This is a genomic window from Rhodocytophaga aerolata, from assembly GCF_030503435.1.
Lineage (GTDB): Bacteria > Bacteroidota > Bacteroidia > Cytophagales > 172606-1 > Rhodocytophaga > Rhodocytophaga aerolata.
In genome coordinates this window covers 57,672-115,342 of the sequence record NZ_JAUKPO010000017.1, presented here as the reverse complement: position 1 = coordinate 115,342, position 57,671 = coordinate 57,672, and the positions used below count along the sequence as shown (strand labels likewise).

58 protein-coding genes (2 of these 58 cut by a window edge) are annotated in these 57,671 nt (G+C 40.9%); 19 read left to right on the top strand and 39 right to left on the bottom strand.

Going from position 1 to position 57,671, the window contains the following annotated elements; all coding sequences use genetic code 11:
* The 13 genes from Q0590_RS23590 to Q0590_RS23530 all read left to right on the top strand — a co-directional run.
* On the top strand, positions 1 to 853 hold the 3' portion of the coding sequence (locus Q0590_RS23590) for a c-type cytochrome domain-containing protein (protein ID WP_302040080.1). The gene continues 596 nt to the left of window position 1, outside the view; only the last 853 of its 1,449 coding nucleotides appear in the window; its start codon lies beyond the left edge, outside the window; it ends in the stop codon at positions 851 to 853.
* A 25-nt stretch (positions 854 to 878) separates the two neighbouring features.
* Complete coding sequence (locus tag Q0590_RS23585; RefSeq protein WP_302040079.1) at positions 879 to 1,802, top strand: sugar phosphate isomerase/epimerase family protein; 924 nt, start codon at positions 879 to 881, stop codon at positions 1,800 to 1,802.
* Between the two features lie 903 nt (positions 1,803 to 2,705).
* On the top strand, positions 2,706 to 3,191 hold the full coding sequence (locus Q0590_RS23580; RefSeq protein ID WP_302040078.1) for a DUF305 domain-containing protein: 486 nt from the start codon (positions 2,706 to 2,708) through the stop codon (positions 3,189 to 3,191).
* A 300-nt stretch (positions 3,192 to 3,491) separates the two neighbouring features.
* A complete protein-coding gene (locus Q0590_RS23575) occupies positions 3,492 to 3,872 on the top strand; it encodes a hypothetical protein (protein WP_302040077.1) in 381 nt (126 codons plus the stop codon).
* Between the two features lie 256 nt (positions 3,873 to 4,128).
* Positions 4,129 to 4,746, top strand: coding sequence for a TlpA family protein disulfide reductase (locus Q0590_RS23570; RefSeq protein ID WP_302040076.1), 618 nt, complete (start codon positions 4,129 to 4,131; stop codon positions 4,744 to 4,746).
* Between the two features lie 91 nt (positions 4,747 to 4,837).
* A complete protein-coding gene (locus tag Q0590_RS23565) occupies positions 4,838 to 5,302 on the top strand; it encodes a DsrE family protein (protein WP_302040075.1) in 465 nt (154 codons plus the stop codon).
* Between the two features lie 23 nt (positions 5,303 to 5,325).
* On the top strand, positions 5,326 to 6,789 hold the full coding sequence (locus Q0590_RS23560; RefSeq protein WP_302040074.1) for a bifunctional metallophosphatase/5'-nucleotidase: 1,464 nt from the start codon (positions 5,326 to 5,328) through the stop codon (positions 6,787 to 6,789).
* A 36-nt stretch (positions 6,790 to 6,825) separates the two neighbouring features.
* Positions 6,826 to 7,287, top strand: coding sequence for a hypothetical protein (locus Q0590_RS23555; RefSeq protein WP_302040073.1), 462 nt, complete (start codon positions 6,826 to 6,828; stop codon positions 7,285 to 7,287).
* A 125-nt stretch (positions 7,288 to 7,412) separates the two neighbouring features.
* The gene (locus tag Q0590_RS23550) at positions 7,413 to 8,795 is read left to right on the top strand and encodes a TolC family protein (RefSeq protein WP_302040072.1); all 1,383 of its coding nucleotides are present in this window, start codon (positions 7,413 to 7,415) and stop codon (positions 8,793 to 8,795) included.
* Positions 8,796 to 8,809: 14 nt separating this feature from the next.
* Positions 8,810 to 11,983, top strand: a complete 3,174-nt coding sequence (locus Q0590_RS23545; RefSeq protein WP_302040071.1) for an efflux RND transporter permease subunit — start codon at positions 8,810 to 8,812, stop codon at positions 11,981 to 11,983.
* Positions 11,984 to 12,016: 33 nt separating this feature from the next.
* Positions 12,017 to 13,177 carry an efflux RND transporter periplasmic adaptor subunit gene (locus tag Q0590_RS23540; RefSeq protein WP_302040070.1) on the top strand — a complete coding sequence of 387 codons (1,161 nt, stop codon included), beginning with the start codon at positions 12,017 to 12,019 and terminating at the stop codon, positions 13,175 to 13,177.
* A gap of 80 nt (positions 13,178 to 13,257) precedes the next feature.
* Positions 13,258 to 14,094 (top strand): serine O-acetyltransferase, encoded by an 837-nt coding sequence (locus tag Q0590_RS23535; RefSeq protein ID WP_302040069.1) that lies wholly within the window; start codon positions 13,258 to 13,260, stop codon positions 14,092 to 14,094.
* Between the two features lie 150 nt (positions 14,095 to 14,244).
* Positions 14,245 to 15,333, top strand: a complete 1,089-nt coding sequence (locus tag Q0590_RS23530; protein ID WP_302040068.1) for a VIT1/CCC1 transporter family protein — start codon at positions 14,245 to 14,247, stop codon at positions 15,331 to 15,333.
* 161 nt (positions 15,334 to 15,494) lie between these two features.
* Here Q0590_RS23530 and Q0590_RS23525 read toward each other — a convergent pair whose 3' ends face one another.
* The 9 genes from Q0590_RS23525 to Q0590_RS23485 all read right to left on the bottom strand — a co-directional run bounded on the left by Q0590_RS23525 (position 15,495) and on the right by Q0590_RS23485 (position 23,401).
* The gene (locus Q0590_RS23525; protein ID WP_302040067.1) at positions 15,495 to 15,983 is read right to left on the bottom strand and encodes a DUF6691 family protein; all 489 of its coding nucleotides are present in this window, start codon (positions 15,981 to 15,983) and stop codon (positions 15,495 to 15,497) included.
* An 87-nt stretch (positions 15,984 to 16,070) separates the two neighbouring features.
* The gene (locus Q0590_RS23520; RefSeq protein WP_302040066.1) at positions 16,071 to 16,649 is read right to left on the bottom strand and encodes a YeeE/YedE family protein; all 579 of its coding nucleotides are present in this window, start codon (positions 16,647 to 16,649) and stop codon (positions 16,071 to 16,073) included.
* A 27-nt stretch (positions 16,650 to 16,676) separates the two neighbouring features.
* Positions 16,677 to 18,083 (bottom strand): hypothetical protein, encoded by a 1,407-nt coding sequence (locus tag Q0590_RS23515; RefSeq protein ID WP_302040065.1) that lies wholly within the window; start codon positions 18,081 to 18,083, stop codon positions 16,677 to 16,679.
* 4 nt (positions 18,084 to 18,087) lie between these two features.
* Positions 18,088 to 19,503, bottom strand: a complete 1,416-nt coding sequence (locus Q0590_RS23510; RefSeq protein WP_302040064.1) for an MBL fold metallo-hydrolase — start codon at positions 19,501 to 19,503, stop codon at positions 18,088 to 18,090.
* A gap of 138 nt (positions 19,504 to 19,641) precedes the next feature.
* Positions 19,642 to 19,983, bottom strand: a complete 342-nt coding sequence (locus tag Q0590_RS23505) for a rhodanese-like domain-containing protein (RefSeq protein WP_302040063.1) — start codon at positions 19,981 to 19,983, stop codon at positions 19,642 to 19,644.
* Positions 19,984 to 20,170: 187 nt separating this feature from the next.
* Complete coding sequence (locus Q0590_RS23500) at positions 20,171 to 20,650, bottom strand: hypothetical protein (RefSeq protein ID WP_302040062.1); 480 nt, start codon at positions 20,648 to 20,650, stop codon at positions 20,171 to 20,173.
* A 32-nt stretch (positions 20,651 to 20,682) separates the two neighbouring features.
* Positions 20,683 to 21,069: a DUF302 domain-containing protein gene (locus Q0590_RS23495; RefSeq protein WP_302040061.1), complete on the bottom strand. Its 387-nt coding sequence runs from the start codon at positions 21,067 to 21,069 to the stop codon at positions 20,683 to 20,685.
* A 135-nt stretch (positions 21,070 to 21,204) separates the two neighbouring features.
* Positions 21,205 to 22,551, bottom strand: a complete 1,347-nt coding sequence (locus Q0590_RS23490; RefSeq protein WP_302040060.1) for an MBL fold metallo-hydrolase — start codon at positions 22,549 to 22,551, stop codon at positions 21,205 to 21,207.
* A gap of 49 nt (positions 22,552 to 22,600) precedes the next feature.
* Positions 22,601 to 23,401, bottom strand: a complete 801-nt coding sequence (locus Q0590_RS23485) for a sulfite exporter TauE/SafE family protein (protein WP_302040059.1) — start codon at positions 23,399 to 23,401, stop codon at positions 22,601 to 22,603.
* Between the two features lie 154 nt (positions 23,402 to 23,555).
* Here Q0590_RS23485 and Q0590_RS23480 point away from each other — a divergent pair, with 154 nt between their 5' ends.
* The 4 genes from Q0590_RS23480 (at position 23,556) to Q0590_RS23465 (ending at position 26,716) form a co-directional block, all read left to right on the top strand.
* Positions 23,556 to 24,155 (top strand): class I SAM-dependent methyltransferase, encoded by a 600-nt coding sequence (locus Q0590_RS23480; RefSeq protein WP_302040058.1) that lies wholly within the window; start codon positions 23,556 to 23,558, stop codon positions 24,153 to 24,155.
* Positions 24,156 to 24,246: 91 nt separating this feature from the next.
* On the top strand, positions 24,247 to 24,906 hold the full coding sequence (locus Q0590_RS23475) for a Crp/Fnr family transcriptional regulator (protein ID WP_302040057.1): 660 nt from the start codon (positions 24,247 to 24,249) through the stop codon (positions 24,904 to 24,906).
* A gap of 30 nt (positions 24,907 to 24,936) precedes the next feature.
* A complete protein-coding gene (locus tag Q0590_RS23470; protein WP_302040056.1) occupies positions 24,937 to 25,380 on the top strand; it encodes a rhodanese-like domain-containing protein in 444 nt (147 codons plus the stop codon).
* Positions 25,381 to 25,438: 58 nt separating this feature from the next.
* Positions 25,439 to 26,716 (top strand): MFS transporter, encoded by a 1,278-nt coding sequence (locus Q0590_RS23465; RefSeq protein ID WP_302040055.1) that lies wholly within the window; start codon positions 25,439 to 25,441, stop codon positions 26,714 to 26,716.
* A gap of 573 nt (positions 26,717 to 27,289) precedes the next feature.
* On the opposite strand, the gene Q0590_RS23460 is transcribed toward Q0590_RS23465, so the two are convergent.
* From Q0590_RS23460 to Q0590_RS23420, 9 genes are all read right to left on the bottom strand, one after another.
* Positions 27,290 to 29,551, bottom strand: coding sequence for a xanthine dehydrogenase family protein molybdopterin-binding subunit (locus tag Q0590_RS23460; RefSeq protein WP_302040054.1), 2,262 nt, complete (start codon positions 29,549 to 29,551; stop codon positions 27,290 to 27,292).
* Positions 29,552 to 29,571: 20 nt separating this feature from the next.
* Entirely contained in the window at positions 29,572 to 30,042 is a 471-nt protein-coding gene (locus tag Q0590_RS23455) for a (2Fe-2S)-binding protein (protein ID WP_302040053.1), read from the bottom strand.
* A gap of 174 nt (positions 30,043 to 30,216) precedes the next feature.
* Positions 30,217 to 31,200 carry an aldo/keto reductase gene (locus tag Q0590_RS23450; RefSeq protein WP_302040052.1) on the bottom strand — a complete coding sequence of 328 codons (984 nt, stop codon included), beginning with the start codon at positions 31,198 to 31,200 and terminating at the stop codon, positions 30,217 to 30,219.
* 48 nt (positions 31,201 to 31,248) lie between these two features.
* Positions 31,249 to 31,737 carry a cupin domain-containing protein gene (locus tag Q0590_RS23445; protein ID WP_302040051.1) on the bottom strand — a complete coding sequence of 163 codons (489 nt, stop codon included), beginning with the start codon at positions 31,735 to 31,737 and terminating at the stop codon, positions 31,249 to 31,251.
* Positions 31,738 to 31,833: 96 nt separating this feature from the next.
* A complete protein-coding gene (locus Q0590_RS23440; protein WP_302040050.1) occupies positions 31,834 to 32,571 on the bottom strand; it encodes a carboxymuconolactone decarboxylase family protein in 738 nt (245 codons plus the stop codon).
* Positions 32,572 to 32,593: 22 nt separating this feature from the next.
* Complete coding sequence (locus Q0590_RS23435; protein WP_302040049.1) at positions 32,594 to 32,965, bottom strand: putative quinol monooxygenase; 372 nt, start codon at positions 32,963 to 32,965, stop codon at positions 32,594 to 32,596.
* A gap of 280 nt (positions 32,966 to 33,245) precedes the next feature.
* The gene (locus Q0590_RS23430) at positions 33,246 to 33,728 is read right to left on the bottom strand and encodes a nuclear transport factor 2 family protein (RefSeq protein WP_302040048.1); all 483 of its coding nucleotides are present in this window, start codon (positions 33,726 to 33,728) and stop codon (positions 33,246 to 33,248) included.
* 172 nt (positions 33,729 to 33,900) lie between these two features.
* Positions 33,901 to 34,518: a flavodoxin gene (locus Q0590_RS23425; protein WP_302040047.1), complete on the bottom strand. Its 618-nt coding sequence runs from the start codon at positions 34,516 to 34,518 to the stop codon at positions 33,901 to 33,903.
* 51 nt (positions 34,519 to 34,569) lie between these two features.
* A complete protein-coding gene (locus Q0590_RS23420; protein WP_302040046.1) occupies positions 34,570 to 35,067 on the bottom strand; it encodes a nuclear transport factor 2 family protein in 498 nt (165 codons plus the stop codon).
* A 234-nt stretch (positions 35,068 to 35,301) separates the two neighbouring features.
* Here Q0590_RS23420 and Q0590_RS23415 point away from each other — a divergent pair, with 234 nt between their 5' ends.
* The gene (locus Q0590_RS23415; protein ID WP_302040045.1) at positions 35,302 to 36,198 is read left to right on the top strand and encodes a helix-turn-helix domain-containing protein; all 897 of its coding nucleotides are present in this window, start codon (positions 35,302 to 35,304) and stop codon (positions 36,196 to 36,198) included.
* A gap of 409 nt (positions 36,199 to 36,607) precedes the next feature.
* On the opposite strand, the gene Q0590_RS23410 is transcribed toward Q0590_RS23415, so the two are convergent.
* Together Q0590_RS23410 and Q0590_RS23405 are read right to left on the bottom strand one after the other, a co-directional pair.
* Positions 36,608 to 37,015, bottom strand: coding sequence for a hypothetical protein (locus Q0590_RS23410; RefSeq protein WP_302040044.1), 408 nt, complete (start codon positions 37,013 to 37,015; stop codon positions 36,608 to 36,610).
* A gap of 251 nt (positions 37,016 to 37,266) precedes the next feature.
* On the bottom strand, positions 37,267 to 37,785 hold the full coding sequence (locus tag Q0590_RS23405; RefSeq protein ID WP_302040043.1) for a hypothetical protein: 519 nt from the start codon (positions 37,783 to 37,785) through the stop codon (positions 37,267 to 37,269).
* Between the two features lie 207 nt (positions 37,786 to 37,992).
* Here Q0590_RS23405 and Q0590_RS23400 point away from each other — a divergent pair.
* Positions 37,993 to 39,383, top strand: a protein-coding gene (locus Q0590_RS23400) for an IS3 family transposase (protein ID WP_378410447.1) whose coding sequence is annotated in 2 segments (ribosomal slippage) — positions 37,993 to 38,374 and positions 38,374 to 39,383 — 1,392 coding nt in all. Because the reading frame shifts where the segments join, the coding sequence is not laid out codon by codon here.
* A gap of 14 nt (positions 39,384 to 39,397) precedes the next feature.
* Here Q0590_RS23400 and Q0590_RS23395 read toward each other — a convergent pair.
* The 19 genes from Q0590_RS23395 to Q0590_RS23305 all read right to left on the bottom strand — a co-directional run.
* Positions 39,398 to 39,592, bottom strand: coding sequence for a hypothetical protein (locus Q0590_RS23395; RefSeq protein ID WP_302040042.1), 195 nt, complete (start codon positions 39,590 to 39,592; stop codon positions 39,398 to 39,400).
* Between the two features lie 42 nt (positions 39,593 to 39,634).
* On the bottom strand, positions 39,635 to 39,937 hold the full coding sequence (locus tag Q0590_RS23390) for a hypothetical protein (protein ID WP_302040041.1): 303 nt from the start codon (positions 39,935 to 39,937) through the stop codon (positions 39,635 to 39,637).
* Between the two features lie 575 nt (positions 39,938 to 40,512).
* Positions 40,513 to 40,863 carry a four-helix bundle copper-binding protein gene (locus tag Q0590_RS23385; protein WP_302040040.1) on the bottom strand — a complete coding sequence of 117 codons (351 nt, stop codon included), beginning with the start codon at positions 40,861 to 40,863 and terminating at the stop codon, positions 40,513 to 40,515.
* Positions 40,864 to 40,996: 133 nt separating this feature from the next.
* A complete protein-coding gene (locus tag Q0590_RS23380; protein ID WP_302040039.1) occupies positions 40,997 to 41,236 on the bottom strand; it encodes a heavy-metal-associated domain-containing protein in 240 nt (79 codons plus the stop codon).
* 84 nt (positions 41,237 to 41,320) lie between these two features.
* Entirely contained in the window at positions 41,321 to 41,992 is a 672-nt protein-coding gene (locus Q0590_RS23375; protein WP_302040038.1) for a DUF305 domain-containing protein, read from the bottom strand.
* A 161-nt stretch (positions 41,993 to 42,153) separates the two neighbouring features.
* Positions 42,154 to 42,450, bottom strand: a complete 297-nt coding sequence (locus tag Q0590_RS23370; protein WP_378410446.1) for a DUF6122 family protein — start codon at positions 42,448 to 42,450, stop codon at positions 42,154 to 42,156.
* A 71-nt stretch (positions 42,451 to 42,521) separates the two neighbouring features.
* Complete coding sequence (locus Q0590_RS23365) at positions 42,522 to 43,601, bottom strand: sialidase family protein (protein WP_302040036.1); 1,080 nt, start codon at positions 43,599 to 43,601, stop codon at positions 42,522 to 42,524.
* Between the two features lie 48 nt (positions 43,602 to 43,649).
* The gene (locus Q0590_RS23360) at positions 43,650 to 44,195 is read right to left on the bottom strand and encodes a helix-turn-helix domain-containing protein (RefSeq protein ID WP_302040035.1); all 546 of its coding nucleotides are present in this window, start codon (positions 44,193 to 44,195) and stop codon (positions 43,650 to 43,652) included.
* A 134-nt stretch (positions 44,196 to 44,329) separates the two neighbouring features.
* Positions 44,330 to 44,965 carry a DUF3347 domain-containing protein gene (locus tag Q0590_RS23355; protein WP_302040034.1) on the bottom strand — a complete coding sequence of 212 codons (636 nt, stop codon included), beginning with the start codon at positions 44,963 to 44,965 and terminating at the stop codon, positions 44,330 to 44,332.
* Between the two features lie 57 nt (positions 44,966 to 45,022).
* Positions 45,023 to 46,363, bottom strand: coding sequence for an efflux RND transporter periplasmic adaptor subunit (locus Q0590_RS23350; protein ID WP_302040033.1), 1,341 nt, complete (start codon positions 46,361 to 46,363; stop codon positions 45,023 to 45,025).
* On the bottom strand, positions 46,363 to 47,544 hold the full coding sequence (locus tag Q0590_RS23345) for an efflux RND transporter periplasmic adaptor subunit (RefSeq protein ID WP_302040032.1): 1,182 nt from the start codon (positions 47,542 to 47,544) through the stop codon (positions 46,363 to 46,365). The genes Q0590_RS23350 and Q0590_RS23345 overlap by 1 nt, the downstream gene beginning before the upstream one ends.
* A gap of 61 nt (positions 47,545 to 47,605) precedes the next feature.
* Positions 47,606 to 48,868: a TolC family protein gene (locus Q0590_RS23340; protein ID WP_302040031.1), complete on the bottom strand. Its 1,263-nt coding sequence runs from the start codon at positions 48,866 to 48,868 to the stop codon at positions 47,606 to 47,608.
* A gap of 4 nt (positions 48,869 to 48,872) precedes the next feature.
* A complete protein-coding gene (locus tag Q0590_RS23335) occupies positions 48,873 to 50,798 on the bottom strand; it encodes an efflux RND transporter permease subunit (RefSeq protein ID WP_302040030.1) in 1,926 nt (641 codons plus the stop codon).
* 1 nt (position 50,799) lies between these two features.
* Complete coding sequence (locus tag Q0590_RS23330; protein WP_302040029.1) at positions 50,800 to 52,077, bottom strand: efflux RND transporter permease subunit; 1,278 nt, start codon at positions 52,075 to 52,077, stop codon at positions 50,800 to 50,802.
* A 121-nt stretch (positions 52,078 to 52,198) separates the two neighbouring features.
* Positions 52,199 to 52,603, bottom strand: a complete 405-nt coding sequence (locus tag Q0590_RS23325) for an HYC_CC_PP family protein (protein WP_302040028.1) — start codon at positions 52,601 to 52,603, stop codon at positions 52,199 to 52,201.
* A 273-nt stretch (positions 52,604 to 52,876) separates the two neighbouring features.
* Positions 52,877 to 53,203 (bottom strand): FAD-binding oxidoreductase, encoded by a 327-nt coding sequence (locus Q0590_RS23320; RefSeq protein ID WP_302040027.1) that lies wholly within the window; start codon positions 53,201 to 53,203, stop codon positions 52,877 to 52,879.
* 91 nt (positions 53,204 to 53,294) lie between these two features.
* Positions 53,295 to 54,710 carry an MFS transporter gene (locus tag Q0590_RS23315; RefSeq protein ID WP_302040026.1) on the bottom strand — a complete coding sequence of 472 codons (1,416 nt, stop codon included), beginning with the start codon at positions 54,708 to 54,710 and terminating at the stop codon, positions 53,295 to 53,297.
* Positions 54,711 to 54,802: 92 nt separating this feature from the next.
* A complete protein-coding gene (locus Q0590_RS23310; RefSeq protein ID WP_302040025.1) occupies positions 54,803 to 56,152 on the bottom strand; it encodes a TolC family protein in 1,350 nt (449 codons plus the stop codon).
* A 25-nt stretch (positions 56,153 to 56,177) separates the two neighbouring features.
* Positions 56,178 to 57,671, bottom strand: the 3' portion of a protein-coding gene (locus Q0590_RS23305) for an efflux RND transporter permease subunit (RefSeq protein WP_302040024.1). It continues 1,590 nt past the right edge of the window; 1,494 of the gene's 3,084 nt are visible here — the last part of the coding sequence; its start codon lies off the right edge, out of view; it ends in the stop codon at positions 56,178 to 56,180.

The following is a 57,671-nucleotide window of genomic DNA, read 5'->3' as shown; positions in this document are numbered from 1 at the left end:
GGCTAAAAAGAAAGGAGATTTACGGTTAAATGACTTTACTGGATTGATGGCCGGTGGCAAAGGTGGTTCTGTGGTAGAGGCCGGTCAGGTGGCCCAAAGTAAGCTTTACAAACGTTTGTTGCTGCCGCCGGAAGATAAACATGCTATGCCACCCAAAGGCAAAGATCCGCTCACCGATTCTGAGATGCAATTGATTGCCTGGTGGATAAATCAAGGAGGTGCAGCGGCAGATAAGAAGGTGAAAGAACTCACGCAGACCTCCACCATTAAAGCGGCATTGGCGAACCGAACAGCAGAAAGTAAATGGATTAATCCAGTGTTTGCTAAAAAGATAAATCCTGCTTCGAAAGAAGCCCTACAAGCGGCCGACCTCGCTGGCTTTTTAGTCTTACCATTGGCCAAAGATCAGCCTTTCCTGCAGGCGCAAAAAAAGGTGAATGCCCCAGCAATGAAGGATCTATCTGCATTAGCACCTTTGGCTGAACAATTAGTAAGCCTAGATCTGAATGGCACTTCCGTTTCTGATAGCATACTGGCAAGTATAAGCAGATTTGAAAATCTGACACGCCTGCATCTGGAGAACACCCAAATCACGGATGAAGGCATTAATCGCCTGCTGGATTTGTCTTTTCTTGAATACCTCAATCTATACGGCAATCCCGTTACGGATAAAGGGATTCTACTGCTAGCAAAGTTCCCACACTTACGCAAAGTATATCTATGGCAGACAGAAGTAACCCCTGATGGTGTAGCCGCCTTGCAACAAAAGCAGCAAAAGCTTCAAATTATCACAGGAATCCCTTTACAAACAAGTACTTCTTCCCAACAACTATCCGTAGCATCAACAAAATAAGAAATCATTTTTCTGGCTAAAACCAATGAGCATCAACCGAAGAAAATTCATTCAAACCTCTACAACTGCTTTAATGCTATCATCCCTGGATGTATTTGCAGCCAAACATCCATCTGCTTATCAGATGAACGCCGCCTTTGAACTAAAAATACTAGCCACCAATTGGGGTTTTCCTGGCTCTTTGGATAGCTACTGTGCAAAAGTAAAAGCGGAAGGATATAATGGTATAGAGATATGGTGGCCCATGAAAAAAACGGAGCAGGAGGAGTTATTCTCCCTTCTGAAAAAATACAACCTGGAGGCAGGTTTCCTTTGTGGTGCTAATCAAAGCAACTGGCGGGAAAATCTTGATTATTTTAAAGCAATGATTGATGCAGCCACAGGAAATACAGGTATCAAGCCTTTGTATATTAATTGTCACTCAGGAAAGGACTACTTCAGTATAGATGAGAATAAAGCTTTTATTGACTATACTGTAGCCCTATCCAAAAAAACCGGCATCCGGATTTGTCATGAAACCCACCGGTCGCGCATGTTATTTGCTGCTCCCATTGCTAAACAATACATCGAGAAAAACCCGGAACTGAGAATTACGCTGGATGCATCCCATTGGTGTAATGTAAGTGAGAGTTTATTGAAGGATCAACAGACCACCATGGATTTGGTACTGTCGAGAGTAGATCATATACATGCCCGTATTGGTCATGCACAAGGTCCTCAGGTTAATGACCCACAGGCTCCGGAATGGGTAGAGGCAGTGGAAACCCATTTTGCCTGGTGGGACAAAGTTGTGCAGCTAAAAAAAACAAAAGGAGAAACGTTAACGATTTTAACAGAGTTCGGGCCTCCCAATTATATGCCTACTATGCCCTATACACAGCAACCTATAGTTGACCAATGGGCCATAAATGTGCATATGCTACACTTGTTGCGCAAAAGGTATACTTAAATTATTGGAAAACTAGGATCGTATGCTGAAATTTTATATACGCTCTTTATATAAAGTCGATTGATTTATAGGTAGGAAAGGGAATCGCCCCATCTGTTTTGCTTGTTTAAAATTAACTAACAAATTGATGTATGTAGAAACAATATGGCTGTTCCCAAGAACATATTGCATATTATACTAGCTGCAGAATCCCATTCAATTCCTTCAACAGGTTTGATTACTAACAAAGCCTTTAAGTACGATGTTTTATATCCCCATTGGCTATCTACTCTTACATTGCTTAGTGAATGTAGTTAGTAGTAAAAAATGCCCACTTACTAAAGTTACTAGCGAAAAGCACAAAAACACCCCTTTTCGATTTTAAAAAAATTCTCAAAAATATATCTGCATTTTGGGTACTGCAAATTTTGAATACCAAAAACCGCCAAATTTCGCAAATTTAGCGGTTTTTTCGGAGCCCCCAGTCGGAATCGAACCAACGACCTACTGATTATAAGTATAGCGCCTGTCTGCTGTCAGTCAAGCAGTTAGATGCCATAGGTCTGAAATAGGTCTGAATAAATAATTTTAAAAACACCCTTTTTACCTCGTTTCGCTAGGAAAAATTGAATGGCTTAGACAAGTTAAAGAAGCGTTTTGCACGAGCAATCCCTGTTGAAAGTTAGCTACCTCTGCTCTACTAGTTTTTGCTTTACTTGTCCACTTTTATCTGACAACATACAACACATTAACATTTAAAATTAATAAGGTAGTTGGGCATGTAATCCCGTCAACATAACTCCAGTTGCTTGCCTAACAATAAACTAACTTAAAAGAATACATCTTCGTAAAATCCTTATAAGGCATTTGTTATTACAAGTTAGAACAACTCAACAAATTATATATAACCTTTAAATCTATTAAATGGAAAACCATCAAGTAATGAATCAGAAGCATAGTAAGCCTTACACAAAATTTGTTTTGATGTTAGTTGCCTCCTTTATTGCTATGTACATCACTATGTATTTTAACACCTACGCATTGGACCATGTATATTTCAGCCTGACCCGGTTTTATATGGCCTGTTTAGGGATTGCCGCAATGGCAGTGATCATGCTTTCTTTTATGCAACCTATGTACAAAAACAGGAAGAAAAACATAGCCGTCCTAGTAACCAGTTTGCTAGTGTTTGTTACTGCTTTGACATTGGCGAGAACGCAAACTCCCATAAGTGATGTGCTATATATGAAAGCAATGATTCCGCACCATTCAATTGCTATTCTCACAAGTAAAAGAGCGAATATAAAAGATCCTCAGGTAAGGAAGTTAGCTGATGAAATCATAAAAGCGCAAGAAGAAGAAATTGTAAAAATGAAAGCCTATATTAAAAAATTGGAGTCAGCAAAGTAATCTTTTTTAGCAAATAGTTTATCAATAGGCAAATGGAAGTAATAAAAGTGAATTTACAATATTTGTAGCTTTATCTCTCTTTGATCAACTTGAATAAATTAGCATCTACCCCTATTAACACAACTAAGTGTAAGTCCCAAAAATATTTCAGTGATTACAGAAATAGGAATCAAATTTAATTACCATAATTCTGTTACCCCATGGCAAAGTGCCTCTCTCATTGTTATAGACAGTCGTTTTTGTAAAGCAACTATTTTCTTTATCTTTGCGTTGCTTTAATTGACCAAAGACCATAGTATCTTGTATTATCTTAGAACGTATATAGCCAGCTTACTTTTGATTATTTATCTGTTTGCGCAGGCTATACAGGCTATGGCCATTCCCTCCTCTGTTGCTACAGGTAATATTAAAATACGTAAGGAGTGTAAGTTCAAGAAAGCAAAGAAACAGAAGCTAACTAGTCATTCGTGGGTTGTATACCAAAACCAATCCGATGAAGCGTCTGTACCTGCAGAAGCACTTGTTATCCAATGTGGTGCAGATATAACTAATCTACCTTATAGCTACGCTTATTCTTTAGAAAGTACCTTTTCTCAGCAAATAGTTTATTTGCCTGGTGTTACCACACACTATACTTCTCCGAATCTACTCACAGACGTTGGCCCTCCCAAGATGGCTTAAGACTGGCTGGTAGAAAATACTACACTTTTCTTTTTTAAGATTACATAAATTACTTCTTTCTTAAAAGAGGGTAACTGTACTGTATTCCTTGCAAGTCTTATTTTATTGTGCCTCTGTCTTGGGGTACAACTATTCAAAATCTATTGTAATCTTCTTTTTGGTTTTATAAAAGCTACAATGATTTCTAATCATTAATAGGCTTAATATATCCTATAAAGAAGATCTGCTACCATTTCATTCAATAAATTTTACAATCATGACTCAATCAACAAGAAATAAAAAGGATATTATTCAATGGGTAGTTACTATTGGTATTATCGTAATCTTATTTACTACCGGATTACATACAGAAGTAATTGGTGGTTTGCAACGCCTAGTCTTAGCAACAGGTATTAGCAAACCTGACATACCCGAATCTGCTCCTATTCAGCAAGTGTCTTCTACGAACACCGTAGAAACCAGCAACTACGCGTATAATATGCCTCTACAGGATTTAAATGGTAAGCAAATCAACTTACAAGAACTGAAAGGCAAAGTAGTATTTATGAATTTGTGGGCCAGCTGGTGTCCGCCTTGTATCGCTGAAATGCCTAGTATCCATAACTTATATAAGAAAATGGATACTACGAAAGTAGCTTTTGTAATGCTTTCCTTAGATGAAGATCCGCAAAAGGCTAAAAAATTTATTGATAGAAAAGGGTATTCTTTTCCTGTATACCTGCCTGCCGGAAGTATGCCTGCTGACTTTCACTCAAATGCTATTCCTACTACTTTTATTCTGGGTAAAGATGGAAAAATACTGGCAAGACACGAAGGAATGGCAGACTATGATAATGAAGAGTTTAGTAACTATCTACTCTCACTTACCAAGTAAAAGTAGATGACTCATATATGTACGTTCAACCTTTAGTTAAAATGAAGCTTACGGGCAATTATATGAGCAACATATCAAACAAAAGATAACTATGAATTTGAATAAAAATATAAGTATCAATTTATGGGTTGCCATCCTTGTATTGGTCAGTATGACTTTACTAGCACTGGTACCTAAAAACAATTCTGTACCTACAAGTGAGAAGCAACAAAGACATAGAATCGTCTTCCAGTTATCTTCAGCCGATACGCTTACTCAAAGAGGGCTGTTAAAGAATTTGCAGAACTTATTAACCGAGTGGCCGGATGCGCAGATTGAAGTTGTAAATCACAGCCAGGGCCTTGACTTTGTATTAGCCAAAGAGAGCTTATTCTCCAAAGAAATCAGCGGGTTTATCAAAAAAGGAGTTGTATTTGCAGCCTGTGAGAATACACTCAAATCACGTAAACTCGACAAGTTTGCGCTACTTCCAGGGATCACAACTGTTCCATCAGGAGTGGCTGAGATTGTTAAAAAGCAAGAAGAAGGCTGGAGTTATCTGAAAGCTGGAAACTAATACAGGTATTTAAACTCACAAAGATGGAAGACACAGATAATGATAACAGGAATAAACTTGTCATTTTACAGTTAAATGATGTGCATGCTTATTTAGAGCTGCATCAGGAATGGTTCTGGGAGAATGGCCGTACTGTTTACCGGCCTGCTGGCGGCTATGCCCGAATAGCTTCACTTATTAATCAAAAACGGAAACAATATCCTAACCAGGTTTTAGCCTTTGATGGCGGAGATACCTTTCATGGTACCTATCCAGCTGTGCAATCACAGGGGGAAGTCATGATAGAGGTATTGAATCAGGTAGGATTTGATGCCATGACTGCCCATTGGGATTTTGCCTATGGACCGAAGAGACTTCAACAGTTAGTGAGCAGGCTCAACTTCCCTATGCTTGCCATTAATGTATTTGATAAAAAGTCGGATACGCTTTTTTTGCCTCCCTACCTGGTAAAAGAAGTAAACGGCATACGGGTAGGAATCATTGGTATTGCTTACAATATTGTTGATAAAACAATGCCTGCTTCATTTAGTGAAGGGATATATTTTACACTCGGACGGGAAGAACTACCTCCTATCATTGAGACTTTGCGTGAAGAAGAAAAAGTAGAGTTGATTATCTTGCTATCCCATTTGGGTCTACCTCAAACTATGAAGCTGCTATCAGAGGTTGAAGGGGTAGATATCTGCCTGAATGCCCATACCCATGACCGGATTACGAAGCCTATCATACAAGGTAACACCATTGTGATTGAATCGGGCTGCCATGGTGCTTTTATAGGCGAATTAGCACTGGAGATTAAAGCAGGGAAGATCATTCACTATACGCATCAGTTAATAGAGGTATCCCAGACAATAATGCCTGACCAGGATATGCAAGTGTTAATTGACCAAAGCATGGCTCCTTATAAAGACCATTTATCAAAGGTAGTAGGAACAACCGCCACACCATTAGATAGAAGTACTTGCCTTGAATCCACGATGGATAATTTTTTATTGAAAGCTATTCTGGAAAGCTCAGGGGCAGAGATTGCTTTTTCAAATGGATGGCGGTATGGTGCTCCGATTCGGGCAGGTATTATTACAAGAAATGATTTGTATGATATTACCCCAATGAACCCTGTGATCTCACTGGTAGAGTTATCAGGTGAAGAAATGTTAGCTATGCTGGAAAATAATTTAGAAAACACCTTTTCTGCCGATGCTTATAAACAAGCCGGTGGTTTTGTAAAGCGGGCAATGGGAATAAAAGTATTTTTCAAGATGGAAAACCCCAAAGGTTGCCGCATTCAGGCTTTGTTTATCAATGATAGAGCTATAGAACCGGATAGGTATTATAAAGTGGCCTTTATCACCGTACAGGGAGTGCCCAAAGAATTAGGCCGTAACCGGAGGGATACTACCATTGGGGCAGTAGAAGCCATGGAGCAATTTCTGTCTAAACATGCGCCAGTGCAAATAACGCTTGAAACCACCTTTATAAGCGTGTAGATTTAATAAAATAGATGAACACAAAATACATGGCTTATGAATAAATTTCATGTAACAAAACCGAAAACAGCCAAAGATGAGATGGTTTTAGTAAGCGCTTTTCGGTCAATGTTTTTAGCAGTTTTAATGCTGTGTTTACTTCTTTCCTGCCCACTTAAGCAAGAACTTAAAAGGGCATTCTCAAAGAGTGCACCAGTAGAAAACGGCACGGCTTCTCAAAAGAAGGCTAAAAGTCTAGTATACGATTTTGATCAGAAAGCTACAACCGTAGCTTGTAGTATGGCTGTCTATTCTATACTAGCAGATACAGAGTTAAATCCGCTCTTAAAGAATTTTGCTGTAAAAAATCCATTTTTCCTTCTGGCTGCAAGCCTTGCAAGCGTATACCTCTTACTAATAACTGAGAGAGGTAGAAAAGTTATTCCCCCTGCCTTTTCAGGTAATTTCCTAGCAGGTAATACTGCTCTGTTTCTGCGCCTGCGCAAACTTCTAATTTGATTCCTTTCCTCAATTTATCTCTTCCCTTGCAATAGCTTGGAAAAGAGATCTCTTTTTCGCTTCTCTTTTATCTACAGAGAAGTCAGTAAATCTTTTTCTCACATTTCAATTTTTACTCATATTCTATGATAAGGCTAAAACTTTATCTGGTAGGAATCCTTCTGCTATTTGTTAAGTTGCACGCTTATTCCCAAGCGCCTTCTGAGCTATCCCTTTCGAGGGCATGGGAACTAACCTTAGCTAACTATCCCCTTTTTGCAGAAGATCAGGCACAAATCAAGGCTGCCAGTTACCAGAAACAACTCATTCAACATCAGTTTTTACCTCAACTGCAGTTGCAACTGCAGAATACCTATGGCAGCTATGCTGGCAGTATTGGCTCTTTTTTTCCGCTGCCAGGTATATTCAATGTCAGCGCAAGTCCGGCAGAGCTAACCGGTAGTCCTCATGCGATGACTAACCTGTATGGCTCCCTTTTAATGGATTGGGAAATCTATGCGTTTGGCAGGCGAGGAAAGCAGTTAGAAGCAGCCAGCATACAAGAGCAAGCTTACAAAAGCCGGTATCATGCGTCTCAGATTAAGGTGAGATCAGAAATCAGCTCACGCTACCTGGATATACTCTATAATCAGGTCAATGTAGAATGGGCACATAGAAATGCTGACCGCATGCAGGAAATTCTTGCTTTAGCGAAAAGCTTAGCAGAAGCTGGGTTGAAACCCGGTGCAGATACTTTATTTGCTTTATCTGCTTACCAGCAGGCTGTAGGGGAAGGAGAAAACTGGCAAGGAAAAGCCTTCGAAAGCAGAACAGCATTAAGCGAGTTCATGGCCTTTCCCACGGATACTCTTAGCTTCTCTACTACCTCTTACCTGACTCCTACAGAAGCAAACTTATTTACAGCGCCTGATTCAGTGAGCAACCATCCCTATTTAATTACCCTGCAACACGAGGTAAGCAGAGCCCATGTGCAAAGGCAACTTACCAGACGGAATCTGTTTCCTTCCTTATCTCTTTTAGGAGGTATCTCCACCAGGGGAAGCGGCTATTCGGCAGGTGGCATTGGGGAGCAGTGGTCAGCCGGATTTGGTAACCGGGCAGATAATTATCTTGTGGGTATTGGGCTCACCTGGAATCTGACAAGTGTGTATAACAACAGGCTGGAAAATAAACTAGCGGAGCAAAATACACATATTTCTCAGTCACGCTATAAAACGCAGGCATTAAAGCTCCATACCACCTTGCGTGCGATTGAAAAAAGGCTTTCAGAACAGCAAAAACAACTGATTAGCACAAAATCTGCGGTTCACAGCGCCAGGCAAGCTTACGCGCTGTATATGACCCGCTATGAAAGCGGCTTAATTTCTATGACGGAGCTATTGCAATTACAACTGCTGTTACAGCAAGCCGAGAGATCAGAGATTGAAGCCTTCCATCAGTTCTGGAACCAAGTTATTCTTAAGGCAGAATTTACAGGCGATTTTTCTTACCTGTCCACTCACTTTTAAACTAGTTTCACAACATGAATATCATACGATTTGCGCTGCGCAGACCTATTACCATCATGGTGATGGTTCTTGCCATTGGCTACTTCTCTGTGACAGCCATCCGGAAAGTCAACGTGGATATATTTCCAAACATGGAACTGCCCACCATATACATTGCCATGCCTTACGGCGGATTAACGCCTGCTTACATGGATGGCTTTATGGCCAATGAGTTTCAGAAAGTGCTCATTTTTGTAAGTGGGGTGAAGGATATTGATTTTAAGAGTGTGCAGGGATTTACCCTCATGAAACTCTCCTTTTATCCCGGTACCGATATGGCCCAGGCATCTGGCGAAGTGGCTACCCAGGTATCAAGAGCGCTGGGCTTTTTACCACCAGGCGCTGTACCTCCACAAGTAGTGCGCTTTGATGGCAGCTCACAGCCCATTGGCCAGCTGGTGTTTGAGAGTCCGCAGCGGTCTATCACCGAATTACAAACCCTTGCTTTAACCCGTATCCGGCCCATGTTTGTCAATATTCCGGGGGTAACTGCCCCAGCTCCTTTTGGTGGAAACGTGCGTACGATGGTTGTTAAAGTGAATCCGGAACTAATGCAATCCTATGGGCTTTCAGCCGAAGAAATTACCATGGCCATTGCTCAAAACAACTTGCCTTCCCCGGCGGGAAATATCCGCATAGAGGATCAGAATCTGATGAGCCCTGTAAATTCCATTGCCCGCAGCCCGGAAGAATTTCTCGACATACCCGTCCGTGTGGGCAGTGGCCCCACCGTGTTTGTAAAGGATATTGCCAGCGTAGAAGATGCGGCAGATATCACCACAGGTTATGCGGTGATCAATGGCAAACGCTCCGTTTATTTACCAGTAATTAAAAAAGCGGATGCCTCCACCTTAGAAGTAGTAGACAATCTGAAAAGCTCCATTCCCATGCTGAAAGCAGCTTTGCCAGAAGATGTGGATGTGAAATATGTGTTTGACCAGTCCGGGTATATCGAGCGGGCCCTAAGTAATCTGATCCACGAAGGAATCCTGGGAGCCGTGCTGACCGGCTTAATGGTGCTACTGTTCTTAGGAGATAAACGGGGAGCCTTGATTGTCGTACTGACCATTCCAATAGCCATTTTATCAGCCGTTATCATGCTCTACCTGTTTGGGCAGACTATTAATATTATGACCTTAAGTGGCCTTGCACTCGCCATAGGCATACTGGTGGATGAAGCAACGGTGACGATAGAGAATATCCATCAGCACTTTGAACTGCAAAAGCCGAAACAAAGAGCCATTCTGGATGCTTTACTAGAAATCTCTATTCCGAAACTGCTGATTCTGTTTTGCATTCTGGCTGTTCTGGTGCCATCTTTTATGATGAGTGGCATTCCCAAAGATATGTTTTTGCCTTTGTCACTCGCTGTGGCTTTTGCCATGATTGCCTCATTCATCGCTTCCCAAACATTTGTTCCGATTCTAGCTAACTGGCTGATGAAAAATGATGCTTTTGCTCACCATTCCAAGGATGCTAAAAAGAAGCCGAACTGGTTTGGTAAATTTAAAAGCCACTATCTGACCCTGACAAGAAAAGCCCAGAGGCTTGTGCCAAAAGTAATAGCCGTCTATGCCCTGATCGTAATGGTTATGATTGGTGTAGGAGGTTATCTGATTGGAACAGATATATTACCTGCTAGCGATAGCGGCGATATTGCTGTAAGAATTACGGCTCCTGCAGGATCACGCCTGGAAAAAACAGAAAAGTACGTAAAACAGGTAACAGCTATTTTTCAGCAGCAATTTCCCAAAGATGCCTTGAAAATCACTTCTTCTTATGTGGGATTACAACCCTCTGCTACAGCCATTAATCCCATATTCATGTTTACAAGCGGCTCACATGAAGCCGTTCTGCAACTTTCCATTGATGCAAATCTGGTGGATGGTTCTATGGAAGATTTGAAAGAACGGGTGAGAAAGGAGGTAAAAGAGCAATTACCTGAACTTGCCTTAACTTTTGAGCCCATGGAGCTGGTGCAGAAGATTATGAGCCAGGGAGCTACTACCCCTATCCAGATTAGCGTGGCTGCCGGGCAACTTAAGCAAGCAGGCGCATATGCAGGCAAAATTGCCAAAGAACTAAAGGGAATTGAGTTTCTACGGGATGTTCGCATTGCAGAGCCACTTGAATATCCAAGTCTTGAAATAGAAGTAGACCGGCAGCGGGCAGGACAACTAGGCATTACCATGCAAGATGTGACCAAAGCTCTCACACTGGCTACTTCTTCTACCCGTTTCACAAGTAAAAATCTATGGCTTGATCCAAAATCAGGGCTTGTTTTTCAAACCCAGGTTCAAATACCTGAAGCCGAAATGCAGTCCGTAGAAAAGCTCCGCACGCTTCCTTTGAAGGCTGGTCAGCCAAGGCCTGTTTTAGAAGATGTGGCAAGCTTAAAACTTACTAAGCTACCAGCGCAGGTAAACCGGAAAGGCCCAAACCGCTACGTCACTATTCTGGCCAATACCTATCAGAAAGATCTGGGATCAGCTTCGAAAGCAGTAGATCTAGCGATCAAAAATGCCGGAGAGCCACCCCGAGGTGTGCTAGTCAAAAGGGAAGGCACCTTGGAGCTACTCTCAGAAACACTGAGTGGTTTACAAACCGGATTGCTGGTAGCCGTTGTCGTTATTTTCCTGATGCTGGCAGCCTATTATCAGTCTTTTTCAGTATCTGCCCTGATTTTATCGGTTGTACCGGCAGTTATTGGAGGCAGTTTGATGTTTTTATTACTCTTTGATAGCACGCTTAATCTGCAATCCTATATGGGCATCATTATGTCTGTAGGCGTATCTGTATCTAATGCCGTACTGATGGTAAACCAGGCGGAATTTAACCGGCTTGAGAAAGGAATGTCGGCTAACTTAGCTTCGCTGCTTGCTGCTTCTTCGCGTCTACGCCCGATTATCATGACTACCCTTGCCATGATTGCAGGCATGATTCCCATGGCTTCCGGCATGGGGGACGGGGGTGAACAAGTGGCTCCTTTAGGCCAGGCAGTTATCGGAGGATTGCTTTTTTCCACCATCACCGCTTTACTGGTCTTGCCTCACCTATTTACCCTTATCCGCAAGAAAGCATCTAGAAAAAGTAACTCCTTAGATCCGGATGACCCGGAAAGTGAGTTTGCATCACTTCAAGTAGCCTGAAATAATCTATTCATTTATACTCTTATCAATTCTATGAACATCACTAAGCATTTTTCAATATATTCGTTCATCCTTTTTTTCTTTGGAATCTTCCTTTTTGAAGGTTGTTCTCAGAAAAAAGATGAGCCTGTAAAAACGTCAAAACAAGCATCGGCTACTGCGCCAGATGTACTCGTGAAAGAAGCTCAAGCGGACAACCCGGAATATACCTTGACACTGCCCGGAGAATTACTACCCTATGAGCAGGTAGCCATTTTTCCAAAGGTAAAAGGCTTTGTAAAAGCCCTATATGTAGACCGTGGAAGTCAGGTAAAAAAAGGACAGCTGCTTGCCCTGTTAGAAGCTCCGGAAATTACCCAGCAATATTTATCGGCTCAAGCAGCTGGCAGAAAATTGCATGAAAACTATTTATACAGCAAGCAAAGCTTTGAACGCTTGCAAAAGGCTTCAGCAAAAAGTGGTGCTGTGGCCGCTATTGAATTAGACAAAGCCCGCACGCAACTAGCAAGTGATAGTGCTGCGTATGTAGAAGGCAAAGCGAACACACAAGCTGTCGCAGAACTGAAGGAATACCTGAGCATCCGGGCACCTTTTACTGGAACTATCATCGAACGCAATGTATCAGCGGGTGCTTTAGTAGGGGAAAATACAGGCAAAGGCATGGCTTTGTTTACCATTGCACAAGGGGATCGTTTGCGCTTAACTGTGGCTGTTCCAGAAAAACATGCCCAGTCCATACAACCCCATATGCAGGCAAGATTTACTGTCAGCAGCAGGCCTGGAAAAGTATTTACTTCCTTAATATCTAGAAATGGGGTTGTGCTAAACTCCGAGCAGCGTTCAGTTACGGTAGAATTTGATGTAGATAATCAAACGAAAGCCTTAAATGGGGGAGAATATGCACAGGTACAATTAATGCTGCGTCGCAGGGATTCTACCCTTTGGGTTCCTGTAAAAAGTGTGGTGCATAGTCAGTCTGGCGTATTTCTGTTGAAAGTACAGGATGGGCGGGTTAAACGGGTGCCGGTCAGTGAAGGTATCCGCAGGGATTCTTTGCAAGAAGTCTTCGGAGATATTGCCCCAGGTGAGTTAATAGTAGTAAAAGGTAGCGAAGAACTAGCGGATGATACGCAGGTAAAAACTCTTACCTCAAATCAACAAAATCAAAAGGTAGCCTATCAAGATAAAGAGTAAATTCTAGAGTGTAGTTTCATTCGATTGGTTGAATAGCTATTTTTATTCAACCAATCCTACTTCCAAAGCGTTTATAAATTATGGATAGAGCCTATTTGCAAAATTTATACGAGGCACATGTCAAGTGCCCGGATTGCCCTCCCCCTGCCGTAGTAGCGGCTTTTTTTGATGAACTTTTAGGAACCATGTTTCCTGATTTTTCCAAGAAATATTTTGCTTCCGTAGATGAACTGGATCTCCATATAAATAAGTTAAAATTACAACTATCGCATATTCTATTTAAAAACCCAAGCAGGGAACAAGTGGATTGGGAAGGGCAAGTAGAAGTTTTCTTTGAGGCGCTTCCCGGAATACAAGCAAAATTAGATGGGGATGTAGAGGCGATGTATCAAGGAGATCCGGCAGCAAAAAGTCCCAATGAAGTTCGCCGCACCTATCCTGGGTTCTATGCTATTGCTGCCTACAGGATAGCCCATCAATTGCATATAATGAGTGTGCAGGTGATTCCAAGAATTATTACCGAACATGCTCATAGTAAAACAGGAATTGATATACACCCCGGCGCTCAAATTGGGGAGTCCTTTTGTATTGATCATGGCACCGGCATAGTCATCGGAGAAACTGCTATTATCGGCAATCATGTGAAGATTTACCAAGGTGTAACGCTAGGCGCTTTAAGTGTAAATAAGGAAGATGCTGCAAAAAAACGACATCCCACTATTGAGGATCATGTAACGATCTATGCAGGCGCTACCATCTTAGGAGGAAACACCGTAATTGGGCATGATAGCATTATTGGCGGAAATGTATGGATTACCAGAAGCATACCCCCTTCCACGAAAGTTTATTATAAGGCTAAAATGCATAATGAAGAAACAGGCGATACGGATTTGATTGTATTTAAGACTAGTATTTAATAGAAGTTGTTGAATAAAAGGAAGCATTTACTTAAATAGCTTCCTTTTTAAAATCAATATTTACACTGGCTTTTCTTGCTAACAGGCTCACACAAGTCTCGATTCATTAAACAGAAACCATTCTCTATATTTCTAAGGTAAACAATCCATATGAACAATATACAAACTGAGATTGATGCATGGTTTTTATATCAACAGCTTGCCAATCAGGAAACGGATGAGACTATTTCCAGTGTATACAGGCAAATGAGTGCGATCGAAAAGGGCCATGCTGAAGCCTTTGCCAAAAAGAAGAATATACCTTTAGCTACTTTACTTCAGCCTTCCTGGAGAGCAAAAACGTTAAATATCATAGGTAAACTATTCGGCTACAATTATGTATTGGGCGCATTGATGGATACTGAAAAGAGTATTTCAAATGCCATGATTAACCAAAAACAAAAAAATAAACAACCATTGACCGGTATGGAAACAAACCATGTATCCATACTTAGAACCATTCTTGAAAAAGAAAAAAAAGTTACTGGAGCACAAATTTCAAAATTTGAAAGCCGTCATCGGTCTGTTGGAGGAAATGCCATCCGGGCAGCTGTATTAGGAGGAAATGATGGCTTAATTTCCAATTTTAGTTTAGTGATGGGCATTGCCGGAGCTACGGCTTCCCAGGAAGGAGTTTTGTTAGCCGGAATTGCCGGCTTATTAGCAGGCTCCCTCTCTATGGCATTAGGAGAATGGATTTCGGTAAAGAGTTCGCAGGAATTATACGAAAACCAAATGCAGATAGAAATGGAGGAGCTGGAAGCTGATCCGGAAGGTGAACAGAAGGAACTAGCTTTAGTATATATGGCCAAAGGTATCCCGGAAGCACAATCCTATCAAATGGCGGCAGAGATGATGGAAGATAAAAGCCTGGCTCATGAGCTATTAGTAAAAGAAGAATTAGGAATAGATGCAGAGGAACTAAAAGGTTCTGCCATGGAAGCAGCTATATACTCCTTCATTCTCTTTGCGATAGGTGCGGTGATACCGGTTTTACCTTTCATGTTTACAAGTGGCATGAAAGGCATCATTTTGAGTGTTTCCCTTAGCGCAATAGGCCTTTTTATGATTGGTGCTGCCATCACCTTATTTACAGGTAAAAATGTCTGGTATTCAGGATTTAGACAAGTTTTATTTGGGTTAGCCGCTGCTGCCTTAACGTTTGGGATTGGGAAATTGATAGGGGTTTCTCTAGCCTAGTATATGGTTAGGAATAGCAATTTTATAATTAGTAAAGGCAGTAGTATCTTTAATACACATAAACTTTAATAAAATCAGTAAAATTAAAAAGGAGGCACTCAGTTGCGTATCCTCCTTTTTAATCACCTAAACAAACAATTTATTACTTACCAAATGAATTTTTAGTTAGGGAGTTTATGGCTAAACTTTCCATACAGCCAGGTACCTGCTATGGCACTTAGTAGAGTGACCAGAACCACACTAAAGCCACTGCCAATCTGGGCAAAGATAGGACCCGGACAAGCGCCTGTGATTGCCCAGCCTAAGCCAAAAATAAAGCCACCGATGATCTGCCCTTTTCTAAACTCTTTATCGTGAAGTACTACTTTTTCGCCTTGTATGGTTTTAATGTTGAACCGTTTGATGAGTTGTACCGATAGAATCCCTACCAGGATAGCTGAACCAATCACCCCATACATGAAAAAGGATTGTAAGCGGAACATTTCTTGTATTCTAAACCAGGAGATAATTTCTGCTTTGGTGAACACAATCCCAAACACGATTCCTACAATCAGATACTTGATCAATCCTTGAGGGCTATCTCCATATTTTTGTTCATTGGGAGCATCGCAAACAACTGGCTGTGCGGTTTTTACTCGTTCTTTTATCATTATTTGCTCTCTATTCATTGTCATTCTTTATTTTATTTAACTCTATAGCTATTCTAAACTATGCTTGTCTTACAAATGGTAATTATCTTATTGCACCCATGCCATAATGTAAGGCATCAGCAGGTGAGTCATAGTAAATCCGCCTGCCATAAAGGAAATGGTTGCAATCAGGGATGGCCACTGCAGGTTGCTTAATCCCATAATGGCATGCCCACTGGTACATCCACCGGCATAGCGGGTACCAAAGCCTATCAGCAATCCGCCGAGCACAAAGAATACCAGGCCTTTGCCTGTAAACAGGTTATCCCATGTGAATATTTCTTGGGGTAGTAGTTGTGTAAAATTTGTGATACCTAAGGCTCTCAAGTCTTCCTGTGTAGAAGCAGCTACAGTAATAGCTTCCGGGTTGGCAAAGAAGGTGGTAGCAATAAATCCTCCGATCAAAATACCTACTACAAACACCAGGTTCCAGGTTTCCTTGCGCCAGTTATAGGTAAAAAACGGGATCTTGGCTGGCACGCAGGCTGCACAAATGTGCCTAAGGGAAGAAGATATCCCAAAGGATTTATTGCCTAGTAAAAGCAAAAGCGGTACAGTAAGTCCGATCAGGGGTCCGGCTACGTACCATGGCCAGGGCTGTTTTATGGTTTCTATGAGTTGTTCCATGCTTGTTATTAAATTTAATTCGTATTGTTAAAATTTATAATCTACTACTACATTCAGGTTCCACATGTTTACTTTGTTTATTGCTACCTGATCGGGTAATGTGGCTTTGTGATCTGGTAGTTTATGCACCGCTAGTAGTTTAATATCTAATCCTTCCAAACTGCCTGCAGGCTTATAATCGAGCATTCCACTCAAATGATAGTAAGAAGGAATGCCATATTTATTTAGCTCAAAATTATCGGCTGCCGGGGACACCACCTTACTTACGCCTACTTGCGTGTTTAGCTTGGTGCCTGGGATTTGATACTCATATTTGAGTGCGTAGGCTTGCACTCCTCCTTGACCCTCGAAACGCTCCCTGGGCAGGCTCACATAAAATATTTCCCGGCCCCATTCTCTTGGGAACAGAAATCTTCCCCCTTTGTTGATGCCTAAATAATTGAAAGTAAGGGTATGCGATTTTACTTGCCCACCTATGCTCATTCCCATTCCAAAAGTGCTTTCATTTGGCAGTATATAACTCTTCCCCGGATCTGTGTTTCCTCCCCTACTGATAGCCCTTTCATAAAATCCTTGTACACCAGCTATCAGATTGATTGTATTTTTTTTGGCATGATAGTCTGCCTGGAACATAGAAATGTTAAAAACATCTTCTGTAAAGTAATTCCAGGCTTGTGCTTTTACTACATCATTTTTGTAGCTCAAACCTGCTAGTCCGATTCCTTTGCTGCGGATATGATCTTTATAACCAGAAGGTGAACCATCGGTGTGCTTTCCGGAAGAATATACGCCAAAAGATTCCTCTATAGAATACCAGTCAATTGTGCCTCGTGGAGTAACACCGGTGATCCATGCTCCGGTAGCTTCCCACTTTCCTACCCTATAATGCCCGGTTAGTCCGCTAAACAGGTTTGGCCGCATGCGGTTATCTTGCTTGTTGAGGAAGGGTGAATGTAGTTTCTGTCTTCCCAGGGTAAATTGCCAGCGGTTCTTTTTATATTCTATAAACAGTTCCTCTAGCCTATCTAAATCTATCCCATTCTCCGGATGATGCGTATCATATAAAGCAATCTCATAGCGGTTCATGGCTCCTGTAGCCGGATCGATTTTTTCCAGATTATGCGCATAGATTCTCAGGATAAAAAACCCACTCATCCCTACCCTGAAGTTTTTGTAGGCAGGAGAATAATACCCAATGCCTGCTCCAGTAGCTAGTGTGCTGTAATCTGTCAGTGATCCCTGGTTAAGTGTGCTCATAAAGTATGATCGCAGGTGCAACTCAAATTCTCCCCTTTTTAAAAACTTACGTAATCCTTTTTGCTTCTCTTCTTCACGATCTTGCTGCTGCTCCAACTGCTGCTGTGCCCATGCTGGCAGTGTGAGTGCCAGCATGAGTACAAGAATAGTCAGCAGGGTTCTCCTTTGCCCTTGCATAGAATTACTTTTTAAGGGTAGAAGGACACACGTAGTTGGTTTTAGCCACATCTGTATTAGCAATGGCGCTAAAACCTCCGGCAATGTCTATCAGATTATTCCAGCCACGGGCTTTTAGAATAGAAGCGGCAATCATCGACCGGTAGCCACCGGCACAGTGCAGATAAAACGGCTTATCTTTTGAAAGCTCTGCCAGGTGTTCATTTAGGTAATCTAATGGCACATTTATCGCACCTTCTACATGCTCTGACTGATATTCACCCGGTTTCCTCACATCTACGATCAAGGCTGTTTTTTCATCTTTCATTCTTTCTGCAAATTCTCCTGCCGGAATAGATGCTATAGTATCTATTTGTTTGCCTGCCTCAATCCAGGCAGTAAATCCTCCTTTCAAGTAGCCGATGGTATGGTCGTAGCCTACTCTTGAAAGACGAGTAACGGCTTCTTCTTCCCGGCCTTCGTCGGTAATGAGCAGAATCTGCTGTTCCATCGGTATCAAAGCTCCTACCCATGGCGCAAAACTTCCATCCAAACCGATGTTAATAGCATTAGGTACAAAACCTTTGGCAAACTCCCCGGCTTTTCTTGTATCCAGAATCAAGGCGCCTGTTTCATTGGCTGCTGCTTCAAAAGCTTCCGGATCTAAAGCCTGTACGCCTCTGCTGAGCACATCCGTAAAGCTTTCGTACCCTTCTTTATTCATTTTTACATTCATGCCAAAATAGGCAGGCGGAGGAAGCAGGCCATCGGTCACTTCTTTGATAAACTCTTCTCTGCTCATATTTTCCCGCAGGGCATAGTTGGTCTTTTTCTGATTAGCTAAGGTATCAGTGGTTTCTTTACTCATGTTTTTTCCACAAGCCGAACCTGCGCCATGGCCAGGATAAATGATCACCTCATCTGACAAGGTCATAATTTTGGTTCTCAGGCTATCATACAAGGTAGAAGCTAGTTCTTCTTGTGTGATACTCAAGGCTTTTTGAGCCAGGTCTGGCCGGCCTACATCGCCAATAAACAGCGTGTCTCCAGTGAATAAGGCTATTTCTTTGCCCTCTTCATCTTTGAGCAGATAAGAGGTAGATTCCAGGGTATGACCTGGTGTATGTAATAGCTTTATTTGTATTTTTCCTAAGCGGAACTCCTCGCCATCTTTGCCTATGTAAGCCGCAAAGTTTGGCCTTGCATTAGGTCCATAGACAATAGGAGCACCAGTAGCTTTGGCCAGGTCCAGGTGGCCGGAAACAAAGTCAGCATGGAAGTGGGTCTCAAAAATGTATTTAATTACTGCCTCATCTTTCCCTGCTTTCTCCAGGTAAGGGGCTGTTTCCCGCAAAGGATCAATGATGGCTACTTCTCCTGCTGATTCAATATAATAAGCGCCTTGCGCTAAACATCCGGTATATATTTGTTCTATTTTCATAGTTATATTACGTTTTTGAATGGTGTTTTTTCTGGTTATATCTTTATCTGATACAAAGGTAGCGATCTTACTAGGCCTCTACAGTAACATTTATCACATAACCGGGTATCACTTTTTTAAGGATTAGCCTTCAGGACATTACCTTGTTTGCTCATAGGGCCAGGCAGAAATACCTCCTTTGAGATTATATACTTTCTCAAAACCCATACTTGTCATTGTACTGGCGGCTTGTGCACTGCGGCTGCCACTTCTGCAATACAGCAGGTAGGTTTTAGATTTATCCAAGCCTTGTAACTGCTTTTCAAAACTGCTACTCATGAGATCTATATTTCTGGCTCCATTGATTTTACCTCCAGCTACTTCTCCTGCTGTACGCACATCCAGCACGAGGGCATTTTTATCTTCCTGCAACTGCTTAAATTCGGCGGCTGAAACATTTGTATAACTTGTAGTTGGGTTATTTTTAAATAAATTAAACATAGCCTATGATCGTTTATATGTGAATGATTCTAGTTAATTTCTATGCAAAGATAACCTGCCATAGAGCCAAAGTCTGTGACAATTGTTACGTAGCAAAAAAGCGCATACCTCCAAAACAGTATTGAATTGAGCATAAAAAAGGCTACTCTTAGGTAGCCTCCTATCAAACTAATGTTTTATGTATAATTTATTTCTTAGCGGCTTCTAAAGCCTGATCAATTTTACCCTCTTCAGCCCTGTTACCAGGTGTTTCAAGACCGGAGAAATCACCTCTCAGTGCTTTTAAAGCATACTTTTCTGTATCTATTTCTTTTCGGGTACGGTAACCTAGCTTTCTAAAAACAGGTAATGGCGGGCACCATCCTTGTATGGCATGCCATAGTAAAAAGGAAGTGACGACCCCTGGCACCATGAACCACTTCTTATCTACCGTGGCTCCAAGGATTACCCCTGTCAGACTCAACGTGGAGGCATTGGCGATCAGGGTGCGGTCTATATCCCATTCCTTGTCTAATTCTTCTATCCGTTCTGAGACTTTTTCATTACTTAATTTATTGCGGTAGTCTTGCAGGTTTTGCCGGGTTTTCTGGTCTATTTCCCGGTTTAGTTCTTCAGAGGAGCTTCTTCTGGATGGATCTGTTTGATTTTCCTGGGGTGCTGTATTCATAGCGGTTTGTTTTTAGTTACTGATTATTCCTTTCATAGACGGTTGATGACCGCCTGCAGACTATTGCTTACCTGCGTGGCAATGGCTTCTAATTCTTTATTATGTACGGCTGACATAGATTCCATGGGATTGATGGCTGAGATTTCCACCTCTCCCGGCTTATGTTCCTGCACCAGTATATTGCAAGGCAGCATGGTTCCAATGTTGCTTTCCTTTTCTATCGCTTGATAAGCCATTTTGGGATTGCAGGCACCCAGAATCTTGTAACTGCGGAAATCAACCCCAAGCTTTTCTTTGAACTTTTCTTTCAGATCAATCTCCGAAATAATACCAAAGCCTTCTTTTTTTAGCTCTTCAGTGATTTTTTTGATTGCCTCCTCAAAAGGAAGAGAGGTTTTTTTAGTGAAGTTGTAACTCATGGCCTTTGTTTTTTTTAGGTTATAACGATTTATTAGCTAATGGGTTGAGAATAGCTGTATGAGGGCGGATATTGACAAATGTGCGTCACTATCCGCCTTTATACTTAATACCACGTTCTTATGTGGCAATTTGTATCAGGATTTCTTTAATTCATTGACTGCTTCACTCATATCCAGTATTTCTGCCTTTGCACCTATTAAAGATTCCAGAATGCTGCTGCCAGCAGCTGAACGGTACCCACCGGCACAATGCACTACAATAGGCTTGTTTGCCGGAATTTCTTTAGCCCTTTCGCGCAGCTCTGGCAAGGGTATGGTGATGGCATCTTTGAAAAACGTCCCTTCTTTTGTCTCACTTTCATTGCGTATATCAACGATGGTGAATTTATCTTGAGCATCAAGGAAAGTTCCTTTATCAAAAAAGGCAGATTTTTTACCTTCTGTCTTATTGTACAAAAAGGCTCCTTTTAGGGTAAGCTCATAACCTATTTTGGCCGCTTTCCTTATTAGCTCATTCAGCTCTTTTTCTGAGTCTGCTACTAAATACCAGGCCTCCTGGGGGCTCACAATACTTCCCAGCCAGGTTTCGAACTTAGCGCCGTTCTGTATGTTAATGGAACCTTTGAGGTGAGAAGACTTAAATTCCTTCTGCCCTCTGGCATCTACAATAATAGCTCCTTCCTCTGGCTTGAAGTTATCCTCTAGGCGCCTGACTGCTTTGATACTTGGTTCATAATCTGGTGCTCCTTGTTTATTTAAGGCTACGTTATATTCAAAATATTTAGGTATAAAAGGCTGATCCTCCAGAAGCACCTTTACAAACACCTCTTCTGACATTGGCTGCAAAGCATAATTGCTTACCTTCTCTCCCCCAATGGTGCTGCTATGGGCATCGCTTAAGGACTTACCGCAAAGTGATCCTGATCCATGTGCCGGATACACCACTACTTCATCTGCTAATTTCATGAGTTTATGGCGGGTACTTTGATACAGTTGCCTGGCTAGCTGCTCACGCTTAGCTTTCATATTCCCTACGTTTTCCCGCAGATCAGGCCTTCCCACATCTCCAATAAAAAGGGTATCGCCGGTAAATACGGCTTTATCTTTTCCTTGGTGCTCCAGCACAATGCTGATACCATCCGGAGAGTGGCCTGGGGTATTGAATGCCTTTAACTTGATTTTTCCAAAGCTTATCACATCCCCTTCATCAAAAGCCTGATGGGGATAATCTGCCCCGGCTAGTGAACTAGTATAAATTGTAGCACCTGTAAGCTGATGTATCTCCAGATGCGAACTGATAAAGTCAGCATGGGGATGGGTTTCGATCACCCCAATAATCTTTGCACCATTTTCACCGGCATAGGCATAATAAGGGCTGGGGTCACGGGCAGGATCAATCAATATAATTTGCGATTCACATTCACTTAAAATCGCGTACGAAAAATGGGAAAGTCCTTTATCTTCAAATTGATGTATTTTCATCGTGTATTTCTATTTTAAATGTTAGTTACTACTTGTTTCGAGTAAAAGTTTACATAGCAAGTTCTTTAAACAGAATATAAAAGCCCATCAGCAGCACAAACCAGCCAAAGCCTTTCTTCAATAGATCTGAATTAATCTTACTGGATAAGTAGCTTCCAATAAAGATTCCACCTACCGATAGAGCCGTAAAAATGAGCATGAATGTCCAGTTGATCGGCTGATTACTAATATCTCCTAAAAATCCTACCAGGGATTTGGCAGCGATTATTAAAAGCGATGTACCTACGGCCATCTTCATGGGTAATCTGGCTAGTATCACTAGAGCAGGAATGATCAAAAAACCACCACCTGCACCTACGATGCCTGTTAGTACACCTACCAATGCGCCTTCCAGGCCAATGAGTGGATAGTTATACTTGATCTCACCAGTTGCTTCCTCTTCCTTGCGTTTACTTTTGATCATAGAGATAGAAGCGGCCACCATGACTAGGGCAAAAAAGACCATAATGGCTATACTTTTACTCACTTCAAAGCCGCCGATGGTAAACAGCGAATCTGGAATAGCCGGCACCAGGTATTTACGGGTGAGAAAGACCGAGATAAAAGAAGGCACGGCAAATACCAAGGCTGTGCGGTAGTCTACAAGTTTTTTCTTCATAAAGGAGAAAGAACCCACCAGGGAAGTAGCCCCTACCACAAACAAGGAGTAGGCCGTAGCCAGTACCGGATTCACTCCTAGTAAGTACACTAATACTGGTACTGTTAAAATAGAGCCTCCGCCCCCTATCAGGCCAAGGCTTAGACCGATCATGATCGATGCAGCATATCCTATAATTTCCAAAGCAGTCATTGTTTACGTTTAACTGCTGCAAAACTAGACCCTTCACTTAAGGAAGTCAGTGATATTTGTTACATAGCGCATCAAGTGTCCTTATGTAACAAATGTCACAGAGTCTTCTGTAGGAATTGGCTATTTTTGAAGTGAATAAGAATGTATAGAACTAATGAATATCAATTTTTGGAACACTAGATATGCTACTCATCGGGAGCTATACGGGAAAGCTCCAAATGAATATTTTAAGGAAAAATTAAGCATACTATCCCCTGGAAAATTGCTTTTACCAGGTGAAGGTGAAGGGCGCAACGCCTTATTTGCTGCAAGGAAAGGATGGCAGGTAAGGGCTTTTGACCAGAGTGCAATAGCCGCTGCACAGGCCTTAAATAAAGCAAAAGTCGAAAATACTCTTTTAGAATATACGGTTTGTGATGCGCTAGACTTCCCATACCCAAAAGAACTTTATGATGCGGTGGCACTTATCTATTTTCACCTTCCACTTACGATCAGAGCAAGCGTACATGCTCAACTAAGTGCGTCTTTACAAAAAGGGGGAGCATTAATGCTAGAGGGTTTTGGTAAAAACCAGTTGCAATACACATCAGGTGGACCCTCCAATAAAGATCTGCTTTTTGATGTAAATGAGCTAAAGAATGAATTTACCGATATCACCTGGGTAGAGGAACATGACCTAGAAGTAATCTTAATGGAAGGAAAAGGGCACGATGGAAAGGCACATATCGTGAGACTATATGGAATAAAAGTATAGCCTTATGGTTACCTTTTTATCCCAAGGTATGAGCGTATACGTAGTAAATAAAAACCTGTTTGCCTTCACCTATCAATAAAAAAACACAGCTATGGATATACAAGAATTAAAAACCTATTTACCATCGATCACTGACCCAAATTTGCTTGAAGCCATTATCAAACATGGAAAAATCTATGAGCTAGAAGCAGGAGAATCTCTGATTGAACCGGGACAATATATTAAAATGGTGCCTTTGATTCTGCAAGGTTCCATTAAAGTAATGCGGATGGATCCTGATGGACGAGAGTTATTTTTGTATTACCTGGATGCAGGGGATAGTTGTGCCGTGACACTTACCTGTTGTAGCGGATTACAGAAAAGCGACATCAAGGCAGTGGCAGAAGAAAAAACCAAAGTAATAGGCATCCCCTTTGGGCTGCATGAATCCTGGACCAATGCTTACAAACAATGGAAAGACTTTGTGGCAATGACTTATCAAACCAGGTTTCAGGAATTATTAAATGCCTTAGATGCCGTGGCTTTTAAGAAGATGGATGAGCGTTTGCTTAGCTACCTGATTGTAAAAGCAAAGCAATTAAAAACAAATGAACTTTCTATTACTCATCAGGAAATAGCTAGTGAACTGGGAACTTCCAGAGAAGTCATTTCAAGGCTTATGAAGCAACTGGAAAAACTCAAACTCATTGAGCTAGGTAGAAACAAAGTATATGTCCGGGATAACATAGAAGAATTTATGAACCGGCTTTAACCATTCCTTATTACCCTATTAACCATTTAAATGAAAAAAACAACTATTCTCCTGCTGATAGGACTTATACTATTTAGTGCTTTTTCCATCAGCTTGATCAGTAAACAAACAGAGCCCTGGAAAAAAGAGCAATTGCTTGCGCCAAATGTTTTAGCCGGTATGATTGCCCGCCATGATACGGCTCTTCCATTGATCATCAGCATAGGTCCGGCTGGTCTCATTAAAGGTTCGCTGGAAATAGGCCCAGCAAGCGAAGAAGAGAATATTGTAAAATTAAAACAACTTCTAGCCAAACAGGCAAAGGACCGGCATATTGTAATTTATTGCGGATGTTGCCCCTTCAAAAACTGTCCCAATGTTCGTCCTGCCTTTAATTTACTAAATGAGATGCAGTTCACTCATCATCAGCTACTGGATCTATCAACTAATGTGAAGACAGATTGGCTTGATAAAGGCTACCCAATTACACAATAGGTTAGTTTTCTACACCAAATTAAGCTAGCAACCTTAATGTGATATTTATTATAAAAACATGAATTTACATTCAACTACAGAAGCTAAATTAGGTTTACGAGAGAACTGGCAGCAGTTTAGCATGCTAGTGATCATTAACGCTTTTGTTGGGGGCATGATTGGACTGGAAAGAACCCTTTTGCCCCAATTGGCTGAGCAGGAATTTGGCTTGGTTGCCAAATCAGCCCTGCTTTCCTTTATTGTGGTCTTTGGCCTTACCAAAGCTATTACCAATTATTTCACCGGGGCTTTAGCCAATAAAATTGGGCGCAAGAATTTACTGGTGTATGGATGGCTATTTGGCTTACCCGTTCCGCTTATCTTAATGTATGCGCCATCCTGGAACTATATTGTTTTCGCCAATGTGCTGTTAGGCATTAACCAGGGCCTGGCCTGGTCTTCTACTGTGGTGATGAAAATAGATCTGGTGGGAGAGAAAAACCGGGGACTGGCTATGGGTATCAATGAATTTGCAGGTTATCTGTCCATTGCACTGGTTGCTTTTCTTACCGGATGGATTGCTTCCGGATATGGGATCAGACCTTACCCTTTTTTGATTGGAATCCTCTTTGCTATTTTTGGCTTACTGGCTAGTATTTTTTTGGTGAAGGATACGGCAGCTCATGTAAAGCAGGAGGCATCTACGACCAAACAAGCAAGACTACAACATGTATTCTGGGATACTACTTTTATTCACTCAAATCTTGGGGCAGTAACCCAGGCAGGGCTAGTAAATAACTTAAATGATGGAATGATCTGGGGCCTATTGCCCGTACTGCTTTCCATCAAAGGATTCTCTCTGAGTCAGATAGGGTTAATTGTGGCAGCCTATCCGGCTGTATGGGGAGTTGGACAACTTTTTACAGGGGCTTTAGCAGATAAGTATTGCAAAAAGACCTTACTTTTCTATGGAATGCTGTTGCAGGGTATAGCTATTGTTTTCTTCCCCTGGTCCACTTCCTTCGTTCATTTTATATCCATTGCTGCTATATTGGGTTTGGGAACAGCTGTAGTATATCCTACCTTTTTAGCTGCCATTGCTGCAGATACCCACCCAGACCAAAGGGCTGCAAGTATGGGCGTGTTTCGTTTCTGGCGGGATTTAGGCTATGCCATTGGAGCCTTACTGACAGGAGTATTAGCTGATTCTTTAGGCATTGATTATGCTATGCTCGTAGTGGGAGCTATCACAATCTTGTCATCTTTAGTTATCCATTTCAGGATGTTTTGCCGGAACAAATCAGCTTTGAAAAATCCTAGTTTATTAACATTTTTTCAGTTTACTTTCTATAAGTAGACTGAAAGGAATACATTATATCATATTAGCTTATCAAGGTGAAAATTTTGCTGATACGTTTATAAATTCTATGAATATAAATAGGGTAAAACCTAGGTTATATTCTATTTAATTGTTCTGTTGTTTTATAGCTTTTTGTATAATTGTACGGGATCTTTTTGCTAAAAATGATTCTGGTAGCTTATATATTACTTTAAGGAAAGGGTTACTTTAATTCATCATATGGCAGAGGCTGTTCATTAAAAATAAACGTACTCCTGCTACTTTATACTATCTGCTACTGCTGTTGATGTATCACTCATCATGGGTCCTATCTCACTGGTTGAATCAAGGGTTGGTGGAGGAGTGGTACTATTGACAGTACTGTCTGCACTGGTAGAACTTTCACTACCATTACCGCAAGCCGCAAAAAAACCAGCTATAGCGACGATTAATAACTTATTTTTCATAGTGGACATATGCTTTGCTCTAAAATTAGCCGTAGGTCGTATTAGCCTAATACGAGTTGACATGCTCCTTTAAATAAGATTAGAGCCGTTGTTTCCCTGATTTCTTTATTGGAAATCCTTTTAGTTAGACCAGTGGCCCTTTTCCCTGAAGGAAAGGCTGGGAATATTCCCGCTTGCCTGTCGCCTTGTATATAGCATTTGCCAAGGCAGCAAAAATGGGTGGAAACAAGGGTTCACCTAGGCCAGTGGGATCTTTATCATTTTTGACAAAATGTACTTCAATGGACTTCGGTGCTTCACTATGCCTGATCATACGATAGTTGTGAAAATTATTTTTCTGTGGCACCCCATCCTTAAATGTCATCTCCCCATAGAGTGCATTTCCGATACCATCTATAATGGCTCCTTCTCCCATGTTAGCGGCTGCATCAGGATTTACTACGATGCCACAGTCAACGGCTGCAAATACTTTTTCTACCACCGGTTTGTTTTCCTTTATCGACAGATCCACTACCTCGGCTACGTAGGTGTTGTGACAAAAATAAGCCGCAACGCCCCGGTGCACATCCTTGTTAGCCCCTTTCCAATTAGACTTATCTCTTACAAGTTTCAACACACCTGCATAGCGGTCCGGGTCATAATCGTTTTGCTTTCCTACTGGACTTTTCTTAGCACGCTCCAGCAACTCTAAGCGAAACTCTATCGGATCTTTACCAGCCAGTTGGGCCACTTCATCTAGAAATGCCTGCTCAACTGCCCCAAGGAAGTTGGACCGGGGTGCCCGGAATGCCCCAATCGTGATATTAGAGTTAATCACCCACTCTTCTGCTAAGTAGTTATCCACGGCACCTGCCGGGAAGCGGTTTTGGGAAAAGCCCAGCGGACTTTCCGGAATACCTCCTGCCTTCACTTGATAGGCAATCATATTATTATTTTCATCCAGCGCCGCTTTATAGGTGGCCGTGTAGGTAGGCCGGTAAATGCCGTAGGTCATATCATCCTCCCTGGTGTAGACTAACTTGACCGGAGCATTTAGCTTTTGAGAAATGACTGCTGCTTCCACCAAATGATGACCATACGCCCGTTGACCAAAGCCTCCGCCCATTCTGGCTAGCTTGATATGGATTTTTTCTTTGGGCAAACCCAGGCGAGCCACCAGGGTTTGTGAAATGATTTCAGGTGCCTGAATGGGAGCCACTATTTCGGCTTTTTCTGCTGTCACATGGGCAAAACAATTGACCGGTTCCATCGCATTGTGTGCCAGGAAGGGAGCTGTATAGGTTCGCTCAATCACTTTGGTAGCTTTTTTAAAGACTCCTTCCGGATCTCCATCTTTTCTAAGCTCTTTCCCAGGTTTTTTGGCCATTTGGGCCATTTTCGCTAAATGCCCCTCGGTGCTTTCCAGGCCTGCAGGAATGGTGACGGTTTGTTTACTACCCCCCCTGCCAGCTAAGGCAATCGTCGTATCAGCTATTTTTTCCCATTCTACTTTCAAGGCCTTCTTGGCGTTCATCACTTCCCAGGTGGTATTTCCCACTACTACGACAAGTTCAGTAAAACTGGTCGTGTCAAAAAAGTTTCTCTCGTAATCATCCGCGAGGGTTTTAATCGTAAATACATCCTTGATGCCAGGCATGGCTTTAACAGCCCCATCATCTACCGATTTCACTTTCAAACCAAAGGCAGGCGGAAAGGCAATCATGGCAATGAGCATTCCTTCCCTTTTGTAGTCCAGGGTGAACAAGGGTTTGCCAGTTACAATATTTACTCCTTCTACGTTTCTTTTCGAGTTGCCAATAATTTTGAAATCCTTGACATTTTTCAAAGGTACCTCTTTTGGCACCTCAAGGCCGGCTGCTTTAGAAGCCATTTCCCCATAGCTCGCTTTTTTGCTACTTCCTTTGTGGTGCAACATTCCGTTCTCAGTAGTAATTTCCCCGGCAGGTACTTGCCAGGCTTGTGCAGCAGCGGCAATGAGCATGTGCCGGGCAGTTGCTCCAGCGGTGCGCAAGGGTTTCCAGGCCATCTGCATGGCCAGGCTACCTCCGGTAAACTGCCGGTCATAGCGCTCCGGAAAGAAATCAGCTTGCTCTACCATTACATCCTTCCAGTCTATATCTAACTCTTCTGCCACCATCATGGGCAGAGAAGTTTTCACATTCGATCCAAATTCAGGATTAGGAGCCATCAGGGTGATGAGTCCATTATCTGCAATTTTGATGTAGCTATTAAGCTCAAACCATTCTTTGGGAAGAGTGGCTACCTCTTCCGGCGCAGATGGATTACAACCGGCCAGCCAGCTAAAGCTAAGCATCATCCCTCCACCGGCAAGGGCAGAAACCTTTAAGAAAGATCTGCGATTTATCGTTGTTTTTACGGATTCCATGGATAAGAAGGGTTTAGTGATTAGGATTTAGTGGTAGTTAATTTGGCCGCTGTATGGATGGCCGCTTTGATACGCAAGTACGTAGCACAGCGGCAGATATTGCCATTCATGGCCGATTCAATCTCTGCATCACTCGGACTAGCATTGCTTTTTAACAAGGCAGCGGCATTCATGATCTGCCCGGCCTGACAATAGCCGCACTGGGCCACATCGTGCTCCAGCCAGGCTTTTTGTACCGGGTGGTCGCCTTTCTCTGACAAGCCTTCAATGGTCGTGATAGCCTGATTGCCTACCCCTGATACAGGCAGCATGCAAGAGCGGGTGGCTACATTGCCCAGGTGGATGGTGCAGGCCCCACATTGGGCAACGCCGCATCCATACTTGGTGCCGACCAGGTTCAAGTGATCACGCAGTACCCACAACATGGGGGTAGCAGGGTCCACATCCACCTGACTTTGCTTTCCATTGATGTTTAAGTTGAAGATGGCCATAAGGGTAAAAATTATATGTGATCTTAATTAAGTCAAATTTTAGGCAAAGGTCTCAATAATTTTTCTGTAACTACTTATACAGATTACTGGATTATCTACCAAAATTACTGGTTTCCAGGGCTCTTGATAGTGTAGAGTCAATTTAAGAATAGACCATACCAGTTTTAGATACGTTTATTTTCCAGTTCTTGCTTGTAAGTGCTGAGGATATCTAGCTCCCTGCACCTGTATTGCGGAAAAGGCGCTTTCAATCTCCTGCAGATCATCCACAGTCAGCGTAATTTGTTCGGCCTTTAGGTTTTCTTCCAGTCGATGGATTTTCGTTGTTCCGGGAATAGGTGCAATCCAGGGTTTTTGAGCCAGTACCCACGCTAGGGCAATCTGCGCAGGAGTAGCCTTTTTCTTCCTTGCAAACGCAGTCAGCTTCTCTACCACTATCCCATTGGCTTTTCTATTCTCCTCATCAAATCGTGGAACCACATTACGAAAATCAGTCGGGTCAAACTTGGTATTCTCATTAATAGCTCCAGTCAGGAATCCTTTCCCTAGTGGGCTGAATGGCACAAACCCAATTCCTAGTTCTTCTAGTGTGGGCAATATTTCTTTTTCCGGCTCTCGCCACCATAAGGAGTATTCACTTTGCAGCACAGCGACCGGTTGTACGGCATGAGCCTTACGAATGGATTGCAGGCCAGCTTCAGACAGACCAAAATGCTTTACTTTTCCTTCTTTGATGAGCTCTTTTACTGTTCCGGCCACGTCCTCCATGGGCACGGAAGGATCTACTCTGTGCTGGTAGAACAGATCAATGCGGTCTGTTTTTAGCCGCTTGAGTGCCGCTTCTGCTACACTGCGGATATTCTCTGGCTTACTATTAAGTCCCATATCGGTCTTTCCTCCTTCAAAACCGAATTTAGTGGCAATTACTACCCCATCCCGAAAAGGAGCCAGCGCTTCACCCAAAAGTTCCTCATTCTTGAACGGACCATACGCCTCAGCTGTATCAAAAAATGTAACACCTAATTCAATTGCCCGGTGAATGAGTCTGATGGCATCCCCTTTACTGGTTTCGGGTCCATAGCCAAAGCTGAGTCCCATACAGCCAAGCCCAAGGGCGGACACTTCTAATCCGCCCTTGCCTAATTTTCTTTTTTGCATAGCTCCTATATTTTACGTGATTAATCAAACCTAAAGGTTATCCTTAGTTTACTTCATTTTGTATTCTTCATCCGACACCGGCTCCATCCATACAACAGCCCCTTTACTCAAATTTGTGCCGATGGCAATATGACTTAGTTCACTATCTGGCGCAGCACCGTGCCAATGAATCGTATTTGGTGTACATTTGATTACATCTCCTTTCTTGAGTTCTCTTACGGTCTTTCCTTTTTCACCGTAACGGCCCTTGCCGCTAGTTACCAGTAATAGTTGCCCGCCAGGATGGTAATGCCAATTGGTTCTGGCACCCTTTTCAAAGGTTACGTTACCAATGGAAGTATTGAATGTAGTATCGCTACTTACCAGCATGTGTAGCCATGCGCTGCCCGTAAAATTAGCAGACTCAATTTTTTCTCCTTTTGGAAAAGGCATACTGCCGCTTTGGGTTGCATCTGTGGTATTTTGCCCTTTGGCGCTAAAACAACATAAATTAAATAATGCAAACAAATAGATGGTTTTTGTAAGGGAACGGTTCATTTAAAGAAGAATTAGTTTTTTGAGACGAAGTCAGGTAATTACTACATCTTCATGAGTTATTCAAAGCTTGTGCTATTCTTTGGCTGCTTTTCTCTATTACCTCCCCCTTGTTGTCAGCACCGTAGAGAGAACCTGTCTACCAGCATCGGCTTCTTTTTTTCCACCATTCGACTCAATCAAAGAAAGGATTTGCTTGAGCCCGGATTCTGTAATGCCAATGTGTAAGGCTATACCCATATGGCCTTGCATCATCGGTTCCACTCCGCCCAGGTTGATAAGGGCAGATATAGTTGCAACTTCCCGGTCTGCATACGAGAGCACATCCCGGCTAAAAAGGTCTGCAAACAAATGCTCTTTCAAAAACACCTCTATCTCGGGGCTGAAGGCCGCATACCCGGTTTTAGGCCCCTCTTCAGGCCGTCCGGTAAGGGTTTCCAATACTTTCTTGCCTCTTTCGTATTTGTTCCCTTCCTCTTCTATAGGCGTAGCTTCCTTCCCAACCTTATCTTGCACACCTTTCGCCTTTCTTTCTTCTACTAAGTTGATGAGCGTATTTAATCCACTAATGCTTCGAGGAAAGCCACAATAAGCATATAAATGAACGAGCACTTCCTTACATTCATTAATGGTAAGACCAGCATCCAGTCCATCATTCAATGCTTTTTTTAACCGCTGCCCATCACCTTTTGCAGTGAAGGACGAAATCGTTACAATATGTTGCTGCCGAGGTTGCAGGCCTTGATTTCCGCCAGCATTATTTTGTGCCTGCATGGTGTTTGAACTATAAAGTAACAAAGCCATAGTTAAGAATAAATAATATTGAAATTCTTTCATTTTCGAGCAGTTAGCAGGTGCATCATTTATCCTGTTTTAATTTTTTAAATATCAGGGGCATTGTTGCCGCATCTATTGCTTCCATCTCTACTAACTTTAATGACTTTACCATATTAAGCGTAGAGGTTTTGTACTTCTGGAAGTGTGGTGTTTTCAAGTGATGCTCATACGCCTTTTTGCTGGCATATATTTCCAGTATTCTTACTTTCGTGGAATCTTCCTTTTGATACATGGGAAAAATGGAAATGACACCTGGCTCCAGTTTTATAGAGGCAGCTGCTTCTTCTTTCAGAATGGCTTTGTATGCTTCCAGATATTGCGGATCTATCTCAATTTCTGCCATACGCACCATCATTTCCTGTTGCTGGGCCGGAGCAGTATGGTAACTAAGCATTATACAGGCTAAGAATAATAAAGAAAAGATTGCTTTACGAGCTTTGATTTTAAAGCCTGCGTTTTGCCTTATCATTTCATTTTGAGGTAGATTCATTATCTATTATTTTAATTATCTTTAATTTTGCAGCCATTTTTTCTTCTTTCATTACAAAATAAATTTTATCTCCTTGCACTCCATTTCTGGTGAATCCAATATGACACTATTGGGCAAATTCTTTCAACATTCTCATAACTACTACCCAGCCCATAGCTAGCAATAGTCTTTCAAATTGATTTTATTAGTGTTCAATTTTATGCGTATCCCGCACACTGCTAAAGGTCAAGGCTAGCAGTTTCCAATCGTTGCCTTGTTTTTTATAGACTTCGGTAACGGTAAATTCAGTGATTACGTCACTGCCCCGAACCACAGCTGTCAGCGTAATACGGTTCCAAAGGATGGCCGTGTCATCAACAGTTTCTACCGCAACATCGTGGACATCCGCTTTCTTGTACCAGATTCTTCCGGTTTTAATGATATCGAGCTCCTCGTTCTTTTTCCAGGTTCCACTCATATGGACAAACTTTGACTCATCATGGAAGAGTGGAGCCAACTTGTCTACATTCTTGTCTGCCATCCATTGCCACTTTTCCTTGGAGAGGGTAATGATTTCTTGTTCCGCATCTGCGCTGCTTATAGAAGAAGCGTTTGCTTTTTTCGTTTGTGCCAAGGACAATTGCGCACTCAGGATGATGAATAATAGTCCTATAATTGATCTATTCATTTTTATGATTATTTATTAGTTATACAAATTGTTGATTGGCCATTTCTCACGCCCGATAGTAGGCTTATTCATTGACTAAAAGCGGCGTGTATGGCAACATATACCTTTGCCAGTTACTCCGGAAGTGTCCTCAGTCGGGTTCAATATAGGTGTAGAGACAACTTGGTCGTGTTTATTTCATTTGCTTAATCTTTGCCAACCATTTTTTTACTTCAGTTTGTACCTGTTTTCCTTTTTCTCCCTCCATCACAAAATAAATTCCGTCTCGTTCCACTCCGCCCTTGGTTGAAAAACCTTCTAAGATTGTACTGTTGGGACATAACTCTTTTACGGTCTGGAAACTGCTTCCAATGCCATAGCTTCCATTGGTATTAAACGGAATAATAGTTTTTCCGCTTAGATCATATTGCTTTAAAAAACTCTTCATGGGGGGTGGTAACTGCATTCCCCAGGTAGGGAAGCCTACAAATACCACCTCATAATTTTCAATGCCCTCAATCTTAGTTTTTAAAGGAGGTAAATAGCCTCTGGCATTTTCATTGGCTACCTGCTCAACGGTTGTCAGGTAGTCTTTGGGATAAGGATTTTCTAGCTCCAATGCCACTAGTGTCCCGCCTACGTTTTTGTGAATAATTTCCGCTATTGCCTTCGTGTTATTTGTCCGGGACAAATACACAATCAATACTTTATTGGTGTCTAACATAGACTCAGCTATAACAGGCGTGTCCTCCGGTTGGGAGGAAGAGCAAGAAGCAATCAAAAGAAAAAATGCCAACAGCAGATGCGTCATAGAAATGGGTATTGATAATAGAATAAATAGCTATCTCGAAAATGAGTGGTGTTAGTTCTGCTTATTATTTTTAATTGGCCTGGCTAATTTTGAAAAAGTGAGTGAGCCCATCGTCCATTTTTCATTCTCTTTGATATATACCTCAGTTACCATAAATGGATTGGTGACTTCATTTCCGCCGACGACTGCCAGCAAGTCAATGTCAGTTAACAGGATGGCCGTATTACCAATGATATTCACTGAAGCTGAGTAGACATCGGCTTTCTTGTACCAAATTCCTCCGCTTTTGATGACATTGAGTTCCTGTTCTTTGCCCCAACTTCCTCCCATATGGACGAACATAGACTTTTCATGGAAGAGATTAGCCAGGGAATCTACTTTCTTGTCTGCCATCCAACGCCACTTGTCTTTGGATAGCGTTATGAGTGCTTGTTCCTCATTCGTGCTGCTTTGAGCAGAAGTGCTTGCTTTTTTTGTTTGTGCCAAGGACCCTTGTACACTCATAAGTAAGAGATAGAATCCGAGGATGGATATTTTTATAGCGTTCATAGAGATTTTATAAGTTTAGAGATATGTATAGGTTTAAGATTAAAAAAATTTATAGTGGCATAGCTTGTATTTTTTTACAATGCAAAGGTCTTAGTATTTATTGACCCAAATGGTATACAGATTACGGATTGTTCTACCAATATTACTGGTTTTGGCAGGCTCATTACCTTAGAAATGAATTAAGTACTACTTTTGAAAGAGTTAAAACAATAGTGATGTTAAAACAATAGTGTTATGGATACGATGAGACGATTTGAAACAATCAGTGATTACAATGCCTTCAACAACCATGAAACACTCCACCCACTAGTGAGTGTGGTGGATTTATCGAAGGCTTCCCCAAGACAAGGTTCACAGATGTATTTCGGCTTCTACACCATCTTCTTAAAAGATGTAAAATGTGGAGATCTGGTCTACGGCCGGCATACCTATGACTACCAGGAAGGCACCCTCGTTTTCCTTGCCCCGGGACAGGTGGCAGGAGTGAACAGCCATGGAGAAACTTATCAGCCCAAAGGGTATGCGCTTATATTTCATCCTGATTTAATCCATGGTACTACGCTCGGACGGCATATTGGAGATTACAGTTTCTTCGGCTATCAATCCAATGAAGCCCTTCATTTGTCCAAGCGGGAAAGACAAATTGTATTGGAGTGTTTTTCCAAAATTGGATATGAATTAGAGCATGCAATTGACAAGCATAGCAAGAGACTGATCGTATCCAATATTGAACTGTTTTTAAACTATTGCATCCGTTTTTACGACCGTCAGTTTATTACCCGTGATACTGTCCACAAAGGCATTTTAGAAAGGTTTGAGGCTTTGTTGAACGAGTATTTTGAGTCAGACAAACCACTATCAATTGGACTTCCTTCGGTAGCCTATTGTGCGGGTGAACTGAATTTGTCGGCCAATTATTTTGGGGACTTGATAAAAAAAGAAACAGGCAAAACAGCCCAGGATTACATCCAATCAAAGGTAATTGATCTAGCCAAAGAGAAACTCTTTGATGTAAGCAAAACAGTAAATGAAGTGTCCTACGAATTAGGATTTAAGTATCCCCAACATTTTACCCGCTTGTTCAAACAGTGGGTTGGGCAATCTCCTAATGATTACAGGAGGCTTAATTAGTAGTTTTCTACTAAGGGCCAAAACTTTTTTATAACAAGTCGCATTCTTCACATTTCAATTATTGACTAATGATTAAGAATATAGAGGAAAGTCAAATTTAAAGAAGGACTTAGAGAATATTTTAACTTGCCTTCTCATTAATAAATTCACTATTCTGTTTGTAGGACATGCTTACTCATATACATGATATATAGATAATACCATTGCAGAAACTTTGGCAAGTATAATAATTTCTCCACTTGCCAAATTATGAGTTTCAGGAAATGGAGGCTTATATAACGCCTTAAAGTTTAGCAAAAAATCAAACAAATTAATTTTCCCTTTTGGAAGCAAAGGAAGTAACATTATTTCTGCCCCAGTTTTCTTTGGATATATCAGACCGAAGTTGATATTTGAGTGCTGCCTCCATTTAATCACATGTAGTAATAGATGCCTCGTTCGCTTTTTCAACACCATTTCCGAAAATAGTCAGAATAGGTTCTTTTTCTCGATTTACATCTTTATTATCATAAATAGCTGCCCATTTGATTCCAAACTCTGAATGCCCAATGTACCAATAAATCCTGTTGCGCCAGTACTCAAAACCATTCACAGGTTCCTTCTGTCCGATGAATTTAGAATAGAAATCTTGTTTTCTTGTAGTGGTCTGGGACGAATCGTTAAAGAAAAAAATAACGGTTTTGTATCTGGAATCGCTTATATCTTTAGGTGGCAATTTTTTCTTCATCGTATCTAATATATTATAATGTTGTGGATTAATTTCAAAGCCAGCCCTGCAACGGGGCGTAACTGGAATCTTGTATGTATAGCAAGACATTAGCAATGGATACTATGTTGGGATCATTCTCCTCACAACTGCCCCGACTTCGTAACTTTCTTTTATATTTTTCAGATTTGTTCTTTATTCTGCAAAAGCTGCTTGGTTATATTTTTCTTTTTCCCTTTGATTTATTTTATACTTTAAAAAGTTATCCACATAATCCACAGCTCTTTCATTTTAAACTTTCGTTTAAAACTCTCTTAAAAGAAAGTGTCGGTAACTTTTACTGAGGACAAAAAGAAAGACTATTACGGAATATGCCCTCCTGCTTTATACAAGTCCATATTTGCAGAACTTATCGGAGGGGCGATAAATCTTCTGTTTTTGCCTCTATCCACCGGGTTATTCACATAGGGCGTAGAGGTAAACTCAGAGAATTTTACAATGTCCCTACATAGTTCAATTTCTATACAAGGGGTAAGCGTTTTCCCATCGAAGCTATGGGCGGTTAGTTTCTTTTTTACTAAACCTGCCCGCACCAACCGCAATAGGTGATTATATGCCGTTTTTACACAACATCCTGCAAGTTCAGCCAAATTTCCCATGGTGATATAAAGCTTTGCTCTGGAAGCGCTATGATGTCTAAACTTAGATATATAATCCTCCAGTATTTTGTTAATCGTAGTTACCTGAGAGGTGGTAACAGTTGCTCCATAGCTTTTACCTTTATTATAGGTTTTAATTTTAAGGAAAGCTGCTTTTTGTGATTGCCACAGGTCAATTTTTCTTATTCGTGCTTGTTGGGGAATTGTTTGTTTCTTTGCCATTTGTTTAAAATTTATCGTGGCTTAACCATTAAAATTGGTCTGAATAAAATTGTAGAAAACCCACTTTTCTCTTGAATATTTATTTTCATCTTATTACATTTGTTTCTATCAAAATGGCTTGTGTATGTAGTCAAATGAAAGTGGACAAAAGGGAAAGAAAAAGAAGAGATAAATTTCTAAATTATCCACCCTTTAACAAACTAGGTTATGTCCAAAACAAGTAATGTTCCCACTACAAGCACTACAGAACAACCCAAAAAGCAAAAGTCCAAGCCTGTTCTTTCTGTTATTAAAGATATCCAAAGACAGAGCAGACGGCATTATTCAGCTGAAGAAAAAATACGCATTGTATTAGAAGGTCTCAGAGGCGAAGAATCCGTAGCAGAAATCTGCCGTAGAGAAGGGTTGAATACCAATATCTTCTACCGATGGAGCAAAGAATTTTTGGAGGCAGGTAAAAAACGGCTCAATGGAGATACTACCAGGGAAGCCACTGCTCCAGAGGTGCAATCCATAAAATCTGAAAATGAAGCCCTTAAACAATTAGTGGCAGAACTGAGTCTGGAGAACCGCTTGCTTAAAAAAAACTTAAAGGCGGAACAGGAGTAGAAAAGTACCGACGTATGACTCAATCAGAGAAAATGGAAATTATCACCATCGTTGAACAATCTGACCTGGGTGTGAAGGCTACCTTACAGCAACTAAGTATCAACCGTTCTACCTTTTATAAGTGGTATAAAAAGTATTTACAGGCAGGTTACGATGGATTAGCAGATAAGAAGCCTCAAAGAAAAGGGTACTGGAATCAGTTGCCTACCCAAGAGCGGCAGAAAGTAGTAGATCTAGCTTTAGAACGTACAGATTTATCGTGTCGGGAATTGGCCTGCTATATCACTGATGAGCAGAAGTGGTTTGTGTCTGAATCTACCGTATATCGTATTCTGAAAAGTTACAATCTGATCACTACTCCGGCTTACCGGTTAATGGAAGCAACAGATAAGTTTATCAATCCTACTACAACTGTCAATGAGTTGTGGCAAACAGACTTTACTTATTTCAAAATTCAAGGTTGGGGCTGGTATTATTTATCTACTGTCATGGATGATTACTCCCGCTTTATCCTGTCCTGGGAGCTGTGTTCGACCATGCAAGCCACCGATGCAGAACGCACACTACAAAAGGCTATGCAAGTAGCCGGTCTACAGAAAGACCAGCGACCACGTGTATTGACTGACAACGGCTCAGCTTATGTGTCTAAGTATCTCAAGCAGTATTTTGAGGGACAATCCATTAAACATGTGCGTAGTGCACCCTTACATCCCATGACCCAAGGCAAAATAGAACGTTATCACCGGTCGATGAAAAACTTATTGCTGTTGGAGCACTATTATAGCCCGCAGGAGTTATCGATTCGTATAGCTGAGTGGGTGGAGTATTATAATCATTTCCGCTATCATGAATCCTTAGATAATCTGCTTCCGGTAGATGTCTTTAAAGGTAAAAAGCAGGAAAAGCTCAAAGAAAGAGAAATAGTTAAAAAGCAGTCAATAGAAAAAAGAAGAAAAAGTTATATTTATCAAAAGTTACAAACAAACTAAAAAGTCTCTTACGCTTATACTCCTTTCTGTCCACTTTTGGCTGACTTTATACATTTATAGGCACTGCTTTTTCCATCTGAGTTAATAAGTATGTCAGCAAAAGTATAAGCTAAATCAAAAATTATAATACCTGAATTTCTCTCTCCAGCTTTTGCTTTTGCTAATATTTCTTGTTCATTAGTGCCAAAAAGATTGTTAAAAAAGCCCATATAGGTTATGTTGTCTTGTTATAAGATTCAATTTGTGAATGATCATAAGGGCTTAACATATATTTTGATCAATGTATTGATAGGATGTTGGGCTACACCCTCTGTCATGGAAGAATAACCTTCAATAGCTATTCTGTATATTCTATATTTTTTGTTTTGAATCGTAATTTCTTTATCAGGAACCAATACATCTTTTTGTAAAGGAGTAGGATGTTTATCACCTAATACCTCATTATAAAAATCTTTGTTATCAGAAGTACTATAGATAAGTGTTTCTTGATGGTCATAAATTATAACAGTTGCAACGATAGGTGCAGATTCACATTTTTCTTTGATAGTTTGCATATTTTTCCTATCAATTTAACTAACTTTTTCTAACAACATCAGATAAAAAGGATTTTTATTCTAATTGAATTACAGTAAACTGTTAAGTGATGAACGTAGATCTATTCACTATATACAAAATCAGAGAAACTCCAAATTTTAAAAAATTCGAGGCTTTTTTTATTCTAAGTAGGCCAGCTGGGATGATCTAATTAAAGTATTGCAAGTTGTATTGCAACTAAATAAAAAAGCACTTAACAAATAATGCTAAGTGCTTGATTTTCAAGAGCCCCCAGTCGGAATCGAACCAACGACCTACTGATTACAAGCAAGTAGACTATATACTGTAAATCAGATATTTATGATATGCAGGTCTGAAATAGGTCCGAAAAAATAATTTCTAAATCACCCTTTTTATCTCGTTTCGCTAGGAAAAACGTCAACTAAGTTTGGCTTATAAAGCTAAGGGGCACAAGCAGTGCCCTTGAAAGGTAGCCACTTCCCTCCTACTTTTTTACTCCAGTTAAAGATACCAAATCCAAATATATTTGATAGAATAGGATATAAATTTCACCTTATAAATGAATGGCTCCTTTTTACATACTACTACTCATGCTCATCATGCTGCGGCACTCTTCTGCGCAACGTCGGCAAGCTTCTGCACAAGCACGGCAATGGTCATGATGAGAGGCATGTTTTTCACATTCAGCTGCGCAAGCATCACAAATTTGAGCACACAGATCACATATTTGTCTGGCATATTCACTGCTTCTAGCCATATAATCAGCAGCCAGTGAACATATTTGGGCACAATCCAAATCTAATTTTATACAGCGCGCTAACATTTGTACCTCTTGCTCTTGCAAACAGGCAGTAGCACAGTGATTACATTCAACGGCGCAAGCTAAACAAGCATCAATACAGCTTTGAAATTTTTCGTGGGACATAGTAATATAATTTTAGGTTTAATATATTTATTACTACGGTCTGTATCTCAAGCAGTTTTGCAATATTTATAGTATTATTTACAAAATTTCTGATATTGATTTAATTATATATTAATTCTGACAACAAGAATATCTATAAATCCTTACCACCTATGCCAGCAACTTGTATAACTTCTGCCTTGAAGCCTGCTTTTTCCACAACATTCTTTACTTTTTGCGGATTTACATCATGGCCGGAGACAGTAAGCACTTTGTCTGCACTGCTAGTATCCACCTGCCAATTTTGTATGCTTTCTTCTTTGTCTAAAAAAGGAGTAACTGTTGCTATACAGCCGCCACATTTAATGTTTGTTTTGAATTTAAGTATTTCCATATCAACAATTCTAATTGAGGTTAACAATTCTTAAGGAGTCTTTGAAATAGACAATTTTAGTCTTACTTTCACCTTTGCCTTTCTTTAGAAAAGAGGCTGGCCATGCTCGTTGCGGAATTCACCTAATTTGATAATTTCTTCTTCCTGGTGATCTATTATCATTTGTGCCTCCTTTTTAGCAGGTTCATCATCCCCAAATTCAAGCTCTATTTTCGACATATCAATTGCTCCCTGATGATGGTGTATCATCATTTCAGCAAAATCATAATCTGGATCAATTGTTTCAGGTACAGATCCCATTGTTTCTTCCATTTTCTTCATGGCTTCATCCATCTTCATTTTAAATTTACTATAGGTTTCTTCAGATACAGGTTCTGGCGATCCATAAGAGTCAAGAAAAGCTTGTAATCTTTTTATACTTGCTTCATCTGCATCTTTTGCTTCCTGTGCTAACTGCCGTGCTTTTGCTTCATGTCCATACTTTAATTCTATTTGGGCCATATCAACACTACCTATATGGTGGGGTATCATCATCCTAGCAAAATCAACATCCGGGTCCATAGTCATGGGCGTTTCCATCATGGCTTTCATCATTGTCATCATGGCTGCGTCCATCTCTTTATGAAAGGCTTCTTTCTTTTGATTTTCTTTGATAGGATTGAAATCTTCAGGCAATCCAAGAAATTGACAGCCTGTGAAAACAAAGCAACAGGCAAAGACTAAAGTTAACAGTGAAAGTAAACGGTGGTTTGTCATAGTTTTAAGGTTAAATATGGTGTGTCATATGCTTATACAAGCCCAGTAAAGGATTCTATCAGAGCAAAAAGATAAAATCAGAAATCAATTAATTGTACAAATAAAATCCCTAAAGGTTTTACATAATTCTTGGAGAGTTTTACATAATTTGTTAGAACAAACTACATAGTTAAACAATCTAGATAGTCAAGTAGCATATGAATAAGTAACCCTATTGATAGTATACGAAGCTTTGGAAGTAGAACCATCAAAGCATATATGAAAATGGCTATATATGAATGCAAGGGATGAAAGCCAATGCTACACCGGTTTGGATCAAATACTGGAGTTGCTAATAAGTGGTCTACATCAACTATCATGGTAGCCCCCATTATTAGCCAGGCACGAATCCACTGATGCCTGAAAAAAATCCAGGCTATCAGGCCTGGCATAAGTAAATGAAGTACCAGATGAATCATTTATTACTTAGTATGGCTTTATTGGTTTTACTCTTTAAAATAAGATAATAAATACAGCTGGAGGTAAATATCTAATATTTGGCATCTAACGGCTTCACTACAATTTCTTTGTTTTCAGTTTCCCAGAATGCTAGTGTAAAATCTTTTACTGAAACAACATTTGGATAACGTCCCTTCCCTAAGGAAGTAATTTTATTGGATGTAGTAGAAAGCGATAAAATTTCATTGTTTTCACTCCATAATACCTTGATTCCCTGCTCATTCTTTGTTACAACTGGCGTTTTACCTGTACCTAATTTTACTTCTTCTTTACCAGGCTCACACAAAAATATGTCTCCTTCCCGTCTCCAGACAGTAATTACATCACCTTTTTCATCGCTATAGAGGCTACCTCCATCCATGGGACATCCTTCCAATTTCCAGCTACCGCTTCCTAATTTTACAGGAGAGGAAACCTTATTCATCCCGTCTTCAACAGACACTAAATACATATCCCTGAATCCATCCAATTGATTTCTCCACATCACATACAGCTTATCGCGGTTATTATAAATCATGGATACTTTACAACACTCGCAGATAGTAGTATCAGGTGAAGCGTAAATTAATTTGTTCTTACTCCATGTTTTACCTCCATCTTTTGAAACTGAACCATACAGCTGATTATTACCACTCCTCAAATCGTTCCAGACTGAGTATATATTACTTCCTTTACCCTTAGCTATTGCCACGAAACCTTCTTTGGCTACTGTATCTACATCATTGATTCTACTGGGGCCTTCCCATTTCTGGGAATGCCTATTTAGTTTCCAGCTATAGATATTTCCTTTTTCGTTGACAGCAGTAATGACCGTATGATCGCCCCAACTAGCTATCTGAGGACCTCTCCCCATCCCAAGCATCAGCCCCTCAGGCAGGCCAGCTACTAAGGCGGGTTTGGTAAAGCTTTTACCTTTGTCTGTAGATTCTATGTAATAAAGGTTATCTTCCAACCCGTATACCAGCTTTAGTATCCCATGGTCATTAATCACCGCTTTAGGTTGCAGGCCAGAGCCGATAGTGATTGGCTCCTCTTCTTGCACCTGAGTATAGAAGACAACGGAGATGAAAGTATATAATATAAAAAGTTGATGTATAAGAGAAAGAGCCATTTATCTACATGTTAAGATTTGTCAAAAATTATTTGATTATAAAACAATTTACTTCAACTGGTCAATAAACTTTCTTCTACTGCCATTTTCTTTCCGGTATTGAGTAGGAGATGTTCCAACAATACGCTTGAATTGATTGGAAAAATGGGCAATATTGCTATAGCCTAACTTTCTGGCAATCTCACCCAGACTTAATTCATGGTAAGAAAGAAGTTCCTTGGCCCGTTCAATCTTCTGTAAAATATAAAACTTTTCTACGGTTATATGCTCAAGGGTTGAAAAGGCATTACTCATATAATGATAATCCTTATTCAGGATAGCAGCCAGATAATCAGAAAAATTAATGTGTATATTCTCAATTTTGCCTGAATAGATTAACTCAATAATGGTAGTTTTTATTTCTTCTACTATTAACCCTTGTTTATCTTCTATTAACTCAAAACCTTCGCTTACTAAGATATTTTTCACAGCATTCATATCAATGGAGCTGTCAGCTGATTTTACTGTAACTTCACCTAATTGAATGTGCTCTACTTCAAGTCCCAGCTTCTCCATATCATCCTTTACGACTTTGATACATCGCGGACAGACCATGTTTTTCACATGTAATGTGGCTATCTCCATTATAGAAGTTTCAATATAAGTGGTTCAAAAAATAAAAACCAGCAGCTTACATCCAATACTTTGAGTCAGCATTTAAGATATCAGACGTAAGCTTTTGATTGTTCTTACTGCACAGATAGTGTTTCTTTATTCTCTCCGCATTTGAGCATTTTATCTCCAAAGTAGGGATTGCGGATTTCTTTATTCTCGCTGATCCAGTAGGCGCCTTTTTCATTATTGGCCATCGGGCAATATTGATAATAAGCTGTCTCGGTGTTAGCCTCTGTAGCTTTTATTAAAGAAAATAAACTGGTGGAGAGCATATCCAATTGAGCTCTTTGAGCTTCTATATCTCCGCTGCTGGCAATTTGATCAGCATGTTGATTGATCATGGCTACTTGTTCACTGATAAATGTTTTTGCTTCTCCATTCACTGGTGCACTAGCAACCTTCTCTGCATTTGCTTTCAGCGACTGAGCGCCTTTTTTTGCCTCTTCCGGATTTGCAGCTACTAATGCATTTTTTAAAGTAATGTAGCTTTTATAGGTTTCCCCAATTTGATTTTTAACCTCCTCAGAAACAGCAGTAAGGTCAGGCGTATTTGTTAGGGCTTCACCTGCATCTGCATGGCCGGTGTGGTCTTCGCTTGTAGCATTTTCGCTAGTGGAATGATTGGAGGTACTAGAGTCACATGCAGTAAAGTTGAATACAAATAGGGCAATAACTCCTGTTGCCAATACCTTTTTCATTTGTTTTTTCATCGTTTTAATTGGTTTATGTATGTTGAATTTGTTTTAGTTATGAATTTGTTTGTGTTATTAATGCGTATGTTTTTGAGCGCCTCCTTGCTGAAGCACAAATTCACTATTTAACAGATAGGCACCGGAACTGACTACCCGTTCGCCGGCTTCTATGCCGGAAAGAATTTCTACTTCCCGTTTGTTTTCAATGCCGGTTGTTACCATTCTTCTTTCAAACATTCCTTTTTCACCTTCCACCCACACTATTTTCATCTGCTCGAGTAAAAGGGCTGACTTAGGTATGACCAACGCCTCTTTTCCACCATGGCTCAGGCGGATATAGGCCATCATTCCAGGCTTTATCTGCTCATCCGGATTTTGGATGGCAAACCTGACAAGGCCTATCTTTTGATTTTCTTCCAGAGCCGGGGCGCTGAAAACTGGTTTGGCGGTATATTTTTTTCCGGGCAGCGATTCAAATTCGGCTATTAACGTAGGATTCTGTTTTAAAATAGTGAACTCCTGGGGATACACTTGCGCTTCAATCCATAATGAACTTAGATTGGCTATTTCAAACAAAGGCATCCCCTCTTCTACATAAACCCCTTCAGTTATCTTCAAATCGGCTAAATAGCCACTCGCCTGACTGTAAAAACTGCTATAAGGCGAAGGCTTTCCAGCTTTTGAAAGCTCTGCTATTTGCTTTTCGCTCATACCCCACAAAAGCAATTTATTTCTGGCTGCCTCTATTAACTGATCAAGTATTTCTTTCTGTGAAGCAAATTTTTGGGACTGTTTCAAAGACTGAATGAAATCGGTCTGTACGGCTAATAGTTCTTCGCTATATAAAGCATAAAGTAACTGCCCTTTGTTGATCCTTTCTCCAGGGTTTCGTACATATAGCTTCTCTATTCTGCCACGCACCCGGGCACTGATCACTTGTACACTTTTCTCATCCTGCGCCACTGTGCCTAGCAGTAGGTTATTTTCATGCATGTTTTTAACGCCTGCGGTATCAGTACCAAGATTGATCAAAAGCTGCTGTCTTTCTGTTAAATGGATCATGTTTTCATGACTTTGCCCGGCCTCCTTTTTCACCAGATCCATACCGCAAATAGGGCAATTGCCTGCCGTTTGGGACCGCACAGTTGGATGCATAGGACAGGTGTAGTAACTTTCCTCTTGCCTATTAGCTTGTGGTGTTGCATTTTGTGCGTTTTTTTTCACCAGATCCATCCCACAAACAGGACAACTACCAGGCTCTTCAGACCGCACAGTTGGATGCATAGGACAGGTATAATAAGCTTCTTCTTGCCCCGTCTGATTGGTATGGTCATGTCCCTGCTCCCGGTTACATGACCAGGAAAACATACTCAGGAGTGTAAGTATACAAAGTGTATATTTTTTTAATCTTTCCATTATTCTACAATACTTTCACTGTCTAATAAATACCCTGCATATTTTGCTATCACCTCATCCTTATTCAGCCCCTCAGTAATTTGAGTAAAATCATCACTTCTGATGCCTGTCAAAACAGTTCTAGGCACAAACACCTTTTTTCCGGATGGGGTATCTTTTGTTTTCACCCACACTATTTTCCGCCCACCTAAATCGGATAGACTGCTATTGGGTACTAACATGCGTGCTTGACTGCCCGTCTGAATTTCTGCTCTTACCAGTGAATTTGCTTTCAAATCTTCCTCGGAATTATCCAGATACACACGGGCCTGCATAAATTGTATTCCTTCGCTATATACAGGCTCAATAAAGTTGATTTTGCCCTCAATGGGTTTATCCGGATAAACCTCACTTACTACTTTAACTGGGGTATTTTCCGTTATAAAAGACTGGTCTTCTACATCTACTGCTAATAATGCCCATACTTTCTTGAAATCATTGATCGTAAAAAGTGTTTGTCCGGCATTCACATAGGCACCTTCCCTCAATTGTGGATTTGTCTGCGTATTACCTGAGGCTTTATCGCTGGTAGCGGAAGCATCCCCAATCATACTCATTCCTTCCGCTGTACCTTCTTCTCTACTACTTGTCATAGCCGGGCTGGCGCTTTCCAGAATAACATACCCGGTATAAGGACTGTAAATAGTTATGGTAAGTGATATTTTATCTCTCTGTTCCAGATTATTAATTTGAGTTTCGGAAAGGCCAAGTAATACCAGCTTTCTTTTAGCGCTTTTAATAAGGTTTTCATCTGCATTACTTTTTAACAAATACAGGTACTCTTCCTGACTGGTTCTTAATTCGGGGCTGTATAAATCCAGTACTTTTTCGCCTTTCCCGATATACTGGTAGTTATATTTTACATACAACTTTTCAATCCTTCCTCCCACCCTGGTTGATAGCACCTGGTTTCTCATGGGGTCTTCGCTGATATATCCATTTAGCTTAACTACACTTCCGGATGCTTTCACAACAGGTTCTACTGTTTCCTGGCTGGAAATTACCGTCTGATTTACCGAGCGCACAATATCTGCTAAGGAAGTATCTACTGTGGATGTAGCATGATTCTGATTCGGACCCATTGTATGACCCTCGTGGTCAGTCTTTTCTGTTGCAGGGTTGCAAGCTGCTAACAGAAACATGAGTAGTATACTACCTATGCGGAATCCCAATCTTATTAAATTTCTATAAACTTGATATTGCCTATTGATTACCCGTTTCATATTCATATTCTGCTTCAAGTTTTAACACATTTCCTTCTTTATCCAACTTTTCTAACTGCTTCATCAGCAGCATATCCCAGGCATCCATCAGCGAAGCAAAGCTGCCGGTATTCTGCCTGTAAGCAATAAAATTTACATCCAGGCTTTTTCTGAAGGCAGGAATGATGTTTTCCTGATAATTCTTTAGTTGTGCTTTTTCGTATTTCAGCATCGTAAGCTTCTCACTGATCATTCTACCGGCCATCAACTGCATGCCCTCCTTTTCTTTTTGCATCGCTTCAATCTCAAAGTTCATAGACTTTACTTCTGACTTATACATTCCCGATGACCAGGGAACAATAGGAATTGTGACCATTCCCATCAGAGAGAATTGATTGGGCATACCAAACATCTGCATATGCTCCACCCTGACACCAAAATCGGGTTTGCGGCCTGCTGCCATCACCTCTCTATTTAATTGCATGGACGCTATACTGCTTTCCATGGCTTCAATATCAGCCCGGTTCTGGGCCGCTGTTACCGCAGATATATTCACGTACTCTTTCGCCTTCATTACTGTATCAATCGAAAAAGTTAGATCCGGATCTCGGTTCAGCAGTGTATTGATGCCTATAGTAGATTCAGCAATGCCTGCTTCTGCCATCAGGCGCATATTTTTTACTTCTTCCAGGCGGGCTTTCAGGGTGTAAATGTTACTTAATTCCGACTGATTATAAGCATAGCGGTTTTCAGCAGTACTAATAAAAAGCCCCAATAGCTCTTCACTTTCTCCGATAATGGCTAAGCGCTTTTCATTGATATAGCGGTTGTAGTAGAAGACTTTTGCCTGAGCCCTGTAGGAATTTTTAGCCCAATCGGCATTCTTTTGCTGTATTTGCCCTAAAGACCTGTAATAATTTTCCTTTGCATTCAGCTTAGCAGGATTGGGTATCATTTGCTCTAGTGAAAACATCAGCCCTGCCTGATTCATTGGGTCCATTTCATTTTGCATAATAGAAACATTATAAGGAATGCGGTTGAGGCCGGCAGAAAATGTAGGCGGCATCCAGCTCCTGGCACCTTCTACTCTTGCTTGCGCTGCCTTCAGGTTGGCTTCATATTTAGTGATGTCAGGATAAGTTGTTTCTACCCGCTCAAGTAATTCAGCTAAACTCACATGCTCCTGGGCAGCGACTATATGAGGCAGAAAACTTACCATGGCGGCCAGCATAATGATTTGGGTATAAATATGGGTTGTCTTCATCTGTTTATTCTTTAATGTCCAGCACTTGCAGTTTCCCTTTTTTTGTAAGCTCCCTTTCTTTAATTAATTGATAGATAACCGGTAGCACGATCAGTACAAATAATGTGGATGAAATCAGTCCGAATACAAAGGGTATGGTTATAGGTTTCATTACATCACTTCCTACCCCGGTAGCTAACAGCACCGGGAGCAGTCCAAGCATATCTGCCATTACCGTCATCAGTTTAGGCCTAACCCTTAACACGGCTCCTGCAAACACAGCATCTTCTAGGTCTTTCCGGGAGATAGTAGCAGCGGAATTTCCTTTTCTTGCTATCAATTGCCCGATGGCCTGATTTAAATACACAATCATGAGAATACCTGTTTCTATGGCAATACCTGCCAGGGCAATGAAACCTACCGCTACGGCTACTGAGAAGTTCACTTCAAAGAAGTACAATGAATACACACCTCCGATCAACGCAATGGGCAGGCTGGAAAGCACAATCAAAGGTTCTGTGATGGATTTGAAGTTGAAATACAGGATAAAGCAAATGATTATAAGGGCTACAGGAATAATGATTTTTAGCCTGTTTTCTGCCCGGATCTGGTTTTCGTATTGACCGCTCCACTCAATAAAGTAGCCGCTGGGCAGCTTATCAAAGGCTTCTTCTATGCGTTCTTTGGCATCACTTACTACACTTCCCATGTCTCTTCCTCTCACGTTAAATAGTACTGTACCACGCAGCAAAGCATTTTCAGAACTGATCATGGGTGGGCCTTCCGTAATTTCAATTGCTGCAACAGCCGACAAAGGAATGACACCATATGCGGCTGTCTGGATAGGAATGCGAGCAATTTCTGAAAAATCATTTCTATAATCCTGTGCCAGCCGTACACTCACACTGAATCTTTCTCTGCCTTCCACGGTGTTGGTCAAGCTCATTCCGCCAAGGGCCGATTCAATAATCATATTCACATCATCTACACTCAGCCCATATCTTCCTAGCTGGTCTCTTTTGATTTGTATGTCCAGGTACTTTCCTCCGGTGAGTTGTTCGGTATACAAATCTGCTAATCCTTCCACTCCCTTCAGTGCCGTTTCTACCTGCCGGGAAATGGAGTAAATGGTATCCAGGTTAGCACCATAAATTTTTACGCCTACATCTGTCCTAATACCAGTAGAAAGCATATTGATCCGATTGATGATGGGCTGCGTATAGCCATTGGTTACGCCTGGAATCTGCATTTTCTCATCAAGCTCTGCAATGAGTTTTGCTTTTGTCATGCCATCCCTCCACGCTGAACGGGGCTTAAGTATGATGATGCTTTCAATCATACTCATGGGGGCATTGTCTGTGGCAGTGTAGGCTCTTCCGGCTTTACCCAGCACATTTTCTACTTCCGGAATCGTTTTAATAATTTTATCCTGTACCTGCAGAATTCGTTTGGCCTCTGAGTTGGAGATATCCGGTAAGGTAACGGGCATAAACAGAATGGAGCCTTCATCTAGTGGCGGCATAAACTCTGTTCCCATCCGGATAATAAAAGGAATACTTCCCAGCACGATAAGCACTGAGAGGGCGATTACTGTTTTTTTCCATCTCAGGCAAAGTCTTATTATCGGGCTGTATATCCTGATAAAAAATCTCGAAATCGGATTGCGGCTTTCAGGAATGAGCTTGCCTTTGATTAAGGTACGCATCAGCATCGGCACGATAAGTAAGGCCACAATAGCTGATCCGATCATGGTAAAAGTTTTGGTAAGCACCAGTGGTGAAAAGAGCTTATTCTCCTGCCCGGTGAGGAAAAGTATAGGTGCAAAAGAAACAAGGGTGATCAGAATAGAGAAAAAAACAGCCCTTCCTACGGTCCTGGCAGATCTTTCTATGGTTGCGACTCTTTGCTCTTCTGAGAGAGATCTGGTATGTACAATTGGTTCCCGTTCCATTTTATACCCTTTCTTTGTTTAACACTTCATCTGTCAGTTCCCTATAAGTATTTTCAGCCATCACAATCCCTGCATCCACTAAATCACCAATCGCCAGGGCAATGCCTCCAAGTGACATAATATTAAGGCTGATTCCGGAGAGTTGAATGAGGATAAAGCCAATCAGCACAGACAGTGGTATGGTGATAATAGCTACCAGGGCCGTTCTGACATGAAAAATAAATACCATGACCACTAGTGACACTACCAGTAGTTCTTCCCAAAGCGCTTCTTGCAAGGTGGCTACTGCCGCTTCAATGAGATCACTTCTATCGTAAGCAATTTTAAACTTTACTCCTGGTGGAAGGCCTCTTTCTACTTCCTGCATTTTCTCTTTGACCAGGTCGATTACTGCTTTGGCGTTGGCTTCATAGCGCATCACCACAATACCGCCTACTACTTCTCCCTCTCCATTTTCTTCTGTAATTCCCAGCCTAAACTCCCCGCCCATCTGAACGGTAGCCACATCTTTCACCAGAATGGGAATAGACTTGTTCATGCCCAGGGGAATGTTCTCTATATCTGCTACATTTTTTATATAGCCGAGGCCACGGATCATATAGCCCATGTCATTCATCTCATAAATGCTTCCGCCGACATCCCGGTTATTCTGCGTTACTTTTTGTAGTAAGCTCATCAAGGGTATGTTGTAATACACCAGTTTTTGAGGGTCAATGGTGATCTGGTATTGTTTCTGAAAACCACCGAAAGAAGCTACTTCGCTTACCCCTTCCACATTCTGTAAGGCGAACTTTACATACCAGTCCTGAATGGCTCTTTGTTCGCCCAAGTTATATCCAGGCGCATCCAGGGTGTACCAGAATACATGGCCTACGCCTGTTCCATCCGGACCGAGTGTGGGGGTAATGCCTTGTGGAAGGGAACGCTGGGCATAATTTAATCTTTCCAATACCCTTGTTCTAGCCCAGTAGATATCAGTATCGTCTTCGAATATGACAAAAATGAAGCTCATGCCAAACATAGAAGATGCCCGGATGGCTTTCACGTTTGGCAAACCCTGCATATTGGAAACAAGTGGATAAGTAATCTGGTCTTCTATGATCTGCGGATTTCTGCCCATCCATTCTGTGTAGACGATAACCTGATTTTCGGATAAATCAGGAATAGCATCTATGGGGGTTTGCCATATAGAGTAAATGCCTCCGATGATGATTAGCCCAATACCTATCCATACAAAAAACCGGTTATGGATAGACCAGGAAATGATTCTATTGATCATGTCAATAATAAAAAATTACTAAAAGAAGAAAATGTGATGAGCCTCAGCGTGAAAGCAAATAGATATTAGCTCCTATTTTGCATAGGCTTTCTGCTACACGGCTGTGTAAATAAGAAGGGTATCAAATTCTGAAATACCGGTTCAAAAGGTAAATAGGAACCTTTAAAGAGGATGTATGAGTAGTGTCAGGGAAAAAGGCTGCCTCATATGAGTACAGAAGTCCTGAAATAAGTTGTAGGAAAAATAAAGGAAGTAAAGTGTAAGCAGGTGCTCCTAACTTAAAATCAAAACTCGAAGCCTGTTTATTGTCTGTTGATAGGTCTACTTGCTGATCATCACAACAGTCAGAGGCTGCAGGAGGATTTTCTTGCTGCGTCTTTGCTTGATTGCAAACACAAGATTTTTTCTCAGCTGATTTGAAAGTATAGGATGTTAGTTTTTCTCCACAAAAATGCAGGCTATAGGCTAATCCAGGGATGGAAAGCAAATAGACAAACATCAGGAGAATACTAACATTTTTTTTCAAAGCAATATAAATTTAGCAATTGCAAAATTAACTATATTTTAATTACTATGTTTTACACAATTTTGTTTCGTTTTTGCAAAATTTTAAGATAGAGGTTGCAAAATTTACAATAAAAGACCCTTGGTTAATAAAGTTTATTTAAGCTAAGCTTATTATATTGGTTAACTCAAAAGTATTAACAGCTAATATAGAAGAGTATGATTAAAGTCATAATGTCCTATAATTCAAATCATTTGCCTAAGATTCCCTAATATAATTTTGTATCAATTAAACTTAATACAATAACTCTGTTGTAAAGTTGCCGTTTGGTCCTGATACCTCCAATACATCGCCTTTTTGTATATGTTCTACCAAATAGTTTGACATTACCCCATTGGGTACCTTCTTAATGGTTACAGCCAAGATAGCATCTAAGTAAGGAGAAGTACAAATGGAATATGTTCTGCTCACCCTTTTACCTTCTATCTCTTTAGTAAGGGTGAAAAATTGTCCTGGCTTATAATTGATTTTTTGATCCGCATCGTCAAAATAGATGGTAATCGCATCCATCGTTTCCTTCACCACATTTTTTACCTTAAGGAGCCTTTGGTATGTTTTCATAACAATATTAGTGTTATTTTATTTCTTTGTAATAGACAGATCTACAGATAAAAGAAACTTTTGCAGGTCTGCCTATCAAATAAAACCTAACTTATTTACTTTTAATAAAGACTAGAGCAATTACTGTAGCAATGCCTGCAATAAGAGCAGCTCCAACAAATGCAGCATGAAAGCCAGAATTGAGGGCTTCTATTTGCCCTGAGCCTGCCTGAAGGAGTGAAGATGTTTTGGAGCTAGCAAGAGCGACCATAGCCGCTAACCCTAAAGCTGAACCAACTTGATAGCTTGTATTCACCAATCCAGAAGCCAGGCCAGTTTCTTCCGGTTTTGCCCCTGACATAGAGGCTATGGTTCCGGGTATATAAGAAAGAGACATACCTAAAGCAGCCAGTAAAGAAGCTACTAGCACATTACCCACAAATGAGCCATTGACAGGTACCTGCGCAAATAATATAAGCGATAGCGTTAATATTAATAAGCCAGCTATCAGATTGGCTTTAAATCCGAACTTTCCTACTAATTGGCCTGTAAATCCAACCATTAGAATCATAATCGCAATGGTCATTGGAAGTAAAGCAAGTCCACTGTTAAAAGCGGAAAATTGAAGAACCTGTTGTAAGTATAAATTCAGAAAGAACCACAAAGGAATCCAGGCAGCGGCAAGCAAAGCCATGACAATATTCGCAGCCGGAAGATTAGGTGCCTTGAAAATGTGCAGAGGCATCAAAGGCTCTTTGGTAGAGCGTTGAATGAGAATGAATGTTATAAAAAATGCGGTGGCTCCTCCTAAAAGACCTAAGGTTTGTAAAGATGCCCATCCGGCTTGGTCTGCTGTCACAATGGCATAAACAGCCATCACTAAAGCTAAGGTAACGGAAAGAGCCCCTATTATATCTATTTTACCTTGCTTCTTTTTGCCAGCCAGCAATAGGGTAGGTATAAATACTAATACAAGTATACCTACCGGAATATTTACCAGGAATACCCATCGCCATGAAAGCCATTCTGTAATAACGCCACCCAAAAATACCCCTGCAGAACCTCCGGCAGCGGCAGAAGCACCCCAAAAGCCTAATGCTTTCCCTAACTCTTTAGGATCAGTAAACATACTCATGACAAGCGTAAGTGCAGCAGGTGCAATAAGTGCTGAGCCGAATCCTTGCAAAGCTCTTCCTGTATTCATCGAAGCCTCAGACCAGGCAAGCCCTGCCAATAGAGAAGCGACAGTCAAAATCAGAAAACCTGCCGAAAAGATTTTTCTAGCTCCAAATAAGTCAGAGAGACGACCTCCTAAGAGCAGCAGACCTCCAAAGAAAATAACATAGGCATTAAATATCCATTGTAGATTAGCTTGGGAATATCCCAGCGCTTCTTTAATAGCAGGTAGCGCTACTCCAATAATGGAAGTATCCATAATGACCATAAATTGGGCAGTACATAGTAGAAATAATGCTGTCCACCTTTTATCATATTGTATATTTTGAGTTTTTTGAGCAACAGTTGGCATACAAATTTTTATTTATTTGTGATGGAAATTGATTGAAGAATGAATAATTTAATTCCAAACTGAATTTTGGTCCTTAACACGAGAAAGGCCTTTTACTGCAACCTCCCTAATGCCTTTTCTAGATCCAGATGAGCCATATGCAGATCAAATACTGCTTGCAATTGATTGATCTTTGCTAGGGAAAAGGCTAGTTCTGCATCAGTGAATTCAAGCCTTGAAGACAAGCCCTGCTGATAGCGATCTCTCATAGTGTTATAGCTTATTTGAGCCGATTTAACAGTTTGCTCTTCAATAGACCATCTTTCATAGGCTTCTTCCAGGATGGATAGTTTTGAAGAAAGCTCATTTCTTACCTTTTCTTTGGTATATTCAAACCCAATGTTGCTTTGCTGAAAATTAATTTTGGTTTGTTTTATTCTTGCATCTGTTTTAAATCCAGTAAAAATAGGAACCACGAGTTGAGCCCCAATAAAAGAGGTATTTGGCCACCTGTAGTCAGCTAAGCTTTTATTATCGGCTTGCCCTTGGACTTGAAATTGTCCGGTTGCCCAAAGGCTTGGTAATCTTTCTGCTTTGGTTGCATCCATTTGTTTTTTACTAAGCTCAATAGTGAGTACCTGGCTTTTAATGTCTGGTCTTAGCTGCAAAGCTATCTCTACAGCCTGCTCCAGGCTTAGTGGCTTATCTGCATCATATAAACTTGTAACTAAAGAATCACTTAAATTTATTTCCTGATCAGCCTTTATACCTATCAATGTCTTGAGCTCTGATTTAGAGATGTTGATTCTACTTTTCAGGCTTGAAATAGTGGGTTTTAGGTTTTGAAGGGCTATATAGTTTCTTAGCGTATCTACTACCAACGCTTTTCCTTGCTTCAAAAGTGATCTTGAATCATCTAAGGCTTGTTTATTTCTCTCAAAGCTTTGATGCTGAAGTTCCAATTGCTTTTGGAGAAGCAAAATGGTGTAATATCCCGCATGTACCTGCCGGATCACCTCACTTTTTAAAGCAGTGGTTTTTTCTTTGGTAATTTGCCCTGCTACTAAAGTTGATTTTACCCGCTGCCTGGAGGCTGCCGCAAGTAGAGGCTGATTAACCGTTAACACGCTATTAAAAGCATTTTTACCACCAACAGCTACATCCACTACAGGCTCTTCCGCATTGCCTGTTAAGCTTCCCGGCATAAAAATAACAGGCTTTGAAAAGTAATAAGAATATGCACCTGTAGCACTTACACTAGGAAGCATATTGCTTCTAGCTTCCTTTACGGCTTGCAAAGATTTATCTTCCTCTAAGGATTGTACTTTAATATCCTTATTGTTTGCAAGAGCATAGCTTACAGCCTCCTCAAGGGATAGGGGCTTGCTCTGAGCTGCTATTTTACCAAGTGGTAAGATAGACAGGCCAAAGAGCATCATATAATAGATGAAATTTGTTTTCATGGATTTAAAATTTTAGGACTACGCTTTAAGCACCTACTAATTGAGGCGTTTCTATGGTTTTCTTTTTTCTACTTGTAGACAAGTAAGAATACACTGCGGGGATGACAAATAAGGTCAGAATACCTGCAAACAGTAATCCTCCAACGATCACAATACCTAAGGACTGACGGCTGTTCACGGTCAGAGCGATAGGCAATGCACCAAAGATCATGGCTAGAGAGGTCATCAGGATGGGGCGGAATCTTGAAATGGCTGCTTTTTTAGCCGCTTCCAGCTTAGTTAAGCCTTCTTCTTTTAAGTGATTGGCAAACTCTACTATTAGAATGCCATTTTTGGTAATTAACCCAATTAAAGTAATGATGCCTATTTGGCTAAACACATTCAGGCTTTGGCCAAACCAATTAAGGCTTAAGATAGCTCCTGTAATAGCCATTGGTACTGTAAGCATGATAATGAATGGATCTCTAAGGCTTTCAAATTGAGCGGCTAGAATCAGATAGATAAAGATTAAAGAAATAAGGAAGGTAAGCAGTAGGTTAGAAGAGCTTTCTATAAAGTCCCTAGATTGGCCTGCCAGCGCAGATTTGAAGGTTTCACCTAACACTCTTTGTTTAATGCTTTCCATCTCCTCAATCCCCTCTGCTAAGCTTACACCTGGTGCTAAACCAGCTGAAAGGGTAGCAGACGTATATTGCTCATAGCGGTAGATAGCTGCCGGACTGATGCCTTCCTTGATCGTTACCAGGTTATCTAGTGACACCATAGTGCCATTACCTGCCTTAACAAATACTGATTTTAAATCACTGATATCATTTCTTTTAGATCGCTCTACCTGACCAATGACTTCATACTGCCGTTCATTCTGGATAAAATATCCATAGCGTTGACCAGAGAAGGATAGTTGTAAGGCACGTGCTACTTCCTGGATAGATATGCCCATTAAAGTTGCTTTTTTGCGGTCAATATCTAAGGTCAGCTCAGGTTTGTTGATTTTTAGATCACTATCCACAAACATGAGTTTAGGGCTCTTACGGGCCTCGGCCAGAATCTTTGGTAGCACCTCTGCTACTTTTCCAAGGCTTTGAGCCTGCAAAACATATTGGATGGGTTGTCCACCACCATAGCGTGTACCGATGGTTGGAGGCAAATAAGGGAACAGCAAAATACCTCTGAACTTGCCAGATGCCATGCCATACTGGTTATACAGATCTTGTACTGTTTTTTGCCTTTGGCTAGGATCTTTCAGATAGATACTCTGCATGGCAAAATTTACTGGCGCAGGCGCTGGTGAAAAGGAGATAGCTACCATGGAATAGGTCTGATATAAGCCTTCTGTGGAGTCATTTACATATTTGCCTACCTCTGCCATATTTTTCTTCATGTAATCAAAGGAGACACCCTCAGGGGCAATAGCAATCAAACTTAGGTTGGATCTATCTTCATACGGAGCAAGTTCAGAAGGTAGGTTTTTACCTACAAAGTAGATAATGGCAGTAGTCCCGATCAAGAATACCCAGGC

Bases quoted from the DNA above. Each gene is read 5' to 3' on its own strand.
- Q0590_RS23585 (WP_302040079.1), top strand. From the start codon at position 879: ATGAGCATCAACCGAAGAAAATTCATTCAAACCTCTACAACTGCTTTA.
- Q0590_RS23580 (WP_302040078.1), top strand. From the start codon at position 2,706: ATGGAAAACCATCAAGTAATGAATCAGAAGCATAGTAAGCCTTACACA.
- Q0590_RS23570 (WP_302040076.1), top strand. From the start codon at position 4,129: ATGACTCAATCAACAAGAAATAAAAAGGATATTATTCAATGGGTAGTT.
- Q0590_RS23565 (WP_302040075.1), top strand. From the start codon at position 4,838: ATGAATTTGAATAAAAATATAAGTATCAATTTATGGGTTGCCATCCTT.
- Q0590_RS23560 (WP_302040074.1), top strand. From the start codon at position 5,326: ATGGAAGACACAGATAATGATAACAGGAATAAACTTGTCATTTTACAG.
- Q0590_RS23555 (WP_302040073.1), top strand. From the start codon at position 6,826: ATGAATAAATTTCATGTAACAAAACCGAAAACAGCCAAAGATGAGATG.
- Q0590_RS23550 (WP_302040072.1), top strand. From the start codon at position 7,413: ATGATAAGGCTAAAACTTTATCTGGTAGGAATCCTTCTGCTATTTGTT.
- Q0590_RS23545 (WP_302040071.1), top strand. From the start codon at position 8,810: ATGAATATCATACGATTTGCGCTGCGCAGACCTATTACCATCATGGTG.
- Q0590_RS23540 (WP_302040070.1), top strand. From the start codon at position 12,017: ATGAACATCACTAAGCATTTTTCAATATATTCGTTCATCCTTTTTTTC.
- Q0590_RS23535 (WP_302040069.1), top strand. From the start codon at position 13,258: ATGGATAGAGCCTATTTGCAAAATTTATACGAGGCACATGTCAAGTGC.
- Q0590_RS23530 (WP_302040068.1), top strand. From the start codon at position 14,245: ATGAACAATATACAAACTGAGATTGATGCATGGTTTTTATATCAACAG.
- Q0590_RS23525 (WP_302040067.1), bottom strand. From the start codon at position 15,983: ATGATAAAAGAACGAGTAAAAACCGCACAGCCAGTTGTTTGCGATGCT.
- Q0590_RS23520 (WP_302040066.1), bottom strand. From the start codon at position 16,649: ATGGAACAACTCATAGAAACCATAAAACAGCCCTGGCCATGGTACGTA.
- Q0590_RS23515 (WP_302040065.1), bottom strand. From the start codon at position 18,083: ATGCAAGGGCAAAGGAGAACCCTGCTGACTATTCTTGTACTCATGCTG.
- Q0590_RS23510 (WP_302040064.1), bottom strand. From the start codon at position 19,503: ATGAAAATAGAACAAATATATACCGGATGTTTAGCGCAAGGCGCTTAT.
- Q0590_RS23505 (WP_302040063.1), bottom strand. From the start codon at position 19,983: ATGTTTAATTTATTTAAAAATAACCCAACTACAAGTTATACAAATGTT.
- Q0590_RS23500 (WP_302040062.1), bottom strand. From the start codon at position 20,650: ATGAATACAGCACCCCAGGAAAATCAAACAGATCCATCCAGAAGAAGC.
- Q0590_RS23495 (WP_302040061.1), bottom strand. From the start codon at position 21,069: ATGAGTTACAACTTCACTAAAAAAACCTCTCTTCCTTTTGAGGAGGCA.
- Q0590_RS23490 (WP_302040060.1), bottom strand. From the start codon at position 22,551: ATGAAAATACATCAATTTGAAGATAAAGGACTTTCCCATTTTTCGTAC.
- Q0590_RS23485 (WP_302040059.1), bottom strand. From the start codon at position 23,401: ATGACTGCTTTGGAAATTATAGGATATGCTGCATCGATCATGATCGGT.
- Q0590_RS23480 (WP_302040058.1), top strand. From the start codon at position 23,556: ATGAATATCAATTTTTGGAACACTAGATATGCTACTCATCGGGAGCTA.
- Q0590_RS23475 (WP_302040057.1), top strand. From the start codon at position 24,247: ATGGATATACAAGAATTAAAAACCTATTTACCATCGATCACTGACCCA.
- Q0590_RS23470 (WP_302040056.1), top strand. From the start codon at position 24,937: ATGAAAAAAACAACTATTCTCCTGCTGATAGGACTTATACTATTTAGT.
- Q0590_RS23465 (WP_302040055.1), top strand. From the start codon at position 25,439: ATGAATTTACATTCAACTACAGAAGCTAAATTAGGTTTACGAGAGAAC.
- Q0590_RS23460 (WP_302040054.1), bottom strand. From the start codon at position 29,551: ATGGAATCCGTAAAAACAACGATAAATCGCAGATCTTTCTTAAAGGTT.
- Q0590_RS23455 (WP_302040053.1), bottom strand. From the start codon at position 30,042: ATGGCCATCTTCAACTTAAACATCAATGGAAAGCAAAGTCAGGTGGAT.
- Q0590_RS23450 (WP_302040052.1), bottom strand. From the start codon at position 31,200: ATGCAAAAAAGAAAATTAGGCAAGGGCGGATTAGAAGTGTCCGCCCTT.
- Q0590_RS23445 (WP_302040051.1), bottom strand. From the start codon at position 31,737: ATGAACCGTTCCCTTACAAAAACCATCTATTTGTTTGCATTATTTAAT.
- Q0590_RS23440 (WP_302040050.1), bottom strand. From the start codon at position 32,571: ATGAAAGAATTTCAATATTATTTATTCTTAACTATGGCTTTGTTACTT.
- Q0590_RS23435 (WP_302040049.1), bottom strand. From the start codon at position 32,965: ATGCTTAGTTACCATACTGCTCCGGCCCAGCAACAGGAAATGATGGTG.
- Q0590_RS23430 (WP_302040048.1), bottom strand. From the start codon at position 33,728: ATGAATAGATCAATTATAGGACTATTATTCATCATCCTGAGTGCGCAA.
- Q0590_RS23425 (WP_302040047.1), bottom strand. From the start codon at position 34,518: ATGACGCATCTGCTGTTGGCATTTTTTCTTTTGATTGCTTCTTGCTCT.
- Q0590_RS23420 (WP_302040046.1), bottom strand. From the start codon at position 35,067: ATGAACGCTATAAAAATATCCATCCTCGGATTCTATCTCTTACTTATG.
- Q0590_RS23415 (WP_302040045.1), top strand. From the start codon at position 35,302: ATGGATACGATGAGACGATTTGAAACAATCAGTGATTACAATGCCTTC.
- Q0590_RS23410 (WP_302040044.1), bottom strand. From the start codon at position 37,015: ATGTCTTGCTATACATACAAGATTCCAGTTACGCCCCGTTGCAGGGCT.
- Q0590_RS23405 (WP_302040043.1), bottom strand. From the start codon at position 37,785: ATGGCAAAGAAACAAACAATTCCCCAACAAGCACGAATAAGAAAAATT.
- Q0590_RS23395 (WP_302040042.1), bottom strand. From the start codon at position 39,592: ATGGGCTTTTTTAACAATCTTTTTGGCACTAATGAACAAGAAATATTA.
- Q0590_RS23390 (WP_302040041.1), bottom strand. From the start codon at position 39,937: ATGCAAACTATCAAAGAAAAATGTGAATCTGCACCTATCGTTGCAACT.
- Q0590_RS23385 (WP_302040040.1), bottom strand. From the start codon at position 40,863: ATGTCCCACGAAAAATTTCAAAGCTGTATTGATGCTTGTTTAGCTTGC.
- Q0590_RS23380 (WP_302040039.1), bottom strand. From the start codon at position 41,236: ATGGAAATACTTAAATTCAAAACAAACATTAAATGTGGCGGCTGTATA.
- Q0590_RS23375 (WP_302040038.1), bottom strand. From the start codon at position 41,992: ATGACAAACCACCGTTTACTTTCACTGTTAACTTTAGTCTTTGCCTGT.
- Q0590_RS23370 (WP_378410446.1), bottom strand. From the start codon at position 42,450: ATGATTCATCTGGTACTTCATTTACTTATGCCAGGCCTGATAGCCTGG.
- Q0590_RS23365 (WP_302040036.1), bottom strand. From the start codon at position 43,601: ATGGCTCTTTCTCTTATACATCAACTTTTTATATTATATACTTTCATC.
- Q0590_RS23360 (WP_302040035.1), bottom strand. From the start codon at position 44,195: ATGGTCTGTCCGCGATGTATCAAAGTCGTAAAGGATGATATGGAGAAG.
- Q0590_RS23355 (WP_302040034.1), bottom strand. From the start codon at position 44,965: ATGAAAAAACAAATGAAAAAGGTATTGGCAACAGGAGTTATTGCCCTA.
- Q0590_RS23350 (WP_302040033.1), bottom strand. From the start codon at position 46,363: ATGGAAAGATTAAAAAAATATACACTTTGTATACTTACACTCCTGAGT.
- Q0590_RS23345 (WP_302040032.1), bottom strand. From the start codon at position 47,544: ATGTTTCTGTTAGCAGCTTGCAACCCTGCAACAGAAAAGACTGACCAC.
- Q0590_RS23340 (WP_302040031.1), bottom strand. From the start codon at position 48,868: ATGAAGACAACCCATATTTATACCCAAATCATTATGCTGGCCGCCATG.
- Q0590_RS23335 (WP_302040030.1), bottom strand. From the start codon at position 50,798: ATGGAACGGGAACCAATTGTACATACCAGATCTCTCTCAGAAGAGCAA.
- Q0590_RS23330 (WP_302040029.1), bottom strand. From the start codon at position 52,077: ATGATCAATAGAATCATTTCCTGGTCTATCCATAACCGGTTTTTTGTA.
- Q0590_RS23320 (WP_302040027.1), bottom strand. From the start codon at position 53,203: ATGAAAACATACCAAAGGCTCCTTAAGGTAAAAAATGTGGTGAAGGAA.
- Q0590_RS23315 (WP_302040026.1), bottom strand. From the start codon at position 54,710: ATGCCAACTGTTGCTCAAAAAACTCAAAATATACAATATGATAAAAGG.
- Q0590_RS23310 (WP_302040025.1), bottom strand. From the start codon at position 56,152: ATGAAAACAAATTTCATCTATTATATGATGCTCTTTGGCCTGTCTATC.